This is a genomic window from Streptococcus sp. HSISS2 (genome assembly GCF_000448665.1).
Lineage (GTDB): Bacteria > Bacillota > Bacilli > Lactobacillales > Streptococcaceae > Streptococcus > Streptococcus raffinosi.
Window position 1 is genome coordinate 2,120,332 of the sequence record NZ_CM002133.1, and the last position, 57,671, is coordinate 2,178,002.

Sequence of the window (57,671 nt, forward strand, 5' to 3'; positions counted from 1 at the left end):
AAATAATGTTTAATAGTGAATCAATATCATTTTTCAGAAAAGGGGCTCTTTTCTACCATTTGTTAAGTCTATCAAGACTTTAAGTAAAAAAAGAGATAAGACAGTAGCTATTCTGAGGTTACTGTCTTATTTTTAACACTTTTTGATCCATAAATGGGCATGATAAAAACACCTCATCTGGTATTTTTTGAAACAAGGTGTTACAATAATACGGTACAGACAGGCTTATCGATTTTGGGTCAAAGAATAATCGTAAAGTTTGTTATGCATAATGAGGTAATCCATTGTTCGAATGAGACGATGTATAGAGGCAATCGTATGTGGCTTAGTTGAAGCTATTGTCGATTGTCTTTTTCGTTTCTCATAAAAGTCAGCGATATGGCAGGGATTGGTATGATTAGCTGAAGCGATGTTGTGAATGCACTTGAACAAGATTTTCTGTCATATTTTGATAGAAACGGCTTAAATCACGCAGGTGTTGATAAACTTCTTCCTGCACGTAAGTTGGTTTACGATTGTGCACAAGCTGAGATTTAGCCGTGTGTAAGCGTAACCATATTCCTCAAGAAAGGCTTGAAGACGTCGAGAATAGACGTCTGTAGCCTCAAATATAATCTCAGGGTTATGAACAGTTTTCAAGTCCCCCAACAGGCGATTGAACCCAATGGCATCATTGAGTATGGTGTAGCCATGAACCTTCTCGCCGTTGACTAAAATGGCCACCTCAGAGCTTGTTTTACTGACATCAATTCCAAATACTGCACGCATGACATTACCTCTTTTGTCTTAAATAATTCCATGTTTTAGTGATTTTATTTTCAATACGCGACGTCTAGCGCCATAGAGCCCTACGACTTTACAAGACACCACTACTTTAACATAAAGAAAAAGTAGTGAATACTATCTCCCGTCGGAGATTTCTTCACTACTAATCTTAGTATGTTTTCTACAACAAAATAGGTTCCATAGTATCCATAGGGGGATTTCCCCACTACAAATATTATAGAGCCCTTTTACTTTAAAATGGACTTCTAGAGCTGTGCTATTTCTTCTGTTAATTGAGGAGCTCGAATCAAAATTTCAGGCTCATCTATGGATGGGTCCAATGCGATACTAACTTTCATAATACTCCTTTCCTGTCCTTTTGATGGTTTCATTATAACAGCTGCTTTAAACAAAACAAGGCTTTTCAGGTAAGTGGCACGGTTTTCCCCCTAAGAGGCATTCGCATTACTTACCATTATCCCTGAAGGGATTTTCATATTCTTTAACGCTTAATTTGTCCAAAGCGATATCATACTTCTCTTGTTCCTGAATATATTTCTTAATTGTGGCTTCATTAAGTCCTACCTTACTTACATAATAACCTTCTGACCAAAAATGCCTGTTACCAAATTTATATTTTAAATTGGCGTGTTTATCAAACATCATTAATGCACTTTTACCTTTTAAATATCCCATAAAACTAGCCACACTCATTCGTGGGGGAATACTTACTAACATGTGGACATGATCTGGCATTAAGTGGCCTTCAATTATTTCAATACCTTTATATTGGCGTAGTCTATAAAAAATCTCTCCCAGACTACTCCTATATTGATTATAGATTATTTTTCGTCTATACTTAGGTGTAAATACAATGTGGTACTTACACATCCATTTTGTATGTGATAAACTGTGAGCTTTTTGCGCCATAGTCTTAACTCCTTTCGTTTTACAATTGGCTTGAACACCTATATTGTAACTCGTTTGGAGTTTTTTGTTATTCGATGCGCACCCGCATAGTGGGTGGTTTATTTGTTTCGCACCTTTGGAGCGAAACGGACTTAAAGTCACATAAGCAAAAAGAACTTGGCAATAGCCAAGTTCTCCACCTTTTAGATTAAGGACTGAACCTCTTAATCATTCTTACGGTTCACTGTTGACTAGTCAACCGCAAAAGTATCTACTATTTCACAGTATTTTCACGGCTCACATGTTGTGATTCGCCAGCCTTACCATTGATACGGTAGTCACTGTAGTTAGAACCGCTACCACTTGAGTCACTATCGTCACCAATGTATTCCACATTACAAGTCCAAGAGATTTTATCTTTAATATCTCCTGATGACTTAAACTTCGAATCATAGCCATAATAGAAATCATAGACTGCCGTGAAAGTTACTTTAAAGGTTTTTCACCAGTCTGAACGACTTCAGTTACATCAACGTCTGAGAAGGTAATACTATCAGCGGAACGGTTTTTGGCTCCCGTAGTATTTTTATCAATATCAGCGATAACATCCTTATACATGGTATCATCAGTACCATTAAGGAAAATGTCAGAAACACCATCTGGAGTCGTGTTATGATTTGAGGCATAACTGCCAAATTTACCATAAGCTGCTGTCAAAAGACGGTCTGCCGTATCACGGTCAAGAACTCCATCAGCATCAAGAGTAACCGTTTGACCTTCAGAGATTTTCTTAATAGACAGTGTCTCAGTCTTGATAGAGCTACCATCGTCGAAATTCTTCTTAACATAAACAGCCGAAGAACCAGCTACTGCTACCTTGTTAACATCCAATTTTCCTGAGCTTAGGGTTCCAACCTTGGTCCCACCAACATAAAGGTCCCCATCTTTAAGATTGGATTTAACAGTAAAGCTGAGATACTTCACTGAAAGGTTAACTTCGGTCCTAGATGTGACATTTTCTTCAGATGACACCGTGATATCCTGATCATTGACCTTACCAGAAGCCACAAAATTGTAGGTTCCTGGATAGAGGTGCTTCAGTTCAGCGGTGTAGTTATTTCCATCTGTAGTACCATAAGAGACGCCATTAATCGTCAGATTCAAATCGTCTGTATTAACCGTCAAATCAACTGTTCCAGGATCAACCACGACTCTCCACTTTGGAAAGATAAGGAACTGGCGTCCAACCTTTTGCATACGTTCACCAGACATGAGTTGGCTCTTGCTATAGGCTTGTGTATTTTTGATGTCTGTGTACTTGACTTCGGATGTTTTAATCTCTTTTTTAGTATCAGACCATACTTGGTATTCAAGGCTATCCTTAAAGCTCTTCTTAGCTGCTGCTTCATAACGCTCTGCTACTTGACCACGTGAGTAGTAATAAGAACCAAAGCCATAACCAGCAAGTGCTAAGACTGCTGCAACAACACCAGCAATAATCAGGATTTTCTTTCCTTTAGCCATGGCTGGCTTTGCCGGTTTAGCGGCCTTACCATCTGAGATAAACTGATGGATGGTTGACACATCATATCCCGAAGACTTACCTAGAAGGAATTCCTCTGGAAGAGGCTGACGACCAACATAGGTCTTAAATGCCTTCATCCAAATGACCTGAGCTTCTTTAGAAGCATACTCTGACTTTTCTTCAGATTGATTCTGACCTACTTGAGATACTGGTGTAAACTCTTCTGTTTCCGAAGGAGACGTTTTCTCTTGGTCGTCAAGTGAGATATCATCAAACACTTCCTCAGCAACGTCGAACTCATCAACTTCTTCTTTTGGCTCAGGAGCAGCAATCTCTTGATTTAGACCCATAGCCACAATGCCTTTAATAGCCTTTAAGTCAAAGCCTGCTTTTTGGCCCTCTTCAATTTCCAAAACATGGGGCGGACGACCAACTGCCTTTTCAAATAAATCAATCCACTTTTCTTTTGTTGCCATAAGGACTCCTATAAACTTGCTTTTTCAAAAATCGTTAGGTTTACTTAGAATAGAAGACCTACTGTAAATGATGACATGATAGCAAATACGATTGCAAACAAGATTGACAAAATGACACCATTCAAAAGTGCTGCCAAAATCATTTGATAGAATTTATCAGCCTTCCATGCTGTTGTTACAGGAACAATTGTAAAGAGGTTAGCAAGTGCAAATAAGAAGTAAACAACATAGAACAAGAATCCTGGGAAGGCAACAAGTCCAATAGCTCCCAACAAGATTGTTACAAGCAAGATTGGCAAGGCCAATGATGTCAAACGACCAAAACGATCAAAGCTATTCAAGAAAGTAGTCTCAGGGTCACGGAAGATGGCCTTACGTGTCACAAATCCTGCCAAGATAAAAGCAAAGATAAAGAGGAAGGCAGCTAGTATACTTGCGAAGAAGGCTCCAAAACCAATGCTAGATGTATGACTTGAAACTGGAGATGAGTAAGCATCTGTTCCATAAGAACCAAACATACTAGACAATGCATTTGTGGTTGACACAATTGAGCTAACCACTTTACGTGCCATAGCACTCAAAATTGCAAAGAATGCAAGTCCAGTCAAGAGTGACAAGAAGATATAGTTAAGCCAACCATTGTGCTTACCATAATCTGTCATGTCAGCTGGACGACGCCATGCATTAAGCAACCATGTCCAATAGTTTTTGAAAGTTGTAGCAAATGCTGATGGTTGCGCTGGAACAACTACGGCTTGGCCATTGATAAATTGAACGTTTTGACCTGGTTGAAGAAGTTGACCGTTAGCAAAAGCTGCTTGCTGACCAGCTTGCCCATTCGCAAAACCAGCTTGTGGTTGCACTGCTTGATTTGGCACTCCTTGGACTGGAGCTGATTGAGCCCCTGCAAATGTTGCTTGTGCTTGAGTAGCCTGAGCATTTGCAAAAGGATCTTGCGGTTGTGGTTCTTGTGCTGGTACTCCTTGTGCACTAGCAAAAGCTGGTTGTACGGGTGCTTCTTGTGTTGGTACTTCTTGAGCACTAGCGAAAGTTGGTTGTGCGGGTGCTTCTTGAACAGGAGCCGCCTCAACTGCTGGTGCATCATCTTGAAACTCGCCAGCTGCAAGTGCTGCTGCAATTTCTTCTTCAGTCGCTGAACGACCATTGATGGCTTCAAAAAAATCTAACCAATCTGCTTTAGTCATAATAATCTCCTTAAAATTACATAGAATGACATAATTTTACCACAAATAGAGCTATTAATAAATGGTATTTTCATTAGAAAAAGGTTCGAAGCAGACTGCCCAAACCTTCTTATCTTCTTATTTATTTCTTTGGATTGATTTCTGAATCTGACGATCCAACTCTCGTTTTATATGTGGTTCTGGCGCAAAGCGTTCCTCCCAGTCATCTGGTTTCAGAATCTTGTGGGTCACTGGATCAAAATGAGCCTTACCATCTGGGAAAATTTTACCCATATTAGCCTCATGAACCGTATCAAAGAAAGGTTTAGGATCCACACCCATAAGGACAAAGGAGCCATAAGTCAAGTAAAGCAAGTCTGTCAAAGCATCGACCTGACCAACCATTGTTGACTCTGAATGTTCTTTAGAGCTAACCTTGAGAGCTGCCTTATCAAGGGCAGCATGTAGGTCCAAAACAGCTTGTCCAAAGACACGCTTGTCCCCACCTGATGAAGCATAAAGGAATTCGACGATTTCTTCCAACTTGAAGTCCGAGCGATGACTAGCTTCCTCAATACTATAGACACGAGGCATATCATTGGTAGAGCCATCCATCAAGTGATGGAAATCCTTAACCTTGTTAAAGTTGTCATCATCACTGGTAAATGAATTTTCTGTTTCAAAGTGAATCAGGCCATAGTGTGATAGGGCTTTGGCAATTCCATTCTGATTGTTGGTGTCCGTAACATGGGTCGCCTGATCCTTCAGCTCATCTTCACCATTTCCCATGGCAACACCGATACCGACACCAGACAACATCTCCAGGTCATTTTCCGAATCTCCAAAGGCCATAACCTCGCTGAGTTCGAAACCAAATACCTCACCTAAATGAGCAATCCCCTTGAGCTTAGATTGGCCAGCAGAAATAATATCCGCAGAATAAGGACTTGAGCGAGTAATCTTAACGTGTGGAAATTTCTCCTCAATAGCTTGAGTCTCACCCACTGTCGCTACCATAACTACTTGGTAGACCGGTTCACGCATAATGGTTTTGAGAGCTTCCATGCTCTGTGGTTTGAAACGACGAATGAGAGACTTAAAACTACGTTCCACCATCTTAGCCCAAGACTTTGGCACAATACGGCTCACTATTTGACCAAACTTGCTAGTCCCCATACTAATGATGTTAGAACCGACAAGCCCCGTACTCGTACCTAGAGAAATCTCTCTACGTTGCTTGGTAGCATAGCGGATTAAGTTGTAGATAGTTGATTTAGGGAGCTGGTTTTGATAGAGAACCTTGTCGTGGGTCAAGATATACTGACCATTATAAGTCACCGCAAAATCCAGACCTAGATTATCCATGAAAGGCTGAACAAATCCTGGTCCACGACCTGTCGCCAAACCAACCAAGATACCATCGTCCTTCATTTGACTGATCGCTTTTTTGGTTGAACTCGACACGCGCTTTCGGTCATTTAAAAAAGTCCCATCAATATCAAAAAAGACTGCTTTAATCGCCACAGAGCTCCCCTCCTTCTAACATTTTATGCTAAAATAAATTATAACATAAATATGATAGTGAGTAGTATAAATGATAAAAAAATCCTAGTCCTTCACACTGGAGGGACCATTTCCATGTCAGCGGATAATGATGGCAGGGTCAGCCAAAACGCTGATAACCCCATGAACCATGTGGGGCTTGATCTAGATAATCTGGACTTAACTGTCCTAGACTTCCTTAACATCCCTAGTCCACACATTACGCCCTACCACATGCTTGATATTTATAAAAAAATCAAGAAAACATCTGGACAATATAACGGAGTGGTTATCACCCACGGAACAGATACCTTGGAAGAAACAGCCTACTTCCTAGATACCATGGACGTCCCTGAAATTCCAATCGTCATAACTGGTGCCATGCGTTCTTCGAACGAGCTAGGAAGCGACGGGGTCTACAACTATCTCTCAGCCTTACGCGTTGCCAGTGATGATAAGGCCGCTGAAAAAGGAATCCTCGTCGTGATGAATGATGAAATCCATGCAGCCAAGTATGTGACTAAGACCCATACCACAAACGTAGCAACCTTCCACACACCCACTCATGGTCCTCTAGGAATCATCATGAAACATGACATTCTTTGGTTCAAGACCGCTGAACCTCGTGTTCGCTTTGACTTGGAACAAATTACAGGAACTGTGCCAATCATTAAGGCTTATGCTGGGATGGGAATTGGCGATGGCATCATCAGCCTCTTAGATCCTGAAAAAATTGATGGGGTAGTCATCGAGGCACTAGGCGCTGGAAACCTCCCACCACTAGCTGCAAAAGAAATCACGTCACTTATGGACAAGGGAGTTCCCGTTGTACTCGTTTCCCGTTGCTTTAACGGTATAGCTGAACCTGTCTACGCCTATGAAGGGGGTGGGGTTAAACTCCAAGAAGCTGGCGTTATGTTTGTTAAAGAACTCAATGCACCAAAAGCTCGCCTCAAACTCCTCATCGCACTTAGTGCAGGACTAAAAGGCCAAGAATTGAAAGATTATATCGAGGGATAAGGGATGAAACTTAGCATTGAAGCAACCGATAAATTGGAAAATAAAGATTTCCACTATGAGCTAACCGTCTCACAAACACACATCGCCATGGTCTGTGGTACTGTGCTAGCTAGTCTAGCCCTGATTGCATGGATGAAGAAAAAATAAAAAGCTTGAAGCATCGTCACTAGAAAGATGACAGAACTGCTTCAAGCTTTTAGTTTTCTTCGTCTGGTCTATATTCAAGAATATCTCCTGGTTGACAATCTAACTCCTTACAAATGGCATCCAGAGTTGTAAAACGGATTGCCTTGGCCTTGCCTGTCTTAAGAACTGATAGATTGGCTGGGGTAATACCAATGCGTTCTGCCAGCTCACCCGAGCGCATCTTCTTCTTGGCAAGTTCAACGTCCAAATTGACAATAATCATAAACCCCTCCTAAATCGTGTACTCATTTTCCTCAGCAATAGCATTAGCCTTGGTCAAAATCATAGCAACAGCATAGAGGACAAAGCTAACTAGCAAATAACTGATGTTAAAGAAACTATAACTCTGGTTGCCTGTTCCAAATGTAAAAATACCATTATTGATAAAAGCCCCAAGAACTAGCAAATGCGCTGACCAACGAACCAACTTAGCATTTTTAGCGATGAAAATATCAGAACGATAAAGGTTAATCAGAAAGGCACGTAGGCACAACAAGAAACCTATGTTGACTACCATACGAAGGAAATCAATGGTTGCTGCAAAAAGCGTCAGACTAGGGCCCTTGCTTTTCACGGTAACTCCCGAACCGAGAAGCATACGCAAACCTTGTTGTAAGAGTCCTTCATGACCAGTCAGGATAAAGGCATCATTAAGAATGGTAATAACAAGACTTAAAAAGCCCGCAAAAAGGAGGACATTAACGAACAGGAGAACACTACGCAGACGTTTCTGTTCTTGCGTTTCTTGACGATTTTTAGCACTTTTGGCAGATCTCCAACCATAATAACTAGAGCCAGCCAAGGCTAGGATGATTAAAAATAAAATAAGATAGTTGTCATGTGTTACCTCGATTGTAAATACATTTTGATTTTTTGGGAGTATAGACTAGAAAAAGCCAAGGTGCCTCTAGGAGCCCTTGACCTTATACTAAATCAGCAGCTAACTATTAACAGTATCAATTATATCGAATATCAATATAAAACACTAGTTTATAGATAAGATTTTACTACTTTTCAACTAAGATACATTCAATTATTTGACAGCTGTTTGTCCCTTACGAAGACGGATAGCATCACAAGCTAGAGAGACCAAGAAGAGCCAAACTGATGTGCTGAAGTCCATTACTAGGTGATCTGTCGTTCCCAACTGCAAGAAGATATTCAAGGCTGATGGCACAAAGGTTAGAAGGGCAACCTTTTTCAAGAAAAGAGAGAAATCTTCTGTCCAAAGTGCCTTCCAAGTAAAGTCTTTAAGCTCTTTACGAAGGAGCCAAATCAAGGCAAGATAGAAGGCAAATTGTAGCTCTGCGACCAGCCAGTAACCCCAGCCAGAAAGGGTTTGAACCTCTGCACCTGGGAAAAGATTGGCCACGTTCACAAAAGGAAGGATAAGTAAAGCAAGCATTGCAAGACCGTAGATTGCCATAAGAAGAATAAGAAGTGCGTTGATGATTGGTTTAAGTGTTTTCATGATAAGTATTTCCTTTGTTAAATAGCTTTAGTAAATAATTTCTCTTTTTCGCGAATAAGATTATCTTTATCGAAAACTTATTATCGTTTTTCGATAATTATATATTACACTCTTTATTTCTCCTTGTCAACACATTTTTATCGTTTTTCGATATTTTTTAACCAAAATCCATAAAAACACTAAAACCAGTCAAGAAACTCTTAACTGGTTGCACTTCTTATTTTAGTCACCTAGACTGGTCGTTCATACGTCTAAGCTTTTTCGTTTTTTAGGAAAAGGGATTCTACGTTTATGAAAAAAGGAAAAAGGGATTTTGGGAAACTGAGGAATGAAAGTCGTAGAATAGTGGAAAATATTGCCTCTTCCTAGCTCAATACTAGTCTTGATAAACCTTAAAGTCTTGAGGATGCTTTTGGAAATTTGGATTGTAGGTTACTTTAATTTTTACTGTCATGATGATGTCCTCCATTTTAAGAATGAGTTGGCTTAGCCAAAACCTTTTATTTTCAAAACCTATCTCGTTTTGATGGTTTTATTATAGGTTCCCTAACTTAAAAAAGCTTTTAATAAGCTTGAAGGAAACTTAAAACTCTCAGTTGTTTACTGAGAGTTGATATTTCTATAACATCGATAAGATAATGCCCAGCACCAAAGCCACCCAGACAGCATAACGAATTGTCGCATGGTAGCGATAACCTTCGATAACCTTAGGTATTTTTGTAAAGAGGTAGGCAATGTAGGCAACTATGGAAAGAAAATAACCTTTAAAATTCAAAGTGGAGCCTAGAAGACTAAATTCTTCAAAGACTGGCACTAGCACCAGGACAGCCGTAAGCATGCACCAAACCGGTAGAAGCGTTTTTTCCCTTTGATGACAAAGATGAATAATGAGTTGAGCTATGAAACCAGCTACATACATAATAAATAGTACTGAACACAGTAGAGAGATCAAAAGTGAATAAAAATATAAGGTATGAAAGTCCATCTTTCCTTGTATCATCTCTACCAATCCATTAATAAACCAAATCAAGATGAAGGCGAACAAATAAAATAAGAGACCTAACATTATAAGAAACAAGGGATGTAAGATAGCAAAAAAATCGAGTTTTAACCGTCTTTTGTTCATTAGTTTCCTCCTCAATCAAACTCGCCTTGGCTTCTCAAATAAGCTCCTAGCACCTGCCATTCAGGATTCTCTCGCCAGTTCGGGTCAGAGACAATTTGACTAGCCACCCGTCTGGCTTCCTCTAAGATATTGTAGTCTTCCACAATATCGGCCACTTGAAATTCAGGAATACCTGACTGACGTGTCCCAAAGATTTCACCTGAACCACGCATTTTAAGATCCTCCTCAGCTAGAACAAAACCATCCGTAGTCTCACACATGGCCTGCATGCGTTTTTTCCAGTCTCATTTTTAGGATTGGCCACCAAAACACAGTAGGACTGCTTATCACCCCGACCTACACGTCCTCGAAGCTGGTGAAGCTGGCTAAGTCCAAAACGATCCGCATCCATAATAACCATGACCGTCGCATTTGGCACATTGACTCCTACTTCGATAACTGTGGTTGATACTAAAATCTGAGATTTTCTGTCCTTGAAATCTTGCATAATTTGGTCTTTTTCATCATTCTTCATACGACCGTGCATCAGAGCCACCGAAGCCGACTCACCAAAGAAATCGGTGAGTTCCTGGTGAAGAGCAACGGCATTTTTCAAGTCAAGTGCCTCAGACTCTTCAATCAAAGGAGAAATAAAATAGACCTGAGCATCTTTTTCCAACTCGCCCTTGATCCAAGTCAATACGGTGTCCAGCTGCTCATGTTTAACCCAACGAGTAATGATGGGTTTACGACCAGCTGGCATCTGATCAATGATTGACACATCCATTTCCCCAAAAGCTGTGATAGCCAAGGTCCTAGGGATAGGGGTCGCTGTCATCATGAGAACGTCGGGATTGTCTCCCTTCTCACGGAAAATACGACGTTGATTAACCCCAAAACGGTGTTGCTCATCGGTTATAACCAACCCAAGTTTATGATAAGTCACAGCATCCTGAATCAAGGAGTGAGTCCCTACAATCATCTGAGCCTCTCCAGATTCAATTTTGGAAAGAGCTACTTTCTTATCCGCTGCCTTCATCCCAGAAGTTAGGAGCACTACCTCTAACTCAGGAAAAAGTCCTTGCAAACTCTGATAATGCTGCTCTGCTAAGATTTCCGTCGGTACCATAAGGGCAGACTGAAATCCTGCCGTGTAAGCCCCATACATGGCCAGGCTAGCGATAACTGTTTTCCCTGAACCCACATCTCCTTGTAAGAGACGGTTCATGTGAGCTCCAGATTGCATATCAGCTAGGATTTCTGCTAGACTGCGCTCCTGAGCCTGCGTCAAGGGGAAAGGCAAGGTAGCAATCTTGACTTTGATTTTGCTTTCATCGTAAGCGATTGCTATACCATTAGTCTCCGATTTATTTTCAGCCTTTAGCACCTGTAAGTTCATTTGAAAATAAAAGAGCTCTTCAAACTTTGTTCGGCGTAGGGCCTGCTTATATTCAGCTAAATCTTTCGGAAAATGCATGGCACGCACAGCCTCTTGACGTCCCATGAGACGGTACTTGTCCATCAGTACCCGGGGAAGACTTTCCTCCAACAACTCAATAGCCCCACTTTCGAAAGCCGCCTTTATGGCCTTTATCAGCTGAGCTTGACTGACACCTTGAGCCACATGGTAAACTGGCTGCATATCGTCCTCAACTTGAGTCAAGACTTTCATACCAGTCACAGCCGACTTCTTCTGGTCCCACTTGCCAAAGATAGCCACTTCTGCCCCCATCTCAATCTTGTCCACAAGATAAGGCTGATTAAAGAAACTAATGGCAATCACAGCCTCACCCTGCTTGATTTTAAAGCTCAGACGATTACGTTTAAAGCCATAATACTGCACATTGGCAGGTGTTACCACTGTTCCCGTAATAACGGCTTTTTCGCCATCCATCAGTTCAAAAATAGATTTACTCTTAAAATCCTCATATCGGAAAGGAAAATAAAGCAAGAGGTCCCCAACCGTGTGCAAATCTAATTTGGTAAATTTTTCAGCGGACTTAGGCCCAAAGCCTTTCAAATCCGCAATTGGTGAATCTAGTTGAATCATATCCTCTATCATTTCTATCGTGTTCTTCTTCCCGTGAAAAAGGAAGTCTTACCAGCTATTATATCACATGAGATGAGTCTTCACGAAAAGCAAAAAATCCAGCCGAAAGCTGGATTCCTCTTTTTTACTCATAACTGCGAGGGACACGATCACTAAGTAAACAAAGAACTTCGTAGTTGATAGTACCACGTTTTTCAGCCACCTCTGTCGCAGTGATGCTTGCTCTCCCATTTTCGCCAATAAGCGTAACAGGAGTACCTAGGGGATAGACTTTAGGCAAGCGAATGGTAATTTGGTCCATAGACACGCGCCCAACAATCGGGCAAAATTGACCATCCACAATAACGTGAAAGCCTTGTAAATCTCTAGTCCAACCATCCGCATATCCGATTGGAATCGTTCCAATAACCTCGGCAGTCGTCGTTGTATAAGTGGCACCATAACCGACATCTTGACCTGCTGGTAGGATTTTAACATGAACAAGAGCTGTTTCCAAACTTAGGGCAGGACGAATCTTATAAGGAAGATTCAAAGCACTACCACTAGGATTGAGACCATATATCACGACACCCAGACGTACAGCATTAAAGACTGTTTCTGCATGCCAGATACTCGTCGCAGAGTTGCTTGCATGTACCAAGCGAGGGCGGTCCACCAAGTTATTAACCAAATCCGTGAAGAAGGCCAATTGACGCTTGAATTTACTATCATCTGCCTCATCAGCTGTTGCAAAATGGGTAAAAATACCTTCGACATCCGCACCAAGTGCCTTCAGACCAGCAATCAAGCTATCTGCATCTCCTTGGCTACGCACCCCAATGCGTCCCATGCCTGAATCAATCTTAATATGACAGGTCAAACCAGTCAAATCAAGCCCCTGATCCTTAGCCATTTCCAACCACTCAAGCGAAGCTACCGTCAGAGTGATGTTTTCTTGAATAGCCAAAGGAGCCTCGTCTGGCAAGACGACTCCTAAAATAAGTATCGGTTGCTCTAAGCCAGCTTGACGGAGTTCAAGTGCCTCGTCTAGGTTGGAAACACAAAAACCATCTACCTGTTTAGACAAATGCTTGGCCACCGTAACAGCACCATGACCATAGGCATTGGCCTTAACAACTGCAAAAGTCTTTACCTTTTTAGGAATGTGGCTAACCACTTGTTCAATATTTTCTGAAATTGCTGATAGATCAACCTTTGCCAAGGTTGGTCGATGTAAACTTGAGATCATAAGCTATCCTCTTCCAACATCTATCTCTTAGTTTTTTCTAAAATGACACTTGCCTGAACAAAATCACCGCTATGGGAAATCGAGATGAAGACATTGCCTTCAAAAGGCGACTGGGTCACCACTGGCGCTCCCTTGTCATTGGTCAAAATTTCAATATCCTTAAAGCCGACTGCTCCAATACCTGTACCCCAGGCCTTTGAAAATGCTTCCTTACCGGCCCAGCGACCTGCTAAATAGGACATCTGACGATTGCCAGAAAGGGATTCAAAACGCTCCCACTCTTTTGGTGTCAATACCTTTTTTGCAAAGCGTGGATTGCGGTCATAAGCCTTTTTAACAGCTGAAATTTCCTGCAAGTCTATACCATGTCCAAAAATCATAATTCTTACGAAAGTCGATTGTGGATTTCACGAATAAGACTATCTGTCTTATCCCAACCAAGACATGGATCTGTGATTGATTTACCGTAAACTTCAGGTGTGTCCTGACGACCATCCTCAAGGTAAGACTCAATCATAAAGCCACGCACGGTATCCGCGATACGCTCATCCCACTCACGGTTAAGAAAGACTTCACGCACAATGCGAACTTGTTCCATGAAGTTTTTACCTGAGTTATCATGGTTTGTATCAACAAGAATAAATGGATTTTCCAAATTAAATGCACTGTACTTGTCCAAAGCCTTAACCAAGTCTTCGTAATGGTAGTTGACAATGTTCTGACCATTTTCATTGTTGGCACCACGCAAGATAGCGTGAGCGAGCGGGTTACCATCTGTTTTAACTTCAGCGCCATTGTAAAGGAAATGCTGTTGGTTCTGCGCAGCATAGATACCATTAAACATGACATTCAAATTTCCTGACGTTGGGTTCTTCAAACCAATTGGCACATCAATACCTGAAGCTACAAAGCGGTGTTCTTGGTCCTCAACCGAACGTGCTCCAACAGCGTGGTAGCTAAGTAGGTCATCAAAGAAGGAAAGATTTGACGGATAAAGCATCTCATCAGCGATTGGGAGGCCTGTTTCAGTAATAATACGTGACTGAAGGTGGCGAACCGCCTTAACTCCAGCAAGAAGGTCTACATCACCCTCTGCATCTGGTTGGTGGATAAGCCCCTTATAACCATCCCCATTAGTACGAGGTTTAGCTGTATAAACACGCATAACAATAAAGATTTTATCTTTCACTTCTTCCTGAAGTTTGGCCAAACGGTGAGCATAGTCAAGAACGGCTTCTTCATTATCAGATGAACATGGGCCAATAACCAAGAGAATACGTTTGTCTTCACCCTTGATAATTTTTGCCAAAGCCTCATCATTAGCCTGTTTAGTTACTAGTGCGTCTCCCGTAAGAGCATGCAATTTCCTTACTTCCGCTACATCAATAAGCGGACTATTTTGATGAATTCCCATCTATTTCCCTCTCTTTGTGAAAAGAGAGCGAACCGCTTGGTCATCCAAACGGTTCACTCCCCATATATGGTTTCTGTTACCTTATTATTTTGACAAAGTATCGTGGATTTCACGAATCAATTCTTCTGTCTTATCCCAACCAAGACATGGGTCAGTGATTGATTTACCATAGACATCTGGCGCATCTTGACGGCCATCTTCAAGGTAAGATTCAATCATGAAACCACGTGCAACTTTGTTGATTTTTTCATTCCAGTCACGGTTAATCAAGGTTTGACGAACGATACGGATTTGTTCCAAGTAACGTTTGCCTGAGTTATCATGGTTTGTATCAATAACGATGAATGGATTTTCAAGGCCCATTTGTTCATAGTGTTCGATTGTTTCAAGAACATCATCATAGTAGAAGTTAGGCACGTTTTTACCATATTCATTCGTTGAACCACGAAGAATAACGTGTGCCAATGGGTTACCTGAAGTTTCAACTTCTTCACCGTTAAAGAGGAAGTTTTGTTTGTTTTGTGCAGCGTAGATACCATTAAACATAACGTTAAGATTCCCTGATGTTGGGTTCTTCATACCAGTTGGAACATCAATACCTGATGCAACAAAACGGTGTTGTTGGTCTTCTACAGAACGTGCACCGATGGCAATATATGACACAAGGTCATCTACCAAAGGAAGGTTTTCTGGGTAAAGCATTTCATCAGCAGTTGTGATACCAGTTTCAGTGATAACACGGTAGTGAAGATTACGAACAGCCTTGATACCATTGATTAGGTTTGGTTTACCTTCAGCATCAGGTTGGTGGACAAGTCCTTTATAACCATCACCATTTGTACGAGGTTTAGCTGTATAAACACGCATAACCATAAAGACTTTATCTTTAACTTCTTCTTGAAGTTTAGCCAGACGGTGAGCATAACCAAGAACTGCATCCTCATTGTCAGATGAACATGGACCAATAACCAAAAGCGTACGGTCATCTTCACCCTTGATGATTGCTTCAAGCTCTTTATCACGAGCTTGTTTCTTGGCAAGGGCTTCACCTGTCAATGTAGTTGATTCTTTAACTGCATCAAAATCAATTTTTTACTTACTGCTTTAAAAACCATAATAATTACCTACTTCTTTTTTCCTAAAATTGCTTACGACCGTGACAATTTTTAAATTTCTTACCTGAGCCACATGGACAGAAATCATTACGACCAACTTTACTAAAGTCAATATCCTGACCATTCGCATCTGTCTGTTGTGCTTGGATATTACCTGTTGCTGTTGTTGAAACACGTTCATTCACATTTTCACGAGATTGTTCGTGGATTTGTGCTTTCATCATGGTACGTGTCACATCATATTCAATCGCTCCAACCATGTCTTGGAACATCTTGAACCCTTCAGATTGATACTCAACAATTGGATTGTTTTGCGCATAACCACGCAAACCAACAGCGTTACGTAATTGGTCAAGGGCATCAATGTGATCTGTCCACTTGTTATCAACAACCATCAAAATCAAAACTTTTTGGAACTCACGGATAGCTTCCTCTGAACGTAATTTCTTGATTTGGCGATCATAAACATCATCTGCTAATTCATTCAAGTAAACTTTAATAGCTTCATAATTAACACTACGTTTAGTGACTTCACCCACTTCTTTCAAGTCTTTAAGTGAGATGGCATTTTCAGGAACCAAGGCCTGACGGGCAAACGTCAAGATTGCCCTAAGAGCTTCATCTTGATCATTGCGACTGTGACCTTCAACCGTACGATTAATTGTACGCTTAATCATAGCCTTAATTTCAGGTTCAAGATCACGCTCTGCTGTGATAACATCATAACGCTCAGCGTAAATGATTTCACGTTGTTCACGCATAACGTCATCGTATTGAAGGACTTGTTTACGTGTATCGTAGTTATTCCCTTCAACACGTTTTTGAGCTGATTCCACTTGACGAGTCAACATACGTGATTTGATGACAATATCTTCATCATCAGCATTAAAGCGTTCCAAGACATGTTTGACACGATCAGAACCAAAACGACGCATCAATTCATCTTCAAGTGAGAGGTAGAATTGAGATTCACCTGGGTCCCCTTGACGTCCCGCACGACCACGCAACTGGTTATCAATACGGCGGCTTTCGTGACGCTCTGTACCAATGACACAAAGTCCACCAAGATCCAGAACACCTTCACCAAGTTTGATATCGGTACCACGACCGGCCATGTTGGTCGCAATCGTAACGGCACCACGTTGACCCGCATTCATGATGATATGGGCTTCTTTTTCGTGGTTCTTGGCATTAAGCACTTCGTGAGGAATACCTGCTTCAACCAACATTTTAGAAATCAAGTCAGATGTTTCAACGGCAACGGTACCAACAAGAACTGGTTGACCCTTTTCATAACGACGTTTGACATCTTGCACTACCGCACGGAATTTGGCATCCAAGGTTGGGTAAAGAAGATCATCATGGTCAATACGTTGAATTGGACGGTTGGTTGGAATCGGAATGATTCGCATGTTATAGATTTCACGGAACTCATCTTCCTCAGTCTTACCTGTACCAGTCATACCTGACAACTTCTTGTACATACGGAACATATTTTGGTAAGTGATTGAGGCAGATGTCTTGGTTTCCTCTTGAACTGGTACGCCTTCTTTAGCTTCAATAGCCTGGTGTAGTCCATCAGAGAAACGACGACCTTCCATGGTACGACCAGTAAATTGGTCAACGATAAGGATTTCTTGCTCAGGACTTACCACATAGTCAATATCATGCAACATGATATAGTTGGCACGAAGGGCATTATCAATATAGTGAGTCAAGGCTACATGGTCAATATCGTACAAGTTGTCTAAGTTGAAGAATTCTTCGGCCTTATCAATACCAGAGTCATTCAAACCAATGGTTTTGGTTGGAACATCAATAGCATAATCATCTTCAGTCAATGTCTTAACAAAAGCATCTGAACGATGATACAACTGGTTAGTCTCTGAACTTACAGGACCTGATACAATCAATGGTGTACGAGCTTCATCAATAAGAACCGAGTCAACCTCATCGACCAAGGCATAGTTCAAAGGACGTTGTACCATGTTTTCCTTACGAACAACCATGTTATCACGGAGGTAGTCGAAACCGACCTCTGAGTTGGTTGAGTAAGTGATATCACAGTTATAGGCTTCACGCTTTTCAGCTGGTGATTTGGCAGAAAGGTTAATCCCTACTGACAAGCCAAGCCAACTATAAAGCTCACCCATTTCAGTTGCGTCACGCTCTGAAAGGTATTCGTTAACGGTAATAACGTGTACACCTTCACCTGAAATAGCGTTAAGGTAAACAGGCATTGTCGCCGTCAAGGTTTTCCCTTCCCCTGTACGCATTTCTGGTACGTCACCATGGTGAAGAACAATACCACCCATGATTTGCACACGGTATGGGAAAAGTCCAAGGACACGTTTTGCCCCTTCACGAACAACCGCAAATGCCTCTGGCAAGAGTTGGTCTAGGCTTTCTCCGTTTTGATATCGTTTTTTAAATTCATCTGTTTTTGCCTTAAGTTCTTCATCTGAAAGGGCTGCCATTGCATCTGCATAGCCCTCAACTTTCTTGGCAGTTTTTTCTAGTTTCTTAATTTCGCCTTTATCATTTTCAATGATTTTGCGTAATATATTTGCCATCTTATTTCCTTTCGACAGTCTTTATCTCCATATTTTACCACAAAAACACCCTTTAAACAAGAAATCACACAAGGATTGACAAAAGAAAAAAGCCCTAGTTTAAAGCCTTTCACAACGGATTGACAAATAAACTAAAACTTTTTATTAGATTCACTGAAAATAACGACAATATCACTTTAGAATTTTTCCTCAGATAGTTCTTGCTTCTCTTGGATTTTCTGAAAATCCTGCAAGAGCTTATCAAAGGCTCGATCAAAGAAAGCTCGGTCAGAACTGCTATAAGCCGTCATAAGCATTGGACTAGCTTCAAAATCCACATAAAATTGATAGTCCAAAGCCCCATTTTCCCAGTGAAATTTAAGGCTGGGAGAGGCCGTCTTTTCACCACACATGCCTGGAACCGCTCGTTGCAAGCCATAAATGTGGTCGCCATAATCTTTCAAACGGTAATAAGCTCCTTCAAAATAATAGGTCTCTCCAACTTCGATGCCTTTAAAAAGGTCTGCTAAAACTTGTTCTCTACTCATATTTAAGCCTCTTTAGATGGATTGACAGCACCCTCCATTTGACCATCAATTCTCCAAACTGCAACATCATTATTAACCGATATAATCACTTAAAATATCATATACCACGGCCGTCTTCAGACGACCCTACCTAGATTTTCTAAACCCGGGCAAGTGTCAAACCACCGACCTTATAACTCTTCCTGAATAGCACAAAACGCCTTAAGATTATCTCTTAAAGCGATTCGACAATTCTTACTTGTTTGCTTGTTTATCAACCACATCTTTGGCAAGGGCAAAGTTACCAAGTGTCGCAGAGCCATTACCTGAAACAGCAGGGGTAACAATATACTCAGTCACATCTGGTACTGGGAGGTATCCATTCAAAAGAACTGTGAATTTTTCACGAACACGACGAAGCATATGCTCTTGACCCATTACCCCACCACCAAAGACGATAACTTCAGGACGGTAGAGAACAGTTGCCTGAACAGCAGCTTGAGCAATATAGTAAGCTTGAATATCCCACACTTCAGAATTTTGCTCAATCAATTCTCCACGAATACCTGTACGAGCTTCAAGCGATGGACCAGCAGCCAATCCTTCCAAACAACCACGGTGGAAAGGACAAGTTCCGTTAAATTCATTAGTAACATCATTAGGGTGAAGAGGCACATAAACGTGACCTGCTTCCGTGTGACCTACACCACCAATGAATTCACCATTTTGAATGGCACCAGCACCGATACCAGTTCCGATAGTGTAATAAACAAGACTCTTAACACCTTTACGAACAAGTGTCTCACCATAGGCAGATGAGTTAACATCCGTCGTAAAATAGAAAGGAATATTAAACTCTTTTGCAATCAAACCAAGAAGGTCAACGTTTGACCAGTGTGGTTTTGGCGTTGAGGTAACATAACCGTATGTTTCTGAGTTAGGATCAACATCAATGGGACCGAATGAACCAATGGCGATTCCAGCTAATTGGTCTTCATAACGTTTGAAGAAGGCAACGGTACGATCGATTGTTTCGTATGGTGTAGTGGTTGGGAATTGGGTCTTTTCAACGACTTGGAAATTTTCATCACCAACAGCACAAACGAATTTTGTACCACCAGCTTCCAAGCTTCCGTAAAGTTTAGCCATATGCAAGCTATCTCCTTTTGTGATCTATAAATTACTATCCTAATTATAAAGAAAAGTGGCGCAAAAGACAATCTATATTCCGTTCGATTCACCAGTCTTAGACACCCGAACTTATCTCTTTTCTTTATCTGATATTTAACTAAAAAAGCCGAAATAGCTTCGACTTTTCTAGATTATTATTTAACTGCGATGAAGTCTGCACCTTCAGCAACTGATCCAGTTGCTACTGATGAAACATCTTCGAAGTCTGCAGTATTTGTAACGATTACCATAGTTGTATCGTCAAGTCCTGCACCTGTGATAACTGAGCTATCGAAGGTAGCCAAGACATCACCTTTTTTAACACGTTGATTTGCTTGAACTTTAGCATCAAATCCTTTACCGTCAAGTGAGACAGTGTCGATACCGATGTGGATAAGCACTTCAGCACCTTTATCAGATTTAAGACCGTAAGCGTGACCTGTTGGGAAGGCGATTTGCACTTCACCATCAAATGGTGCGACTACTTGGTTTCCTGAAGGTTTAATAGCGGCACCTTTACCCATAGCTCCTGATGAGAAGACTGGGTCATTAACATTTTCCAAAGCTACAACTTCACCTTTAAGTGGTGCAGCGATTGTTTCGGCTTGCAATGCAACTGGAGCTGATTCTGCAGATGCAATATCTTCAGCAACAACTTCTTTTTGAGCTTCAACTTCTTCCTCTTTGTAACCGAAGATCCAAGTAAGAGCAAAACCAAGAGCAAGTGTTACAAGTACCATGATCACATACTTAAGCACTTGACCGTTAAGGTAAAGAAGAGTACCAGGAACGATTGTTACACCAAATCCTGTACCAGCGAGGTTAAGGATTGAGGCCAACCAACCACCAGCAGCACCAGCGATAAGACCCATGATAAATGGTTTACCGAAACGAAGGTTAACCCCGAAGATAGCTGGTTCAGTGATACCAAGTACCGCTGAAAGAGTTGCAGGGAAAGCAAGTGCTTTCAATTTAGCATCTTTAGTTTTAACACCCACTGCAAGTGTCGCACCAGCTTGGGCAGTCATAGCAGCTGTGATGATAGCGTTAAGTGGGTCTTTACCAGTATTAGCAATGAGGTTAGCTTCAAGCAAGTTAAAGACGTGGTGAACCCCTGTAACGACGATAACTTGGTGAACTCCACCAAGAACAAGACCAGCAAGACCAAATGGCAAGTTAAGAATCCATTCTGTAGCAGCAAGAACATAGCTTTCAACAGTATGGAAGACAGGACCAATGATAAAGAGGGCCAAAGCTGACATTACTGCGAAGACGATAAGTGGACGCAAGAGAAGGTCAAGAACGTCTGGAACCCATTTACGAACCCATTGCTCGAACTTAGCACCAAGCAAACCTACGAAGAAGGCTGGAAGCACTGAGTTTTGGTAACCTACTACTGGAATAAAATCAAAGAAGTAAATTGGTTTAGCAGCACCTGATGCAACATCCCAAGCGTTAGGAAGGGCGTTGTTAACCATCATCAAACCAAGAACCAAACCAAGAAGTGGTGAACCACCAAATACGTTAAAGGCTGACCAACAAATCAAGGCTGGGAAGAAGGCGAAGGCTGTATCTGTCAATACAACTGTGTAAGTATAGAAATCAGTAGCAGCAAAAGCTTTTGATGTTGTACCGAACAAACCAAGAACTGTATCGTTATTGATTGCTCCACGGATACCCATGAAAAGACCAGTCGCTACGATTGCTGGAAGCAATGGAACGAAAACGTCACCGAATGAACGGATAGCACGTTGGAACCAGTTACCTTGTTTAGCAGCTTCTGCTTTTTGTTCGTCTTTAGATGCTGTTGGAAGACCTTGAGCAACGACTTCGTCGTAAATCTTGTTAACAGTACCTGTACCAAAAATCATTTGGTATTGACCTGAGTTAAAGAAAGCACCTTGAACTTTTTCAATGTTCTCAGCCTTTTCTTTATTGATTTTGTTTTCATCTTTGACCATCACACGTAGACGAGTCGCACAGTGAGCAACACTGTTGACGTTTTCACGTCCACCGAGGGCATCGATGACTTCTTTTGCAATTTGTTTGTTATCCATTTGCAAAATTCTCCTTAATAAAATTTGGTATGAAAGCGTTTAGCTTTTCTTTACGATAACTATTTTAGCATCTTTCTGCCATATGTCAACCGTTTAGCATATTTTTTTATTTTTTGTTATAAATCGTTGATTTTTATAGGTAAAACGTTTACTATATTATTAACAAATAGATTAGGAGATTACTAAATATGAATCTACCAACAGAAGTTCGTTACCGTCCATACGCAGATTGGACAGACGAAGAAAAACAAAGATTAGAGAAAATGTCGCTAAATCACCTTGGCGTGCAAGTTACCATATCGAACCAGAAACAGGGCTTCTTAATGATCCAAACGGTTTTTCTTACTTTAATGGTAAGTTCCAACTTTTCTACCAAAGTTGGCCATTTGGAGCTGCTCATGGTTTGAAACAATGGGTGCATACTGAAACTGAAGATTTGGTTCACTTTACAGAAACTGGTGTCAAACTCTTGCCAGACCATGAAAATGATAGCCACGGTGCCTACTCAGGTTCTGCTTATCAAATCGGTGATAAACTCTTTATCTTCTATACTGGGAACGTTCGTGATGAAAACTGGATTCGTGACCCACGTCAAATCGGCGCTTGGATGGATAAAGACGGCAAAATCGAAAAATTCGACAAGGTTCTTATCAAACAACCTGCTGACGCTACTGGGCACTTCCGTGACCCTCAAATCTTCGATTACAAGGGACAATTCTACGCTATCGTAGGTGCTCAAAACCACGATAAACAAGGTTATATCAAACTTTACAAGGCAGTAGACAATGATGTCGAAAACTGGGTTGAGGTTGGTAATCTTGACTTTGGTGGCACTGGGTCAGAGTACATGATTGAGTGTCCTAACCTTGTCTTTGTAGATGGCAAACCTGTTCTTCTTTATAGCCCACAAGGTCTTGATAAAGAAGAACTTGACTATGGCAATATTTACCCTAATACTTATAAGATTTTCCAAGATTTCGACCCTGAGAAACCTGCCCTTGTTGATGGTACGTCAATTATTAACTTGGACTACGGGTTCGAAGCTTATGCTACTCAAGGATTTAACACTCCTGATGGTCGTGCCCTTATTGTTAGCTGGATTGGTCTCCCAGACGTGGACTATCCAACTGACAAATACGACTACCAAGGTGCTATGAGCTTGGTTAAAGAGTTGTCTATTAAAGATGGCAAACTTTACCAATACCCAGTAGAAGCTATTACAAGCTTACGTGCTAACCAAGAAGATTTCGCTGAAAAAACAGCTACAACTAATACTTACGAGCTTGAACTTAACTTCCAAGCTAATAGTCAAACCGAGCTTGTTCTTTTCGCAGACCAAGAAGGAAATGGCTTGTCACTTATCGTTGATACTGAAAACGGAAAAGTTATTCTTGACCGTTCTAAAGCTGGTGAACAGTATGCTACAGACTTTGGCACAAGCCGTGAATGTACTCTTGAGGCCGGTCAAGCTGCTACAGCTAACATCTTTGTAGATAATTCAATCATTGAAATCTTCTTTAACAAAGGTGAAAAGGTCTTCACCAGCCGTGTCTTCCCAAGTGCAGAACAAACTGGTATCAAAGTGGTATCAGGAAAGGTTTCTGGTCACTACTTCGATTTAAAATACTAAGGTGATTTATGGTCGCAAAGCTTACTGACGTTGCCGAACTTGCTGGTGTAAGCCCAACCACAGTTTCCCGCGTCATAAACAAAAAGGGCTACCTCTCACAAAAGACCATTGACAAGGTTCACGCTGCTATGCAAGAACTCAACTATAAACCTAACAACCTGGCTCGAGGTCTTCAAGGAAAATCGGCCAAACTCGTTGGCTTGATTTTTCCAAATATTTCCAACATTTTTTACGCTGAGCTTATCGAACGCCTTGAGGACGAACTCTTTAAACAAGGTTACAAAACAATCATCTGTAACAGTGAGCATGATCCTAACAAGGAAAAGGACTATTTGGAGATGCTTGCCGCCAACCAATGTGATGGCATCATCTCGTCCAGTCACAATCTTGGTATCGAAGATTATGAGAAGGTTGAAGCTCCTATTGTCGCCTTCGACCGTAATCTGGCTCCAAAGATCCCCATTATCTCATCCGATAACTTTGAAGGGGGAAAATTAGCCGCAAGAGCTCTGCTAAAGGCTGGCTGTCAGCGTATTGTCATGATTACAGGCTATGATAATTCTGACTCTCCAACGGGACTTCGACAGCTTGGTTTTAATTATAAATTGGACAAACAAGGTATTATCTGTCCTGTTCCAAATGATTTGTCGCTCATGCGTCGTGAGATGGAAATCAAATCGATTATTTCTCGTGAAAAACCAGATGGCATCTTTGTTTCTGATGATTTAACAGCTATCCTAGTTATGAAGGTGGCGAAGCATCTAGGACTTTCTATTCCAGATGATTTAAAAATCATTGGTTATGACGGTACTGCCTTTATCCGTCACTTCCACTCCGAACTGGCCACTATCCAGCAACCCTTGGAAGAAATCGCCAAGTTGTGTGTGGAAATTCTCCTAAAGAAAATTAAAGGCGAACCCGTTAATCGTGATTATGTACTACCAGTAAACCTCATTTCTGGTGGTAGTATATAAAGAAAAAATCGCAAGAAATCTCCACTTGCGATTTTTTCTTGTCTAATTTGTAGAAAAAAGAAGTTGAAACAGTGCTTCAACTTCCTTGTCTTAGGCTTCATCTGTCACAAACTGGCTAAGCACACCGTTAATGAACTTAGCAGATGTTTCATCAGAATATTTTTTGGCAATTTCAATAATTTCATTAATAGCCACACGTCCTGGTGTTTCTTCAAAAGACGTGATTTCATAGAGTCCCAAACGAAGAAGGGTACGGTCAGTCACAATCAGACGTGAGAGACTCCAACCTTCTTTCAATTTTGCTTCAATCTGACTGTCAAGTTGAGCCAAATCTCCTCGAACACCAGTAACCAAGTTAAGAAGAAAAGCTGGTACATCAACTTCAGTTTCTTCCCCAATTGGTTTGTCAAAGGTATAAGCAAAATGCGCTTGTTCTAGGACTTCACCACCAAATTCCAGAGCAAAGAGCGTTTGAAAAGCACGCTCACGAAGGTCACGACGTGAATCTTTAAAGATATTAGTCATTCAAAAAATCCTCGTTAAACAATTCAGCCAAGTCTGGTTTTTGTGATTTCTCAGTGACAATAGACTCAACGTGGACGTTAACATCTGAAATTGCCACTTCGGCCATATCATAGACAGCGGCTTTGACTGCTTTTTGAATCTCAATCGAAACCGCAGGAACATTAACGCCATACTGAAGAGAAACGTAGATATCAGCGTTTACTGTACCATCTTCCTCCGTTTGGAGGTAAACACCACGGCCCAAGCTTGTTTTGCTAAGACTGTCAGTGACATTTTTGTTTTGAAGGGCGTAAACACCTTCCACTTTAGTTGCAGCGATACCTGTAATCACTTCAAGCACACGAGGGGCAATAACGATTTCACCGATATTTTCTGTAGTCATCCCATGTTTCCTTTCCGTTAGTTTGGAAAATAAGGCCTTCAAACCAGTGATTTGAAAGACTTAGTTAGGCTTAGGCACGTGATACGTAAGTACCTTCAGCTGTGTTGATAACCAATTTTTGACCAGCTTCGATAAAGTCTGGAACGTTAACCACAAGACCAGTTTCAAGTGTTGCAGGTTTACCTGAACCTGTAACTGTCGCACCTTTGATTGAAGGTTGTGTTTCAGTAACAGTCAATTCAACAGTTGTTGGTACTTGAACACCGATAACTTCTGTTCCGTAGAATTGAATTTTGACGTCTGAGTTTTCAAGGACGTATTTCAATTCTTCTTGAACGTTAGCTACTGGAATTTCATATTGGTCATATGTTTCAGTATTCATGAAGTATGCAGTATCATCCATTTGGTACAAGTATTGTGCTGGTACTGTTTCGATGATTGCTTGTTCAAATTTTTCTTCTGGACGGTAGCTAGTGTCAAATGTTGACCCAGAACGCACATCACGCAATTTCATACGCATGATAGTATTACCTTTACCAGGTTTGTGGTGGCTAGCTTCAAGAACTTTGATCAATTTGCCATCATTAGTTACGAAAGTCATACCCGCACGGAGTTTACTTGCTTCAATCATTATTAAATACCTCTTTGTAAAAATTATTATCAGTTTATTCTACCATAAATGACAGTAGGGCTCAAATGTTTTATAGAATCAGGCCCTAGCCCTAAGCTCTTTACAAAGAAAAGAACTAGTCATCCATTCCCAAACGAACCTCTGGAACATCATGTTGGACATAAGAAACACCCTTTTGCTGCATCAGTTCCATAGCAAAGCCATGAGGACGATAGTTGGCCTTATAAGTAATCTTAACGATACCAGCCTGCAAGAGAGCTTTAGTACAGTTTATACAAGGAAAATGCGTCACATAAATCTCTGTATTTTTAGTTGAAATACCTTCTTTAGCGCACTGAATGAGGGCATTCATCTCTGCGTGAACCGTTCTGATACAGTGGCCATCTTCCATATAGTGACCTACTTCGTTACAGTTATCAGTCTCAGAAACCCCACCGTTATAACCAGTAGCAATAATACGATTATCCTTGACCAAAACAGCCCCAACATAAGCACGATCACAGGTAGAACGTTTAGAAATTAGCTCAGCATTAGCCATAAAATAGTCTTGCCAAGAAAGACGGTTTGGCATAAATCTTTCCTCCAAATCTTAGAGCACAATCAATTCCTTAGGTGCAAGTGTAATCAACTCACAACCATTCTCAGTGATAATAATGTCATCTTCAATACGAACACCATATTTATCAGCCAAATAGACACCTGGTTCATCCGTCAAGACCATACCAGCCTTAATGGTCTCATCAGAATTTCCAAAGTAAGGAATTTCGTGAATGTCAAGGCCAATACCGTGTCCGATACCATGTGTAAAGTGGGCACCATAGCCCGCTTCAACAATAACGTCACGCGCAACCTTATCATAGTCACGACGTGTCATACCAGCCTTAGCAGCATCAATCAAAGCCTGATTAGAACGTAAAACAATATCGTAAATCTCACGCTCCTCATCAGTCGTGTCCCCAATATGGATGGTACGAGTCATGTCACTAACATAGTGATTGTAGTAACAACCAAAGTCCATCGTCAAGGTCTCACCTGACTGAATAACCTTTTCTGAAGCTACACCGTGAGGCATGGCTGAACGATAGCCTGAAGCAATGATAGACTCAAAGGAAGTTCCAGAAGCCCCATACTCACGCATACGAAAATCAAGGAAGTTAGCCACTTGGAGTTCAGTCGTTTGACCCGGCTTAATAAAATCAAGAACATCTGTGAAAGCACGGTCTGAAATAGAACAAGCCTTACGTATAGTCGCCAATTCTTTATCATCCTTAATCATACGTAACTCTTCCATAAAGTTATTTTGTGGTGACAAAGTGTAACCTTCAAAAATAGCTTGGAGCCCTTGATAATAAGCGAATGACACCTGATTATCAAAACCGATTGTTTCAAGTTTGTCAGCTTCAATCAGTTTAACAATATCTTTAAGGGGGTCTTTACTTTCAATAATATCAAAACCATGCACAGATTGTTTAGCAATAAGCGTATAACGTGAATCTGTTAAAAAGAGACGACGATTTTTCGTAATGAAAACAGTCGCATTTGTTCCCCAGAAATTCGTCAAATAGTAAATATTATTTTGTCCTGTCACAAGCAAGGCATCAAGCCCTGATTGAGCAAGTTTTGCATCAAATCGTTCAAGTCTATGTTGCATCTGAATGACTCCTTAGGTATTTTAGATTAATTATACCAAATTTTCAGATTCTAAAGGATGAAATCGACAGTTTAGCCTGTTTTTTTGATTGTATAAAGAAAAAGCCAGATAAAACTCTGACTTTATAAGCATTACACATAGGCTCGCTTTTTGTAAATGATCGATAATCTTATTTAAGAAATCGATTGATTTCTTAATAAAAACACATTAGATTAGAATATTTTCCCTAGAAAATTTTTAAGAAGAGTTGTCAGGCTCCAAAATACCTGTTTAAGTTGAGACATCACGCTAGTAACTGATGGCTCAGAAATACTGTTTAAAGACTTATCAGCTTCTTTAATCGGACTTTCGGGTGATGGCTCGGGTAATGGATTTTCAGATTTTGCTGCCTCTTCCCTTACCTCTGACAACTCAGTTTTATCATTTTCGCCAGCAAAAACGGCCTGATAAATAGCTTGAGCATCTGGTGCACTACCCAAGTAACCAGAAACCAATTGACCATTTTTTAGGTGAATCACACTCGGAGTACCCGGAATTCCCAACTTATCAAACAAAACCTTACGAGAATCACGATCCAAATGATCCGAATCCGTGTTGTAATAAAGGAGTTGACCATTGATTAAAGCATTAAAATCCTTTAAAACGGGAGAATTTTGGCGACAATAATAACAGCTTGGCCGACCAATATACAGAATATGATCACCACCATCTTCAGTTAGCATATTGGTGACGTCGCTGTAAGAGATTTGTGTCACATTTTCAAGATTCTTTTCATAAGTTTCGACCGAAATCTCTTCGGAGCTAACTTTCTCCTCAATCACTTCTGTCTGTTCTGAGTGAGAGAGTGAATTTTCCTTGCTTTCACTACTAGAATCAACCTTCTCAGACACTTGCTCGGAAGCTTTCTCAGAAGAAACCTCTACATTGCCCGCTTCACCATTCTCAACAGAACCACTGGCTAGTTCGGTAGTCGCCTCCTTAGCATTTAGCTCATCTGCTGATCCACTAATTACCGCTAGTTGACAAGCTCCCAAAACGAAGCTTGACATCAAAACAAATTGTATTTTTTTCATCTATTCTCCTTTTTTAAGACTGTATTAAACCTTTCTATCTACCCAAAAACAATAACAAGGGAACCATTACACTGATAACCATATCCGTCTCCTTTCGTTATTAAAGAATCAAGGCCTTTACAACCTTGTTTAAGCTATGAATTCATTATATAAGCGAATCCAAAGAAAAAATAGTGACATAAATGTCACCATCCCACTAGAATAATGCAAGACACAAAAAAACTGAGCCAATGAGCTCAGTCTAAGCTTATAGAGGTAACTAGCGAAAATCATCTTTCTTTGTCCTTACTAGCTAGTCTCAGTGCAAACAAAGAGACAGCCAATGAAAGAGTTGCCCAGACAAGGCTATGGTCGATAAAAGCGATGCCTTCTGTAAAACTTAAAGTAGCGTTCATCATTACAATAAATAGCCATACAATCACAATAACAAGGGTCAACCCATTAATAAGATTTGCTTTTTGTTTATCCATATTTTTCTTCTCCATATCTGGTCCTTTCAAAGCTGGTCATTCTAACCCCTGATAACTCTAAAAACAGCTGTTCTTGAGCAATCTTTTAGATAAGATTTGAAGCCGAAAGATACGGCTACTCTCTTAATTTTCTAACCTTTAGCAGTTAGCTTTACAGGGCTTGCCTCTATTATAGAACCTCCTGTTTCAAAAAAATAGTGACATAAATGTCACCATAATCAGACATGAAAAGGACCAGTCGCTATAAGACTTGTCCTAAAATGTGTTTACTTTTACGGTGTTTCATAATAAGAAACAAAATCATCTCAAAAAGGAGGAAACTAACATAAATACCTATAACATAAAGTAAGGTTTCCCATTTATCCGTAGTTGATTGAAAATGACCATGATGATCCACTGTGCGAATACTGATTAAAAGACAAATATCCAAAAATAGAGCTAGAAGAATACCGTTAAACCCTATGAAAAAACGCTTTTTTACCATAGTCTGACTCCTGTATGTTTTTTTCTTAACAAGAGAATAGCAAACTCAACTTAAACCAGCCTAAAGCAAAAAAGACTCAGAGAGCCTTCTTCTTTTATTTCAATTTTTCTTTCAAATACTGTCCTGTGTAGCTTTCTGGAACAGCTGCTACTTCTTCGGGGGTACCTGTAGCTACGATGGTACCGCCACCAACACCACCTTCAGGACCTAAATCAATGATATGGTCTGCGGTCTTGATAACATCCAGATTATGCTCAATCACGAGAACTGTGTTACCATCGTCCGCAAAACGCTCAAGCACCTTCAAAAGACGTGCGATGTCATCGGTATGAAGACCCGTCGTAGGTTCATCTAAAATGTAGAAAGACTTCCCAGTAGAGCGTTTGTGAAGCTCACTAGCCAGTTTCATACGCTGGGCCTCACCCCCTGATAGGGTTGTTGCTGGTTGTCCCAAGGTCACATACCCAAGTCCTACATCTTTGATAGTCTGCACCTTACGAGCAATCTTAGGAATAGCCGCAAAGAAGTCAACTGCGTCATCAACTGTCATATCCAAAATTTCAGCAATATTTTTCCCCTTATAGCGAACCTCTAAAGTCTCAGAATTATAGCGTGTGCCATGACAAACCTCACAAGGGACATAAACATCAGGCAAGAAATGCATCTCAATCTTGATAATACCATCGCCAGAGCAGGCCTCACAACGGCCACCCTTGACATTGAAAGAGAAACGTCCCTTCTTGTAACCTCGAATCTTGGCCTCATTGGTTTGAGCAAAAAGGTCACGGATATCGTCAAAAACACCTGTATAAGTGGCTGGATTAGAACGAGGTGTACGGCCAATTGGACTTTGGTCAATGTCAATCAAGCGCTCGATATGCTCGATGCCAGTCACGGATTTGTGTTTCCCAGGTTTCTCACTATTTCGATTCAGCTCTTGGGCAATCTTTTTCTTGAGAATACCATTAACCAAAGTCGATTTTCCTGAACCAGAGACACCTGTCACTGCGATTAATTTCCCAAGTGGGAATTTGACCGACACATTTTTAAGGTTATTTTCACTAGCACCTTTAACCTCGATAAAACGACCATTCCCTACACGGCGTTCCATCGGTACAGGAATTGATTTAGCACCTGACAAATATTGCCCAGTAATTGATTTTTTGTTTTTAGCCACTTCCTCTGGAGTTCCCGAGGCCATGATTTGCCCACCAAAGGCACCAGCACCAGGTCCCACGTCAATGAGCCAGTCAGCTTCACGCATGGTATCTTCATCGTGCTCTACCACAATCAAGGTATTGCCCAAGTCACGCATTTTTTAAGACTTGAAATCAAGCGGTCATTATCACGCTGATGAAGCCCGATAGAAGGCTCATCCAAAACATATAGGACTCCAGAAAGGTTAGAACCAATCTGTGTCGCCAAACGGATACGTTGGCTCTCACCGCCTGAGAGGGTACCAGCCATACGAGAAAGGGTCAAGTAATTAAGGCCGACATTATTTAGGAAGGTCAATCGATCCTTGATTTCCTTGATAATTGGACGGGCAATCATTCCTTCATTTTCACCCAATTCCAAGCTATCGATTTCCTCAAGATGATCTGAAATAGACAAATCAGAGATTTGACCAATATTTAAGCCATTCTCACCGCCAACACGAACCGAGAGAGCCGCTTCGTTGAGACGATAGCCATGACAAGTTGGACATGACAACTCATTCATATAACCACGCATAACATTACGAGTGAAATCACTATTGGTCTCGTGGTAACGGCGATTGATATTGGTCACAACCCCTTCAAAAGGAATGTCAATATCACGCACCCCACCAAAATCATTAACATAATGGAAATGGAATTCACGATCTCCAGACCCATAGAGAATCAAATCCTGCTCTTCTGTTTCCAGGTTTTCAAATGGCGTATCCATATCCACGCCAAACTGCTCCATGGCTTGCTCAAGCATGGCTGGATAGTAGTTGGATGAAATCGGATTCCAAGGCGCCAGTGCACCTTCACGCAAGGTCTTATTAGCATCAGGAACGACCAAATCCATATCAACTTCTAGTTTATTGCCCAAACCATCACAGGTCGGACAAGAGCCAAATGGCGCATTAAATGAAAAGAGACGAGGCTCCAACTCAGGAACTGTGAAGCCACAAACCGGACAAGAATAATGTTCTGAGTAGAGCAATTCGTTATCATCCATAGTGTCCACAATCAAGTAGCCATCCGCTAATCGCAACGCTGCTTCTACTGAATCAAAGAGACGACTACGGATACCATCCTTATTCACTAAGCGGTCTACAACCACCTCGATGTTGTGCATCTTAGACTTAGATAATTCAGGGACTTCCGTCACGTCATATATCTCACCATCCACACGAACACGAACATACCCATCCTTTTGCACGCGCTCAAAAATAGACTTGTGTTGCCCCTTTCGACGACGAACAATCGGCGCCAAAATCTGCATACGTGTCCGTTCAGGAAGGGCTAAAACCTCATCTACAATCTGTTCCACAGAGGATGACTGAATAGCTCCGTGTCCATTAGGACAATAGGGAACACCCACACGAGCATAAAGAAGACGAAGATAATCATTAATCTCCGTTGCTGTCCCTACAGTTGATCGAGGGTTCTTACTCGTTGTTTTCTGGTCAATGGAGATGGCAGGACTAAGACCGTCAATCGAATCCACATCAGGTTTCTCCATATTTCCCAAAAACTGACGGGCATAAGCTGAAAGACTCTCCACATAACGGCGTTGACCCTCTGCATAAATGGTATCAAAAGCCAAAGAAGACTTACCAGACCCCGACAACCCCGTTACGACGACGAGCTTGTCACGAGGAATCTCCACATCAATATTTTTAAATTGTGAGCTCTTGCTCCATGAATCACTAACTTATCTTGCATATTTTTCAAGAGGCCCCAGCCCTAAAGCCACTGCCACTCCTTTCTACAGACGGATGGAAACGCCATCCCGACTTTCTCTCATATTATAACAAAATTTCAATTTATCCAGCCCAAAAATGTTTCAAATGTAGTATAATGGTTGAGTATGTAAAATAGGCAAAGAACATCGTCTCTAGGCCTCAATTGACATCACTAAAAAGCTAAGTGCTGCTGATTTATCTGACTTTTTCTGGTCCAAGAACGGACAAGACATTTTGAGATAAACATGCCAACACTTAACGAATGACAAAGGAGGGGTCCCCATTGAAACAAATGTTCTTATCCACTGGAAAAGAATTCAAAGAAATTGAGACATTCGAGCCGGGTGCTTGGATTCATTTGGTAAACCCTTCTCAGGAAGAGGCCATGAAGGTCGCTGAACGTTTTGACATTGATATCCAAGACCTCCGCGCCCCTCTAGACGTGGAAGAAACATCACGTATTGATGTCGAAGACGACTATACCTTGATTCTGGTCGACGTTCCAACCCAAGAAGAGCGTAATAACAAAAGCTACTACGTCACCATTCCCTTGGGTATCATCGTTACGGATGAAGTTGTTGTTACCACCTGTCTCGAGGACATCAGTCTCATGGATAATTTCCTCAATCACCGTGTGCGCAACTTCTACACCTTCATGAAGACACGCTTCGTCTTTCAGATTCTTTACCGCAATGCCCAACTTTACCTAACTGCCCTACGTTCTATCGACCGTCAGAGCGATAAATTGGAAGCTCAATTGGAAAATGCGACAAAGAACGAGCATCTGATTGACATGATGGAATTGGAAAAATCCATTGTCTATCTAAAAGCCTCACTTAAGATGAATGAACGAATTGTCAAAAAGCTAACAGGTAACGCCTCTAGCTTGAAAAAATACATCGAAGACGAAGACCTCTTGGAAGACACCTTGGTCGAAACCCAACAGGCCATTGAGATGGCAGGCATCTATGAAAATGTCTTGAACGCCATGGCTGAAACGTCTGCCTCTATCATCGGTAATAACCAGAACACTATCATGAAAACACTGGCTCTTATGACGATGGCTCTGGACATCCCAACCGTTATCTTCTCCGCTTACGGTATGAACTTTAAAAACAATTCTATGCCCCTAAACGATTTAGATAACGCCTTTTGGGTCATCTTCTTCATGGCAGCCTTCGGGTCATCCTGCGTTGTTATCTACTTTATCAGGAAAAAATGGTTCTAACATAGAGCCTCTTCTTTTCCCTAAACTGCTAAACTAAAAAATTAATACTATTTATCGAAAGGTCATCTCATGGACATCCAAAATCTCACCAAGAAAAACCAAGAATTCATCCACATCGCAACCAATCAGCTTATCAAAGACGGTAAGTCAGACCAAGAAATCAAAGACATCCTTGGTAATGTCATTCCTGAACTCCTTGAAAATCAGAAAAAAGGAATCACAGGACGCAGTCTCCTTGGTGCTCCAACGGTCTGGGCAGCTAGTTTCTCTCCTGAAAAACATCCACAACCTAACTCAGACAAGACCAGCAAAGAAGTCCCAGAAACAGACAAAACACCTTGGAAGATGTGGCTTGATACCTCACTTTTCCTTCTCGCCATTGTTGCCATCATGAATGCAGTCTTTGGTTTTTCTGGTACGCAAACAAGCTACGGCCTCACAACTCTTCTATCCGTATCATTCATCGGTGGTCTTGCTATGTACACCCCTTACCACTATATTTACCGCCACAGTAACAAACCAAAAGAAGAACGTCCAAAATGGTGGTTCAGCATGACCATCATCACACTTTCTTTCATCGCATGGTTTGCTCTCTTCAGCCTTACGGCACTTCTTCCTAGCTATCTCAATCCAGGACTGTCACCAATTGTCGTTCTCATCATTGGTATTGTCGCGGGTATTGCTAAATATTTCTTCAAACGTCGCTACAACGTACAAAGCACTTACGCACCTGCATCTTAAGCAGTATTTAAGCACCCTGAGGGGTGTCTTTTTGTACCAGAAATCTTGACACAGTTGGCTCTTCTATACTAAAATATTAAAGCTAACAGACAAAAGAAAGAACCCCAATAAATGCGTATCAAATTCCCCCTACTTATCATCGCTTGTTGCCTATTACTGATGGCTTGCAGCCACAAGCACAAGACTACTCTAAAAAACTATCAAGCTTACTATAGCTTCAATAACGTAACTACTTCATCTCAGGAGAAGCAACTAGCCAAAGACTTAAGAAGCAAAGGTATTCCCACAAAAAACTGGGATACTCTAGAACCTTATATCAGCCACTACAACCAGGAAAACACAGGCATTCAACCAGTTGTCAAAAAATGGACGCAAAGTAAAATCGGCAAGGATAAGAATCAGTTTGTCACCTCCCTAGATGAGAAAATAGTTGAAGATAATAAGTCTCACTTCACCGATGACTTAAACTACCGACAAACATCCTTTCTTCTCCTCCATAGCATCCTGACTAGCTCAAGCGATCTTACCAAACAAGAACTCCCCCTGCAAAATGAGTACCTGAATTTAAAATCTCACCACAAGGAGTTAACTGCCAAGGACCAAGCCCTCTATAGTCTCCTATTTGGGGATAACCCCAACTACCAATCTACAGATGAACTCCTCAAAGCCTGGAAAAAAGCTGGACTCAAGTTTCCAGAAAAATTAAACTCCTATCAGTCTTTCAAAATAGCTCCGATGATGTTAGCAATATCTATACTGCTATAGCTTATGAGAAAGACGGTAGCGTTTATGTCTTTGAAAAACAAGATCCCACACTTCCTTACCGCTGGAGTCGCTTCAACACCTGGGCAGACATCAAAACACACTGGTTGTCTAACCGTTTCAAGGTCTTCAAAGGTAACCTTGATATCCTCGTTAACGACCAGAAATTCGATGATTTCTTAAAAGACTCTGTCCTCATACCCAAAAACAACCAACTAGCTTTTCAAGAGTAATTGAAAAGACCAGTTGGTTTTTCTTTATTTCCATACAGCTAAGAAGGCTTAAAAATTGAATAAAATGAAACTTTTCGAGCCATAACATCTCGAAATCATGAGGTGATTACCTAAATTCAGCCATAAAAAAATGCTCTCAAGCGAGAGCATTATGTTTAGTCTTCGTTTACGAAAGGCATAAGTGCCATAACACGAGCGCGTTTAATCGCTGTTGTTACTTTACGTTGGTTTTTAGCTGAAGTTCCTGTTACACGACGTGGAAGAATTTTACCACGTTCTGAAACGAAACGGCTAAGAAGCTCAGTATCTTTGTAATCAACATATTCGATTTTGTTAGCTGCGATGTAATCAACTTTTTTACGGCGTTTGAATCCGCCACGACGTTGTTGAGCCATGTTTATTTCTCCTTTATATATTTAATTCGTTTTGTCCATCCTTAGAATGGAAGATCGTCATCTGAAATATCCATAGGATTTGAGTTTCCAAATGGACTTTCATCACGACCGAAGTTTGGTGTAGATTGTGCAGGTTGTGATCCACCAAATGAACCACCAGCTGAAGCTCCACCACCGAATGAGTTTGAATTATCAAACCCTCCAGCGTTGTATGAACCACCACTGTGACCTTCACGTGTCGCACGGCTTTCCAACATTTGGAAATTGTCAGCGACTACTTCTGTTACGTAAACACGTTGACCTTGTTGATTTTCATAGTTACGAGTCTGAATACGACCTGTAATGCCAATCAATGCGCCTTTCTTAGCCCAGTTAGCCAAATTTTCAGCTTGCTGGCGCCAGATAACACAGTTAATAAAGTCTGTTTCACGTTCACCATTAGCACCTTTGAAGTTACGGTTAACTGCAAGGCTAAAAGTTGCTACTGCAACATTACTTGGTGTATAACGAAGTTCCGCATCACGGGTCATGCGACCAACGAGTACGACATTATTAATCATAATCTACCTTCATCTACCTTCTTAAGCGTCAAGTTTAACGATCATGTGACGAAGAATGTCACCGTTGATTTTTGAAAGACGGTCAAACTCATTAAGAGCAAAATCGTTATCAGATTCAACGTTAACAACGTGGTAAAGTCCTTCACGGAAATCTTGGATTTCGTATGCAAGACGACGTTTTTCCCAATCTTTTGATTCAACAACAGTTGCACCGTTGTCAGTCAAGATAGAATCGAAACGTGCTACCAAAGCGTTTTTAGCTTCTTCTTCAATGTTTGGACGAATGATATAAAGAATTTCGTATTTAGCCATTGATATTTTCCTCCTCTTTTGGTCTAATGACTCATGGTCTTTCGCCACGAGTAAGTGAGGTGCACTCACAGGATATAATTCTACCAAAGATTAAAGGATAATGCAAGGAAAAAAGAGTAAGTAGTATGTGTCCTTTTTTGGGAGAAACTAAAATCACCAAGAGAGTAGGAACACAGCCCCCTTACCTTTCTATCGTATGGCACCTCAAATAACGTTAAAAACTTCCAACAAGCGTCATAAAAAACTGAAATGAGAGCTAACAAAAAGCTCATCCTTACACGCTAGAATGAGCTTTTTAAGAATCTTCTATTGTCATCAGACTATTCCTTTTAGAATTTTTGTAAAAATATTTTTTCATAAGGAGGTGTCACTGTGTGTCACCATTTTTCAATCTAGCAATCATAGATTACCTCCATTAACTTAAAAAGAATTGTAACTAAGTCACGATTTTCTATTACATTGGTATCACTCCTTAAGCTATTTTGTGCAATAACCTGAAGAGTCTCCATTTTTATAACGTCCTAGATTCATCATCATAGCAATCACCTCTGATTCTTATCATCTGGGACCCATCTTCCTATTGACCACTCAATGAGACTTATTTATCGCCGTTCTTATAACGACTCACATCAAACATCAACATAAGCGTCACCTCGGTACTTTGTAACAAGATTTAAGTATTAAATGCTTCCGATAAATTATTCTACTCGCATGGATATCACTTCTTAAGCCATCTTAAACAACAACTTAAGTATCTCCATTTTTATATCTACTAACATTTCTCATGAGCTTTACCTCACTTTTTGACGTTAATCTTTTAAAATTTAGCTTGCGATTTCTGGTGGTATCACTCCCTTGTAGCTATTTTATGCGACTCTCTTAATCTCCGTTCTTGTAACGCCCTACTGTCATACTGCTACACTCCTTAGAGACCAATTGTAAAGTTTTTGTTTTGCCTACTGTTTTATTAGAGAGCTCAGTCTCCATTTTTATACCTTGAAATATTGATCGTCACCATGGCTACTACCTCCTTGATGAATCCTTATCTTCTTTACAGTTTTATTATAATGTAAACGCTTACTTTTGTCAATCTTTTAACTCGAAAACGCAAGATTTTTTGAAAAAAGATTTCTTTGCTACAATAGAGACATGTTAGATTTAAAAGATTACGGCATCATCATGTGGGATGCTGAGAAGATTGCTTCCTTCCGTCGCACGCTCCTCGACTGGTACGATCGTGAAAAACGTGATTTACCTTGGCGTAGGACCAAAAATCCTTATTATATCTGGGTCAGTGAAATCATGCTACAACAAACCCAGGTACAGACTGTCATTCCTTATTACGAGCGCTTCTTAGACTGGTTCCCTTCCGTTAGGGATCTGGCTGAAGCTCCAGAAGAAAAACTCCTCAAGGCCTGGGAAGGATTAGGTTACTATTCACGTGTCCGAAACATGCAAAAGGCTGCCCAGCAAATCATGGATGACTTTGATGGTCAGTTTCCAGATACATATGAAAACATTGCCAAACTCAAGGGCATCGGACCCTATACTGCTGGTGCTATTTCTAGCATCGCTTTTGGACTCCCAGAGCCCGCTGTTGATGGTAATGTTATGCGGGTTATGGCCCGTCTCTTTGAGGTTAACTACGATATCGGAGACCCCAAAAATCGTAAAATTTTCCAAGCAATCATGGAGATTCTAATTGACCCTAACCGACCCGGCGACTTTAATCAGGCCCTTATGGACCTCGGGACCGATATTGAATCTGCCAAAAATCCAAGACCAGACGAAAGCCCTATTCGCTTTTTCTGTGCAGCCTATCTCAACGGAACCTATGACAAATACCCCATCAAATTACCTAAGAAAAAGCCCAAGCCAATGCAAATTCAGGCTTTTGTTATCAGAAATATGAAGGGTGAATTTCTGCTCGAAAAAAATATCGAAGGGCGTCTGCTAGGTGGTTTCTGGTCCTTCCCTATCGTGGAAACAGACTTTATTGGCCAACAACTCAGCCTTTTTGAAAAGGATGATTGTATTCTCGAGACAGTCTCTCAAAAAGCTATTTTTGAGAAAGATTATTCCCTCAAACCAGAGTGGTCTAGCAATAATTTTGCACCCGTAAAGCATACCTTCAGCCATCAAAAATGGACCATCGAAATGGTGGAAGGCAACGTTAAGAACGGTAAACCTACTTCCGATAAGGAGCTACGCTGGGTGGCTAGTCAAGACTTTGACCAGTTCCCAATGGCCACACCACAGAAGAAGATGATTAAAACTTATGAAGACAGTAAAAAAGGATAGCATTGTGTGCTACCCTTTTTCTTATACATCAAGTTTATCGTGCTTACGGCCTCGCAAAGCAAGGTATACTTTTGAAAGAACTACTCCCAAAAAGATATAAAACAATTCCAAATAAGTCACATTTTTTGACATCAAAAATTCAATCATACCCAACACAACGCTCCGTAACTTACTGCTCCTCCAGCTAATCCCAATAAAGCTCCTCCTGGGCCACTAGTGATAAGACCCGTGATACTTGTTCCGAGGGCTGCCTTAGCTGCATTGTTCCAACTACATCCACCACCTACAACCACTGATAATTCCTGATGTGTCAATACTTGTTGTGTCATTTCTGATGTTTTCAATATATTTTCTCCTTATTAATACTAATTTTTCTATTTATGGTAATTGTGAGTTGCAAATCTCTTAGTGTCCTCACTAATCACTAAGAGATATCCTAAAATTAACTGTCTATTCTATCTCCTTTCATTTTAAAGACAACTGTCGCTAGCTCTCAGTTATATCCTTAAGTTATGCTTTTATTATAGGTAAGATGGCCAATAAAAAATAGTGACATAAATGTCACTATGGAGGACAAAAAAGCCGAAACGTTTAAGTTTCGGCTTGAAAATTATTAATCGACTTTATAGAAGAAGTAACTGTCGTCAGTGGTTCCATAAATTGACTGACCACTCCAGATGCGGTCCTTACTTTTATCTGACTGATCATCAGCTTTCTCATTTGGTGATGATGTTACAGAACCGGTCAAGGCTACTCCTTTGGGTAAGAATGCAATCATTCCACCACCAGGACCAACTTCTTTTGGCACAAGTCCTGCTTTAAAAAAGCCATCAGCAATTTTACCATATTCAATTGCTACTTTCTCAGTATCACTCACTAACCCATTTTTATCAAAGGTCATCGTATAGCCTTTGCCATTCTTCCAAGTTCCAGCGATACTTGAGAAATCACCATTCTGAATAGCATTGATGTCCATACCAGTCTCTTTATTTGATTTGCTGTCGCTACTGCTTGCTTCTGTCTCGTCACTACTTGAGTCGTCAAAGTCATACCAATCCTCGACAGACAAATCAAGAGTCTGAGCGTCACCGAGACCAACCTTACTTGCACCGTCTGTTGTCTCAGACATACTGAAATCAACCGATTGAAGTTGGTTAAAGGCGCCATCCTTGATTTCATAGGTCTCAGCCTTGGCCTCAGGTCTCATACGCTGGAATTGTTGGCAGTAAATCGTACCATCTTTATAAAATTTCATGGTACTCAAGTAACCACCCTTGGCAAAGGTTCCAGCACTTTTTGCAAATACAGGCTTATCATCATTATCAAGATAATATAGCGCGTGAACACTGTCAGGGGTACCAATCAAAAGCTCAGCTGAACCATCATCGTTGATGTCTACATAGCTATATTGCACGTTTTCTCCTGCTCTTTTAGCATCAAAAATAGTGCTAGTCGCATAAGCTTCGTCAGACGAAAGATCACCTGGAACAGCTGATGTATCGCCGTTCAAAGCAATGGGACGATAGAGGTCCAAGACCGAAGCGTAGAGTTCATCGTAGCTCACTTCCCCAGTCTCAGATGAATCACTACTCACTTGCTCAGACTTAGAAGTACTGTCGCCTGAACCTGGAACGTCCGTATTTGTTGCGTTACAAGCTGTCAACAAGAACAAACTTGATAAGAGCGCAAATCCTGTTAATTTCTTTTTCATAACTATCCTTTCATAAGAAACGACCTAATATAAATATTAAATCATTTAAATCTCTCTGACATTATGTTAACAATTGTATGGTTGATAAGTCAAGTATTTTTTGAAAAATTAATTTATATTTATTTATCAAGAACACTTATATAATCATAGCTTTCACTATAATCCAACAATTCCATCCTCAATTAAATTAGAGTTTTGATTAAAATGTCTAGATATTGATTAGTGATTATTTTTACAATTACAAATATCTGCATCAAAAAAAGCCGGACCTCAGTCCAACTTTCATCTGTCTAATTCTACTTAGTCATAAAGTAGGTGATAATCACCAATACTGCTACGATAGCTAGGACAACGGCTAGAAATCCCAACATATAACGCAAGAGAAAGTAGGTAAATGGAAAATTTTCTTTCATGTTTTACTTTGCCTCATACCATGTGCGGCCGTCATTCTCATCTGCAATGAGTGGGACAGCGAGTTCTACTGCAGCTTCCATAGTTTCTTTAACCAAGGCTTTCATGGCTACAAGTTCGTCATTTGGCACCTCAAGGACGATTTCATCGTGCACCTGTAGGAGCATCTTAGTTTTATAGCCACCTTCTACCAAAGCCTTATCCAAGTTAATCATAGCAATCTTGAGGATATCAGCGGCACTTCCTTGAATAGGCGAGTTAATGGCTGTTCGCTCTGCGAAGTTGCGGACATTAAAGTTACGAGAATTGATATCTGGCAACTCACGACGGCGGTGGAAGAGGGTTTCTACATAACCCTTATCCTTGGCCTCACGAACCACATTTTCCATATAGGCCTTAATACCTGGATAGCGCTCAAAGTAGGTGTTGATATACTCCTTAGCCTTTTTACGGCTAATGCCAAGGTTATTAGAAAGTCCGAAGTCAGAAATGCCATAAACGATACCAAAGTTAACAGCCTTGGCGTTACGACGGTCGTTAGGTGTGACATCCTCTGGTTTTTCAATGCCAAAAACACGCATGGCTGTAGAGGTATGGATATCTGCCCCCTCTTTAAAGGCAGCAATCAAATGCTCATCTCCCGAAATGTGAGCAAGCACGCGCAACTCAATCTGTGAGTAATCCGAGCTGAGAAGCACTGCATCCTCAGTCGATGGGACAAAGGCCTTACGGATGAGACGCCCTTGCTCCAAGCGAACGGGGATATTCTGCAAGTTGGGGTCCACTGATGAGAGGCGACCTGTCTGTGTTAAATCTTGCACATAACGGGTATGGATCTTGCCATCCTCAAGAATATAGTCCTGAAGCCCCAAGACATAGGTAGACTGAAGCTTGGTGATTTGGCGGTACTCCAAAATCTTAGCTACGATTGGAGCAATTGGCGCTAATCGTTCAAGGACATCCACAGCTGTCGAGTAACCGGTCTTGGTTTTCTTAGTGTATTCCAAAGGTAGCCCCATCTTTTCAAAGAGGATAACACCCAACTGTTTAGGCGAGTTGATATTGAACTCTTCGCCCGCCATTTCGTAGATTTCTTGGGTCAATTTATCGATAACCACTTGGTTTTCCACTGCCATCTCATTAAGGGTTTGTCCCTTAACCTTAATACCGGCAATTTCCATCTTAGCTAGCACATTTGCCAGTGGTAATTCCATGTCAAAAAGAAGCTCTGATTGACTGTGTTCAGCTAGTTTTTCTAGCATGACCGGTTTAGCAACCTGAAGGACCTTGACTTTTTTAGCTAGGTGGCTGAGCAAGACCTCTTTTTCAGGTACGGCACGCTTAGCTCCCTTACCATAGACCACTTCATCTGTTTCTAACGGTAGGTCCGTATAGAGACGGGCAATGGTTGACAATTCATTGTCCTCAACGGTTGAGAGGAGATACTTGGCCAGACGGGCATCAAAATTGGCCGTCGGCAAGTCAATACCTAGATGGCTCAAGAGCACCTTACTACGCTTGAAATCGTAGATATTAACAGCTTTAGAAAGAGCTGCTTGGAAGGCTTCTGATTTGAGTAGGTCAGTATCTGTAGACGCATAAATCTGCTTGTCATTTCCCCAAGCAAAACCGATGATAGGCTCCGTGTGATAATTCTCACCAAGAATTTCAAAATAAAAGAAATCATCAGGGCTAAAGTGATCTTCTGTCACTTGGCTAGGCTCGGTATAGGCCACATCAAAATCTTGTGGCACAGCCTCCCCACCAAGGGCATTTTTGAACTGAACAAAGCCCATTTCATCATAAAAGGCTGACAATTTTTCAAGGTCAGGTCCCGTAAAGGCCGTATCATCTAAGCAAATTTCAATTGGAGACTGGGTATCAATGGTCGCCAAGGTCTTAGAAAGGAAGGCTTGATCTTTATCATTGATGAGATTTTCCTTCATCTTGGACTTCTTCATCTCATCAATGTGGTCATAGATACCTTCAAGGGAACCGTGTTCCAAGAGGAGCTTGAGACCAGTCTTTTCACCAATCTTAGTAACCCCTGGAATATTATCGGACTTATCACCCATGAGGGCCTTGAGGTCGATGAATTGCTTTGGAGTAATCCCCATTTTCTCCATGAGATATTCAGGGGTGAAGGCCTCAAACTCTGCCACACCCTTTTTAGAAACCTCAACCACGGTATTGACATCAGTCAACTGAATCAAGTCCTTATCCCCAGAGACAATCGTAACTTGGTAATTCTCACTCGCATTTTCAGCCATCTTAGCCAAGGTACCGATAATGTCGTCTGCCTCGTACTGAGCCAAGTCATAATAGGCGATGCCACGTGCAGCCAACATCTCACGGATATAAGGGAACTGCTCACGGAATTCCTCTGGAGTCTTGGCACGACCAGCCTTATAGTCCGCAAACATCTCTGTACGGAAAGTTGTTTTACCAGCATCAAAGGCTACCAAGACATGGGTCGGCTGGATTCGCTCAAGTAGGTTGTCCAACATGAGGTGGAAACCGTAGATGGCATTGGTATGAAGGCCGTTATTGTTACGAAAACGGTCAATTTGATTATAAAGTGCGAAAAAGGCACGAAAGGCAACGGACGAACCGTCAATTAATAGTAATTTTTTCTGATTAGTCATAGGTTTATTATAGCATAGATGGGAGCATTGGTTTTGATTGAAAATCTCTTATTTATGAACGACTCTCTTGTAAAATAGTCGTTCATAAATAATAAGCTGCAAGGAAAATTGTTCATTGACAAACTTTAGAAATAATCAGTCAGCAGTATTGTTACAAGTATTTCCAAGCTCCACTCCCCATATCCAAATATGCTATAATAGAAGCTATGAACACAAAGATTTTAGACCAATTAGAATTTAACAAGGTCAAGGACCAGTTCACAGAATACCTGCAGACTGAACAGGCTCAGGCGGAGTTGCATGACTTGGTACCTATGACCAATCCAGAAAGAATTCAAAATCAATTTACAGAAATTCAAGAAATGGCTGAGATTTTCGTAGAGCACCATGGCTTTGCCATTGGTAGCTTGCGAGATATTTCTGAGCCCTTGCGTCGCTTGGAACTAGATGCTGACCTCAACATCCAGGAGCTCATTGCCATTAAGAAGGTGCTGCAAGCTTCTGCTGACCTTGGTCGCTTTTACGCTGACCTTGAAAATGTAGAGCTCATCGCCCTTAAACGTCTTTTTGATAAGATTGGAGCCTTCCCAAGTCTACAAGGCAGTCTTCAGAGCATCAATGACGGTGGTTTTATTGAGCATTTTGCTAGCCCAGAGTTGCAAAATATTCGTCGCCAACTTAAATCTTGTGATGATGCCATTCGCCAGACCTTACAAGACATTCTCAAGAAATCTGGCCACATGTTGGCTGAGAGTTTGATTGCTAGTCGTAACGGTCGTTCGGTTCTTCCTGTCAAAAACACCTACCGTAACCGTATTGCTGGAGTTGTGCATGACATCTCAAGCTCTGGAAACACAGTATATATCGAGCCACGCGCCGTTATCCAGCTTAACGAAGAAATTACACAATTACGTGCAGACGAACGCCACGAGATGGCCCGCATCCTGCATGAACTATCTGATCAACTCCGTCCACAAGCGACTGCTATCGCCAACAACGCTTGGATTTTGGGCCACATGGACTTCATTCGAGGAAAATATCTCTATCTCCATGATAAAAAGGCGGTTATTCCAAAGATTAGTGACAATCAAACACTCCAACTGCTTAACGTCCGTCATCCTCTCTTGGTTAATCCAGTAGCCAACGATTTGCGCTTTGATGAGGACCTCACGGCCATTGTCATCACAGGTCCCAATACCGGTGGTAAAACCGTCATGCTTAAAACTCTAGGACTAGCTCAGCTAATGGCTCAATCTGGTCTGCCAATTTTGGCTGATAAGGGCAGCCGTGTCGCCATTTTCCAAGAGATTTTTGCGGATATCGGAGACGAACAGTCTATCGAACAGAGCTTGTCAACTTTCTCTAGTCACATGACTCACATTGTCGAGATTTTGAACGCTGCCAACAGTAACAGTCTGGTCTTGGTCGATGAGCTTGGGGCTGGTACCGACCCTCAGGAAGGGGCTAGTCTAGCCATGGCAATCCTAGAGCACCTCCGTTTGAGCCAGATTAAGACCATGGCTACTACTCACTATCCTGAGCTTAAGGCCTATGGGATTGAGACGCAACATGTGGAAAATGCCAGCATGGAGTTTGACACAGCGACTTTAAGTCCTACCTATCGTTTTATGCAAGGGGTTCCTGGTCGTTCTAATGCCTTTGAAATTGCTCGACGCCTCGGTTTGAATGAGATTATTGTCAAGGAGGCAGAAAACCTCACGGATACTGATAGTGATGTCAACCGTATCATCGAGCAACTTGAGGCCCAAACTGTGGAAACACAAAAACGTCTGGAACACATCAAGGACGTTGAGCAAGAGAACCTTAAATTCAACCGTGCGGTTAAGAAACTCTATAATGAATTCTCCCATGAGTACGACAAGGAACTCGAAAAAGCTCAAAAAGAAATTCAGGATATGGTTGATACAGCTTTGGCTGAGAGCGATAGTATTCTCAAAAATCTCCATGATAAGAGTCAACTCAAGCCTCATGAAGTTATCGATGCCAAAGGAAAACTCAAGAAACTTGCCCCACAAGTGGACCTCTCTAAGAATAAGGTCCTTCGTAAGGCTAAGAAAGAAAAGGCTGCGCGTGCCCCTCGTGTTGGAGATGATATCATCGTTACCGCCTATGGTCAACGTGGTACTCTTACCAGTCAGACCAAAAATGGTAACTGGGAAGCTCAAGTAGGTCTCATCAAGATGACACTCAAAGCGGATGAATTCACTCTGGTTCGTGCCCAAGCTGAAGCCCAACAACCTAAGAAGAAACAGATTAACGTGGTTAAAAAAGCCAAGAAGGCATCTGGTGGTCCTCGTGCCCGTCTAGACCTTCGTGGGAAACGTTACGAAGAAGCTATGCAAGAGCTTGATGCCTTTATTGACCAAGCCCTACTTAATAACATGAGTCAGGTGGACATCATCCACGGTATTGGTACAGGTGTTATCCGTGATGCTGTTACCAAATATCTCCGCCGTCATCGCCATGTTAAAAGTTTTGAATATGCCCCACAAAGTGCCGGTGGTTCTGGATGTACCATTGCAACTCTAGGGTAAGCAATATAAGAAAGACTGAGACACTATGTCCAGTCTTTTTCATACGCTCCAAATCCAGTAACAAAAAAAGGCTCCCTCAATCAAGGAAGACTTCTTTTTTCTATATCACACTGGTCCACAAGTGCTGGATGATTTGACTCACTGGAAAATAGTAATTAATCAAAAAACGTAATACCCAACTTGATGACAGGAGTGTTTGGATGTTGTTCATAGGCACAGTTGCAAGAATGTTACCTAACATGGTCACGGGAACAAGGCTCACCAATGAAGCCAAGACACCACCTACCACTTGGTAACGTCTCTGGTCAAGTCGCTCAATTCTCACAAAATGAAAGAAAATCCCAAGAAAACGCAAACCATAATAAGCCACACAGTAGATGGCGAAATAAGCGACACCCGCATAGTAGACACGGTCAAGTGAAAAAATATTCTGGTCTGTAAAGAAAGCTATGCTAGCATCCCTAGTCGGATTGGTATAAGGTACCCAAAGATTAATAGCCTCGCCTAGCGGTTGATAAAAATAAGCAGCCACACCCATGGCGATAATGACTGAAACCACATAATAGGCTTGCATAAAGAGACCACGACGGTAGCCAATGTAAAAATTCCAAGCTACAATGGCTAAGACAAGAAGCCCAATCATGCGTCATCCCCATTACGCTTAGCCGTTGCTTTGCCTTTTAGTTGTTCGAGTTGCTTAGCTCTTAGGATTTCCAACTCTTTTTCCATATCTTCCACTTGGATTTCACGTTCTAATTGCGTTGACAATGAATTAATAGCCATTAAAATAGCGATGGTTTCATTGTCAGCCTTTTTCATCTGCTCCTTGATAATATTATATTTTTCATGAGCAACACGCTCTACTTCTTCCATGAATAGATTATCCTTGTCAGTCGTTAGCGTCAGTTTTTTCTCTCCAAAATGAAATTTGTAACGGTTTTTACTTGCCATTTGCTTATTAACTGCCTAATTAATGGTGGTCATAGATTGTCCACCGCAGCTTCTCCTTACTTATTAGTGTAGTAGATTTCCTTCTTACCGAACAAGATTTATACACTTGCCTTGGGGCGTATTTGATACTCAAATGCCAGACACTCTTTTACAATTTAGAAAAAAAGGCAAAAATCGGCATTCTCTTTTTAATCATTATATCCTAAATTTTAACTTTCGTAAATTTTAGACTTTGCACTTCCCCAGAAAAATCATTTTTCAAGACTTAGTCCCTGTAAAATATCTGCCAATTCTCCTTTTTTGTGCTAAAATAGATTCCATGGGCACAATCGTATTAAAAATGACAGCAAAGCAGATTTCAACACTTCAGAAAGACCTGGCAAGCTATGCGACTGCGACTAACAATCCCTATGCTAGTTTTTCAGCCAAGGTCAATGGCACAAGTGTTATTGCCTATACTTCAGGTAAGGTAACCTTCCAGGGTGCTAAACCAGAGGTTCTAGCTAGCCGTTTTGGCTACCAAGCTGAGCCTAAGCAGTCACCTGAAGGGCAAAATCTAGCCCTAATTGGATCAGACGAAGTGGGAAATGGCTCCTATTTTGGTGGACTAGCGGTCGTAGCTAGTCTAGTGACACCAGCCGACCATGCTTTATTGAAGTCCTTGGGGGTCGATGATTCTAAAAATCTCAATGATAGCAAGATTCGTCAGCTTGCCCCGCTCTTGGAGGAGAAGATTCCTCACAAGGCACTACTACTTTCACCCCAGAAGTACAATGAAGTGGTAGGAGACGGCAAGGCACACAATGCTGTATCAGTCAAAGTAGCCCTCCACAATCAAGCTATTTTCCTACTGTTACAAGCAGGAGCGAAACCAGATAAGATTGTCATCGATGCTTTTACCAGTGAGAAAAATTATCAAAAATACCTTAAGAAGGAGCGCAATCGCTTTGACAATCCCATCACCTTAGAAGAGAAAGCTGAAGGCAAATACCTAGCTGTGGCGGTAAGTTCTATCATCGCTCGCAATCTCTTCCTGGAAAATCTGGATAAACTCAGCCAAGAAGTGGGCTATACCCTGCCTTCGGGAGCAGGAACCAAGTCCGATCAGGTCGCTGCCAAGCTCCTACAAGCATATGGAGATCAGGCTCTCCAAGCAACTGCTAAATATCATTTCGCCAATACTAAAAAAGCCTACCAACGCTTAAAATAATCCTGAAAGGCCTTAACTATGCAAAACAAATGGACCCAATTATTCCTCAAATTCCTTCGTGAATGGGGAGTTTTCATCCTCTTTATCACCTTCTTCCTCTTGACACGTCTTTTCCTCTGGCTCCCTGTCCAAGTTGACGGCCACTCAATGGATCCAACCCTAGCAGATAGACAGCGTGTTATCGTTTTGAAGCACACGTCTATTGAACGTTTTGACATTGTCGTTGCCAAGGAAGTTGAAGAAGGTAAGACCAAACAAATTGTAAAACGTGTCATTGGGATGCCAGGTGATACCATTACCTATCAAAATGATAAACTTACCGTCAATGGCAAGGAAGTTAAAGAGAAATATCTCAAGGAATTTCAGGCTGCCTTTGCTAAGGACAAATTACAAAAAGAATATGACTACCGCGATTACTTCCAACAGTTAGCCAAGGATGCCAAGGCCTTCACAGTCAATGCTGAGGGCAATACGACCTTCACGGTTACTGTTCCAGAAGGCAAATATTTCCTACTTGGAGACAACCGTATTGTTTCCAAAGATAGTCGAGCAGTTGGTTACTTTGACAAGAGTGCTCTTGTAGGGGAAGTTAAATTCCGCTTCTGGCCACTTAGTAAAATTGGTACCGTTGAGGACAATTAAAAACACTAAATAAGATAAGGTTGGGGAAACCCAGCCTTATTATGTATCTAGGAAAAACATATGCAAGAATTTTATTTTTCAGGAACTATTCAACGTGTCATTTTCGAAAACGCTAGCAATTTTTTTCGTATCTTACTCTTAGAGATTGACGAAACGGACAGTGATTTTGAAGACTACGAAATCATTGTCACAGGAACTATGGGGGATGTCATGGAGGGTGAAGATTATACCTTCTGGGGTCAGTTAACCAATCATCCCAAATATGGTGAACAACTCCAAATGACACGCTACGAACGGTCAAAACCTTCTGCTAGCGGTCTTATCAAGTATTTCGCTAGCGACAATTTTAAGGGGATTGGTAAGAAAACAGCTGAGCGTATTGTCGAGATTTATGGTGAAGACCCTATTGACAAGATTCTCGAGGATCCTAGCGAGTTAGAGCAGATCCCCAACCTCTCCAAGGTCAATCGAGAAGCCTTTGTTGCTAAGTTAAAAATCAATTATGGAGCCGAGCAAATCCTGTCCAAACTTTCTAGCTATGGACTCACACCAAAGGCCGCCTCACAAATTTTCAACCAATATAAGGAAGAGTCACTAAATCTTATTGAGGAACACCCTTATCTATTAGTAGAGGAGATTCAAGGAATCGGTTTTAAAATGGCCGATCAGTTGGCTGAACGTCTGGGGATTGCTAGCGATGCCCCTGAACGTCTACGAGCCGCCCTAATACATTGCCTGCTAGAGGCCTGTATGGAAGAGGGGGACACCTACATCGAAGCCAAGGCTTTGCTTGAAAGGACGATTACCCTTTTGGAGGGTGCCCGCCAGATTGAGCTTGACCCTGCCTTGGTTGCTCACCAATTAACCAACCTCATCCAAGAAGACAAGGTTCAAAATATAGAGACTAAAATCTTTGATAATACCCTATATTTTGCGGAACAGGGCATTTATACCCACCTGAGTCGTATCATAAAAGACCAGCCTAACATCAGTACTGAAGACAAAATCCTTGCAAGCCTTGAAGAAGTGGAAGAGGACCTTGGTATTACTTATGACAAGGTTCAGAAAGATGCCATTATTAAAGCACTACAAAGCAAGGTCTTCATCCTGACGGGTGGTCCTGGAACAGGAAAAACAACTGTCATCAACGGAATTATTAAAACCTATGCTGACCTTCATGGTTTAGATCTCAAAAAAACTGATTTACCCATTATTTTAGCAGCACCAACGGGACGGGCTGCGCGTCGGATGAAGGAACTAACCAATCTTCCTAGCGCCACTATCCATAGACATTTAGGCCTCAATAGCGAGGATGATTTCAAGACCTTAGAGGACTACCTTGATTGCGATTTGATTATTATTGACGAGTTCTCTATGGTTGATACTTGGTTGGCCAATCAACTCTTTGAGAGCATTGCGGACTCTACTCAGGTTATCATTGTGGGTGACCAAGACCAGCTACCTTCCGTAGGCCCTGGTCAGGTCTTGGCTAATCTCTTACAAATTAATGAGATTCCTAAGGTTTCGCTGACCAAAATTTTCAGGCAATCCGAAGATTCCACCATCGTTACCTTGGCTAGTCAAATGCGTCAAGGCCAACTACCTGCTGATTTCACAGAGAAAAAGGCAGATCGCTCTTACTTTGAAGCCAATGCCAATCATATTCCACAGATGGTTCCTAAAATTGTCTCAGCCGCTATAAAGAGCGGGATTGCTGCTCAGGATGTGCAGATTCTAGCCCCCATGTACCGAGGACAGGCTGGTATCAACAATCTCAATACCATTATGCAGGACCTACTCAACCCCCAAGAAAAGGCCAATCAATTTGCCTTTAATGACATATTCTTCCGTAAGAATGACAAGATTCTCCATCTGGTTAATGATACAGAACTCAATGTCTTCAATGGTGATATCGGTATCATTACCGACCTGATTCCCGGTAAATACACTGAAAGCAAGCAGGACGAAATTTACATGTCCTTTGATGGTAATGAGGTTATCTATCCTCGCAACGAGTGGCATAAAATTACCCTGGCCTATGCCATGTCAATCCATAAATCCCAAGGAAGTGAGTTCCCTGTCGTTATCCTTCCCATCACACGCCAAAGTGGACGTATGCTACAGCGTAACCTCATCTACACCGCTATCACACGCGCCAAGAGTAAGCTAGTCATGTTAGGGGAAATTGCAGCCTTCGATTATGCCGTTCACAACGAAGACGCCAAACGCAATACCTACCTCATCCAACGATTTGAACAAACTTATACACAAGTTGTGGATAAGTCTGTCGAAAAGATTGTTAAAAACGAGGCAAAAGACGCCTCCAATCAAACAAAAACGAAAAAGGCTGACCCCTCAGAAACCCTTGAAAATAAAGGATTCTCAGAAGATGTCAATACAGATACAACTCTTATCAACACTTATTCACAAGCTGTGGATAAGTCTGTTAACAAACCTGTGCAAATAGTAGAAAACTATCGTTTAACTGAAGACAATTGGGCCACTATTGACCCAATGATTGGTCTCAGCGAAGATGATATTGCAGCCTTTTTTAACAGCAACTAAAGAAAAAGACTTGGAAAGCGTCTCACTGAGAGCAACTCCAAGTCTTTTCATTTATTAAAATACTAATCGAATCAGGGCCATGGACACAATACCAACGATCACAGCATAGAGGAGATTCTTACTCTTAAATGCTACAATTACCGTTGGCACCGTAGCCAGTATTTCCATCCACTTAAACTGCGGCAAGTGACCGATTTTCTCAGTCATGAGGCTTGAGAGAATCAGGGCAAAGAGAATAGAAACTGGTAGATAGTGCAAAAATCGAACAATAATATCTGGTAAGCCCTTGTATTTAACCAAGACAAAGGGAAGAACACGAGGAACCCAGCTGACCACAAACCCAAGTAGAATAGCAATGAGAATAAACTTATTGACGGCCATCACACATCACCCCCACACTACATCCAATCAAAGTTGCCACTAGAACTGCCAAAGATTCTGATAAGATGATACTAAAGCTCAGATAAGTCACCGCAATAGATAGTAGAATCGAGAGTAGCTTACGCACACCTTCCCCTAACAAGGCATCAATCTGGCTACTTAACAAGCCGATAAACATAGCAATTAAGGCAAAATCCAAGCCAAAAAGCTCAGGATTAGGAATCATTGAACCAATCAAGCAACCAATTACTGATAATACAATCCAAACCAGATAACTGAAAATATTGTTACCATGCATCCAGTTAGCGGAAATATCTTTATGATGCACATATTCTCCCAACAAGACTCCGTAACTTTCATCCGTAATCAGACTACCAATTCCCAGCTGATTCCAGAGACTTGTTTTTGTAAAAATCGTCGTTGCATGTAAACTCATCAACATGTTACGCAAATTAACCAAGAAAACAGTCAAGGTTAACTCACCCAGGCTGGCCCCTGCAACCACTAAGGCACACATGGCAAATTGAGCCGAACCACCGTAAACCAAGGCACACATAAGACCAACTTCAAGAGCTGATAGTCCCGAAGCCGCTGCTACCACACCAAAGGCAAGGCCAATAGCCACATAACCTAGAGCTGTGGGTACTGCGGCTTTCACACCCAAACGAAAGTCAGACACACACAATCCTTTCTAAAGGAACCTCTTACCAGACTAGTAAGAGGTTCTTCTTATTCTTCAAATCCTTCAAAAGCTAGACTTGGCTTAGCATTCAAGTCCAAATCAGAAAAATGTTTCTTATCACATTCAATAGCTGCTGCTAAGGCAATCATGCCAGCATTATCACCACAGAGACGTAAAGGTGGGATGACTACATCCACATCTGTGATTTCTTCAGCCAAACGTTCACGTAATCCCTGATTAGCTGCTACGCCACCAGCCACAACAAATGTCTTGACAGAATAACGGTCCAAGGCTTTCTTGGTCTTAGCTAGGAGAATATCCAAAACAGCTGCTTGGAAGGAAGCACAAAGGTCTTCTTTGACTAGAACTTCTCCCTTTTGCTCTGCATTGTGATGTAAATTGATAAAGGCTGACTTCAAACCTGAAAATGAAAATTCCAAGTTTTCTTCTTTAATCATAGCACGTGGAAAATCATAAACATCTTTCCCTTTATGAGCCAATTCATCAATTTCACGTCCGGCTGGATAGGTCAAGCCCATCACACGCCCGACCTTGTCATAGGCCTCACCAACTGCATCATCACGTGTCTCACCAACAATCTTGTAATTTCCCGGTTCTGACACATAAACCAACTCTGTATGTCCCCCAGACACCAAAAGTGCTAAGAGGGGATATTCTAACTCTTGAACCTCACGCGCCGCCATCAGATGCCCAGCCATATGATTAACTGGAATCAAAGGCAAACCATGAGCCCAAGCAAAGGCCTTAGCCGCTGCCATGCCAACTAAAAGTGCCCCGACCAAACCTGGACCATAGGTTACCGCTACAGCATCTAGTTGTTCAGCACTAATGCCCGCATCTGAAAGGGCATCCTTAATACAAAGAGTCACCACTTCCACATGGTGACGACTAGCCACCTCAGGAACAACACCACCAAAACGTTTATGGCTTTCCACCTGACTGGCAATAATATTACTTAAAAGTTCCTTTTCATTTTTCAAAACGGCAACTGAAGTCTCGTCACACGAGCTCTCCACTGCCAAAATATATCTATCTGCCATTAGACTTCCTCTCGCCTCATGATAACCGCATCCTCTTGAGGCTCATGATAATAATTTTTTCGAATTCCTAGATTTTCAAAACCAAATTTTCTATAAAGTGCCTGAGCGACTTGATTTGAAGCCCTAACTTCAAGAAAGATTGGCTCACTACGATCTTCCAAATGCTTCATCAACTGACTAGCATAACCACGCCCTTGATAAGCTTTTAAAACGGCGATATTGGTCACCTCAAGCTCACCCACCAAATTTTGAAGAGCTAAAAAACCAACAACTTCTTCCTGATCATACACATAGAAATATTCCGTAGTATCTAAAGCCAAGTCTGCTGCCACTTGTTCTATCGTCCAAGGAGACTTGTCATAAACATCCGACAAAATCTGATAAATCAGTTGAGCTTGCTCTTGGCTACTCAATCTAGACGCGCTTGATGTAGTTGTCACGATTAGTCTCCTCATGCGTCTTGAGCCAATTCTCCTCTGCCTCAACCCGCTTCAAGTAATGTGGAACAAAAGCATCCACATCAACAGAAGGCAAATACAAACCTAAACGACCAATTAACTGAGCTGATGGAAGGCTTGACAAAACAGTTGCATTTGGAAGATTTTCCTTAATCTGATCCACAAAATTAGCCACTTCACCGACAAATGTTACCTTCTCATAAGCTTTAGCCTGCTCTAAAACATCTGCAAAAGCGGCATGATGGTCAGAAACGATGGCTTGACCATTTTCATAAAAGCCAACGTAGACATTGTTACGACGGGCATCCATAATAGGAATCACAATGCCATCAGCCGTAAGGTCCGTCAGGGCCTGTAGACTTGAAACTCCCACCAAATCAATACCAAGAGCATAGGCCAAAGTCTTGGCAGTTGCGACAGCCACACGAAGCCCTGTATAGGATCCAGGACCCTGGGCAACTACTATACGTTCTAAATCAGCTGGCTGCCATCCTGCCTGAGCAACCAAAAAATCAATAGTCGGCATCAAACTAATGCTGTGGTTCTTTTTTACCGTCACAGTTGACTCTGCCACTAGGTTCTCATCTTCCAACAAAGCTACTGACAAAGCCGTACTAGAAGTATCAAATGCTAATATTTTCATCTTTTTTCCTTGCTTCCTTTTATGCTTCTCTATTATAACACAAGTCTCTACTTCCCATAAACGAACATTTTCCAACTTTTTCCGCCATTTTCTTTATCTAGCCCCTATCTTATGGTACAATAATAGTAATTGCAAACGAATCAAGGCTACTAGCTATTACTCATAAAAGTGAATATCATAACGTCAAGTGAATCCCTGAATGATTGACTTGACCGGTTTTTTTATAGAATGGCAGAGCCTTTTGTAAAGAAAGGAAAACCATGATTTATAAAGTTTTTTACCAAGAAACTAAAGAGCGTAACCCACGCCGTGAACAGACAAAATCACTCTACTTAGATATTGATGCAGAAAATGAGCTTGCAGGCCGTATCCAAGCTCGTCAAATTATTGAAAATAACACCGCCTACAACATCGAATACATCGAGCTTCTTTCAGAAAAAGCTCTTGAATACGAAAAGGAAACAGGCGTGTTTGAAGTAACGGAGTTCTAAGACCATGACATCAAAAATCAATCTAAAACCTGAAGAAGTTGGGGTTTATGCGATTGGTGGTTTGGGAGAAATCGGTAAGAACACCTACGGTATTGAATACCAAGATGAGATTATCATCGTCGATGCAGGTATTAAATTCCCTGAGGATGATCTTCTCGGTATTGACTATGTCATCCCAGACTATTCTTACATCGTTGAAAACGTTGACCGTGTCAAGGCTCTTGTCATTACTCACGGTCACGAAGACCATATCGGTGGTATCCCCTTCCTTCTTAAGCAGGCAAATATCCCAATCTACGCAGGGCCGCTTGCCCTCGCCCTCATCAAAGGAAAATTGGAAGAACACGGACTACTTCGTGACGCACAACTCTACGAAATTAATGCTAATACAGAGCTTACTTTCAAAAATCTTAGCGTAACTTTCTTCCGTACGACTCACTCTATTCCAGAGCCGCTCGGAATTGTCATCCATACACCTCAAGGTAAAGTCGTTTGTACCGGTGACTTTAAGTTCGACTTCACTCCAGTTGGTGAACCAGCAGACCTTCATCGCATGGCTGCTCTTGGTGAAGAAGGCGTCCTTTGCCTCCTCTCCGACTCAACCAATGCCGAAGTACCAACTTTCACTAATTCTGAGAAGGTGGTTGGCCAATCCATCATGAAAATCATTGAAGGCATTCATGGACGTATTATCTTCGCTTCATTTGCCTCTAACATTTTCCGTCTTCAACAAGCTGCTGAGGCCGCTGTAAAAACCGGTCGTAAGATTGTTGTCTTTGGACGCTCTATGGAAAAAGCCATTGTTAATGGTGTAGAGCTAGGTTATATCAAGGTTCCAAAAGGAACTATCATCGATCCTAGTGAGATGAAGAATTATCATGCTAGTGAGATTCTTATCATGTGTACCGGTTCTCAAGGAGAACCTATGGCAGCCCTAGCACGTATCGCTAATGGTATGCACCGACAAGTGACACTACAACCTGGTGATACTGTCATCTTCTCATCTAGCCCTATTCCAGGAAACACAACCAGCGTTAACCGTTTGATTAATACTATCCAAGAAGCTGGTGTAGATGTCATCCATGGTAAGATTAACAACATCCATACCTCTGGACACGGTGGTCAACAAGAGCAAAAACTGATGCTTCGTTTGATCAAACCAAAATTCTTTATGCCTGTTCACGGTGAATACCGTATGCAGAAAGTCCACGCAGGACTTGCAATTGACTGTGATATTCCTAAAGATAATATCTTTATCATGGAAAACGGTGATGTTCTTGCCCTAACTAAAGACTCTGCTCGTCGTGCAGGTCACTTCAATGCCCAAGACATCTATGTAGATGGTAATGGTGTCGGTGATATTGGAGCTGCAGTCCTACGTGACCGCCGAGATCTTTCAGAAGATGGGGTTGTCCTTGCCGTAGCAACTGTTGATTTCAAATCTAAGATGATTTTGGCTGGTCCAGACATCCTTAGCCGTGGTTTTATCTACATGCGTGAATCAGGCGATCTCATTCGTGAAAGCCAACGTATTCTATTTAATGCTATTCGTATCGCCCTTAAAAATAAGGATGCTAGCATACAATCCGTTAACGGAGCTATCGTCAATGCGTTACGACCATTCCTATACGAAAAAACAGAGCGTGAGCCTATCATCATCCCAATGATTCTCACTCCTG

Annotated in this window: 48 protein-coding genes and 7 pseudogenes (1 of these 55 running past the window's edge); 14 read left to right on the forward strand and 41 right to left on the reverse strand. The window is 41.4% G+C overall.

The features are described from left to right. Positions 1 to 225 precede the first annotated feature (225 nt). From HSISS2_RS09215 to HSISS2_RS09235, 6 genes and pseudogenes are all read right to left on the reverse strand, one after another. Positions 226 to 768: pseudogene (locus HSISS2_RS09215) on the reverse strand (transposase). Positions 769 to 1,034: 266 nt separating this feature from the next. After that, a pseudogene (locus HSISS2_RS12250) lies at positions 1,035 to 1,157 on the reverse strand (LytTR family transcriptional regulator); the annotation flags it as partial. Positions 1,158 to 1,230: 73 nt separating this feature from the next. Further along, positions 1,231 to 1,695: an IS200/IS605 family transposase gene (gene tnpA, locus HSISS2_RS09220; protein WP_021146464.1), complete on the reverse strand. Its 465-nt coding sequence runs from the start codon at positions 1,693 to 1,695 to the stop codon at positions 1,231 to 1,233. 253 nt (positions 1,696 to 1,948) lie between these two features. Then, positions 1,949 to 3,675 (reverse strand): annotated as a pseudogene (locus tag HSISS2_RS09225) (hypothetical protein). Positions 3,676 to 3,719: 44 nt separating this feature from the next. Next, positions 3,720 to 4,880, reverse strand: a complete 1,161-nt coding sequence (locus HSISS2_RS09230; protein WP_021146467.1) for a DUF6574 domain-containing protein — start codon at positions 4,878 to 4,880, stop codon at positions 3,720 to 3,722. 117 nt (positions 4,881 to 4,997) lie between these two features. Next, positions 4,998 to 6,383, reverse strand: a complete 1,386-nt coding sequence (locus HSISS2_RS09235) for a Cof-type HAD-IIB family hydrolase (protein ID WP_021146468.1) — start codon at positions 6,381 to 6,383, stop codon at positions 4,998 to 5,000. Positions 6,384 to 6,434: 51 nt separating this feature from the next. Here HSISS2_RS09235 and HSISS2_RS09240 point away from each other — a divergent pair, with 51 nt between their 5' ends. Both HSISS2_RS09240 and HSISS2_RS11410 read left to right on the forward strand, forming a co-directional pair. Continuing rightward, on the forward strand, positions 6,435 to 7,421 hold the full coding sequence (locus HSISS2_RS09240) for an asparaginase (RefSeq protein ID WP_042767134.1): 987 nt from the start codon (positions 6,435 to 6,437) through the stop codon (positions 7,419 to 7,421). Positions 7,422 to 7,424: 3 nt separating this feature from the next. Continuing rightward, positions 7,425 to 7,568, forward strand: a complete 144-nt coding sequence (locus HSISS2_RS11410) for a hypothetical protein (RefSeq protein WP_021146470.1) — start codon at positions 7,425 to 7,427, stop codon at positions 7,566 to 7,568. A 49-nt stretch (positions 7,569 to 7,617) separates the two neighbouring features. Here the strand turns inward: HSISS2_RS11410 and HSISS2_RS09245 are convergent, their stop codons facing one another. From HSISS2_RS09245 to HSISS2_RS09305, 13 genes and pseudogenes are all read right to left on the reverse strand, one after another. Further along, the gene (locus tag HSISS2_RS09245; RefSeq protein ID WP_002884695.1) at positions 7,618 to 7,830 is read right to left on the reverse strand and encodes a helix-turn-helix transcriptional regulator; all 213 of its coding nucleotides are present in this window, start codon (positions 7,828 to 7,830) and stop codon (positions 7,618 to 7,620) included. A 9-nt stretch (positions 7,831 to 7,839) separates the two neighbouring features. Further along, complete coding sequence (locus HSISS2_RS09250) at positions 7,840 to 8,409, reverse strand: DUF2975 domain-containing protein (RefSeq protein WP_021146471.1); 570 nt, start codon at positions 8,407 to 8,409, stop codon at positions 7,840 to 7,842. A gap of 231 nt (positions 8,410 to 8,640) precedes the next feature. Then, positions 8,641 to 9,078, reverse strand: coding sequence for a hypothetical protein (locus HSISS2_RS09255; RefSeq protein ID WP_021146472.1), 438 nt, complete (start codon positions 9,076 to 9,078; stop codon positions 8,641 to 8,643). Between the two features lie 619 nt (positions 9,079 to 9,697). Then, positions 9,698 to 9,916, reverse strand: a complete 219-nt coding sequence (locus HSISS2_RS12055; protein ID WP_021146474.1) for a hypothetical protein — start codon at positions 9,914 to 9,916, stop codon at positions 9,698 to 9,700. Between the two features lie 299 nt (positions 9,917 to 10,215). Continuing rightward, a pseudogene (recG, locus tag HSISS2_RS09265) lies at positions 10,216 to 12,233 on the reverse strand (ATP-dependent DNA helicase RecG). 124 nt (positions 12,234 to 12,357) lie between these two features. Beyond that, entirely contained in the window at positions 12,358 to 13,461 is a 1,104-nt protein-coding gene (gene alr, locus HSISS2_RS09270) for an alanine racemase (protein ID WP_021146477.1), read from the reverse strand. 20 nt (positions 13,462 to 13,481) lie between these two features. Further along, positions 13,482 to 13,841 (reverse strand): holo-ACP synthase, encoded by a 360-nt coding sequence (gene acpS, locus HSISS2_RS09275; RefSeq protein WP_021143628.1) that lies wholly within the window; start codon positions 13,839 to 13,841, stop codon positions 13,482 to 13,484. Positions 13,842 to 13,846: 5 nt separating this feature from the next. Continuing rightward, on the reverse strand, positions 13,847 to 14,875 hold the full coding sequence (locus tag HSISS2_RS09280; protein WP_021146478.1) for a 3-deoxy-7-phosphoheptulonate synthase: 1,029 nt from the start codon (positions 14,873 to 14,875) through the stop codon (positions 13,847 to 13,849). Between the two features lie 84 nt (positions 14,876 to 14,959). Then, entirely contained in the window at positions 14,960 to 15,964 is a 1,005-nt protein-coding gene (locus HSISS2_RS09285; RefSeq protein ID WP_042767136.1) for a 3-deoxy-7-phosphoheptulonate synthase, read from the reverse strand. 49 nt (positions 15,965 to 16,013) lie between these two features. After that, complete coding sequence (gene secA / locus HSISS2_RS09290; RefSeq protein WP_008535577.1) at positions 16,014 to 18,563, reverse strand: preprotein translocase subunit SecA; 2,550 nt, start codon at positions 18,561 to 18,563, stop codon at positions 16,014 to 16,016. Between the two features lie 176 nt (positions 18,564 to 18,739). Further along, the gene (locus HSISS2_RS09295; RefSeq protein ID WP_021146480.1) at positions 18,740 to 19,090 is read right to left on the reverse strand and encodes a hypothetical protein; all 351 of its coding nucleotides are present in this window, start codon (positions 19,088 to 19,090) and stop codon (positions 18,740 to 18,742) included. Positions 19,091 to 19,324: 234 nt separating this feature from the next. Beyond that, the gene (scrK, locus tag HSISS2_RS09300) at positions 19,325 to 20,218 is read right to left on the reverse strand and encodes a fructokinase ScrK (RefSeq protein ID WP_021146481.1); all 894 of its coding nucleotides are present in this window, start codon (positions 20,216 to 20,218) and stop codon (positions 19,325 to 19,327) included. 176 nt (positions 20,219 to 20,394) lie between these two features. After that, the gene (locus tag HSISS2_RS09305; protein WP_021146482.1) at positions 20,395 to 22,296 is read right to left on the reverse strand and encodes a sucrose-specific PTS transporter subunit IIBC; all 1,902 of its coding nucleotides are present in this window, start codon (positions 22,294 to 22,296) and stop codon (positions 20,395 to 20,397) included. Positions 22,297 to 22,484: 188 nt separating this feature from the next. Here HSISS2_RS09305 and HSISS2_RS09310 point away from each other — a divergent pair. Then, positions 22,485 to 23,926, forward strand: a pseudogene (locus HSISS2_RS09310) (sucrose-6-phosphate hydrolase). 8 nt (positions 23,927 to 23,934) lie between these two features. Beyond that, positions 23,935 to 24,900, forward strand: a complete 966-nt coding sequence (locus tag HSISS2_RS09315) for a LacI family DNA-binding transcriptional regulator (protein ID WP_021146484.1) — start codon at positions 23,935 to 23,937, stop codon at positions 24,898 to 24,900. Positions 24,901 to 24,990: 90 nt separating this feature from the next. Here the strand turns inward: HSISS2_RS09315 and nusB are convergent, their stop codons facing one another. The 9 genes and pseudogenes from nusB to uvrA form a co-directional block, all read right to left on the reverse strand. Further along, on the reverse strand, positions 24,991 to 25,425 hold the full coding sequence (nusB, locus tag HSISS2_RS09320; RefSeq protein WP_002889259.1) for a transcription antitermination factor NusB: 435 nt from the start codon (positions 25,423 to 25,425) through the stop codon (positions 24,991 to 24,993). Continuing rightward, the gene (locus HSISS2_RS09325) at positions 25,418 to 25,807 is read right to left on the reverse strand and encodes an Asp23/Gls24 family envelope stress response protein (RefSeq protein ID WP_008535586.1); all 390 of its coding nucleotides are present in this window, start codon (positions 25,805 to 25,807) and stop codon (positions 25,418 to 25,420) included. The genes nusB and HSISS2_RS09325 overlap by 8 nt, the downstream gene beginning before the upstream one ends. Before the next feature lie 70 nt (positions 25,808 to 25,877). Then, positions 25,878 to 26,438 carry an elongation factor P gene (gene efp / locus HSISS2_RS09330; RefSeq protein ID WP_002889261.1) on the reverse strand — a complete coding sequence of 187 codons (561 nt, stop codon included), beginning with the start codon at positions 26,436 to 26,438 and terminating at the stop codon, positions 25,878 to 25,880. A gap of 115 nt (positions 26,439 to 26,553) precedes the next feature. Further along, complete coding sequence (locus HSISS2_RS09335; protein ID WP_008535587.1) at positions 26,554 to 27,009, reverse strand: deaminase; 456 nt, start codon at positions 27,007 to 27,009, stop codon at positions 26,554 to 26,556. Between the two features lie 18 nt (positions 27,010 to 27,027). Then, positions 27,028 to 28,089, reverse strand: coding sequence for a Xaa-Pro peptidase family protein (locus HSISS2_RS09340; protein WP_021146485.1), 1,062 nt, complete (start codon positions 28,087 to 28,089; stop codon positions 27,028 to 27,030). Positions 28,090 to 28,301: 212 nt separating this feature from the next. Next, a complete protein-coding gene (locus HSISS2_RS09345) occupies positions 28,302 to 29,162 on the reverse strand; it encodes a thioredoxin family protein (protein WP_021146486.1) in 861 nt (286 codons plus the stop codon). A gap of 269 nt (positions 29,163 to 29,431) precedes the next feature. Further along, entirely contained in the window at positions 29,432 to 29,632 is a 201-nt protein-coding gene (locus tag HSISS2_RS09350) for a hypothetical protein (protein WP_021146487.1), read from the reverse strand. Between the two features lie 241 nt (positions 29,633 to 29,873). Further along, positions 29,874 to 30,116: a DUF3923 family protein gene (locus tag HSISS2_RS09355; protein WP_021146488.1), complete on the reverse strand. Its 243-nt coding sequence runs from the start codon at positions 30,114 to 30,116 to the stop codon at positions 29,874 to 29,876. 94 nt (positions 30,117 to 30,210) lie between these two features. Beyond that, positions 30,211 to 33,034, reverse strand: a pseudogene (gene uvrA, locus HSISS2_RS09360) (excinuclease ABC subunit UvrA). 303 nt (positions 33,035 to 33,337) lie between these two features. Between uvrA and HSISS2_RS09365 the strand changes: the two are divergent. The 3 genes and pseudogenes from HSISS2_RS09365 (at position 33,338) to HSISS2_RS09375 (ending at position 36,018) form a co-directional block, all read left to right on the forward strand. Next, positions 33,338 to 34,282 (forward strand): magnesium transporter CorA family protein, encoded by a 945-nt coding sequence (locus HSISS2_RS09365; RefSeq protein WP_021146491.1) that lies wholly within the window; start codon positions 33,338 to 33,340, stop codon positions 34,280 to 34,282. Positions 34,283 to 34,351: 69 nt separating this feature from the next. Beyond that, complete coding sequence (locus HSISS2_RS09370) at positions 34,352 to 35,023, forward strand: DUF1129 domain-containing protein (protein WP_021146492.1); 672 nt, start codon at positions 34,352 to 34,354, stop codon at positions 35,021 to 35,023. A 111-nt stretch (positions 35,024 to 35,134) separates the two neighbouring features. Continuing rightward, a pseudogene (locus HSISS2_RS09375) lies at positions 35,135 to 36,018 on the forward strand (DUF4300 family protein). A 155-nt stretch (positions 36,019 to 36,173) separates the two neighbouring features. Here the strand turns inward: HSISS2_RS09375 and rpsR are convergent. The 3 genes from rpsR to rpsF are packed head-to-tail and all read right to left on the reverse strand — an operon-like array spanning position 36,174 to position 37,285. Next, a complete protein-coding gene (gene rpsR / locus HSISS2_RS09380) occupies positions 36,174 to 36,413 on the reverse strand; it encodes a 30S ribosomal protein S18 (protein WP_000068664.1) in 240 nt (79 codons plus the stop codon). Between the two features lie 41 nt (positions 36,414 to 36,454). Beyond that, the gene (locus HSISS2_RS09385; protein ID WP_002889274.1) at positions 36,455 to 36,973 is read right to left on the reverse strand and encodes a single-stranded DNA-binding protein; all 519 of its coding nucleotides are present in this window, start codon (positions 36,971 to 36,973) and stop codon (positions 36,455 to 36,457) included. A gap of 21 nt (positions 36,974 to 36,994) precedes the next feature. Beyond that, positions 36,995 to 37,285: a 30S ribosomal protein S6 gene (gene rpsF, locus HSISS2_RS09390; protein ID WP_002884188.1), complete on the reverse strand. Its 291-nt coding sequence runs from the start codon at positions 37,283 to 37,285 to the stop codon at positions 36,995 to 36,997. 1,149 nt (positions 37,286 to 38,434) lie between these two features. Here rpsF and mutY point away from each other — a divergent pair. Then, positions 38,435 to 39,586 carry an A/G-specific adenine glycosylase gene (gene mutY / locus HSISS2_RS09395; RefSeq protein ID WP_021146495.1) on the forward strand — a complete coding sequence of 384 codons (1,152 nt, stop codon included), beginning with the start codon at positions 38,435 to 38,437 and terminating at the stop codon, positions 39,584 to 39,586. 143 nt (positions 39,587 to 39,729) lie between these two features. Here the strand turns inward: mutY and HSISS2_RS09400 are convergent, their stop codons facing one another. The 3 genes from HSISS2_RS09400 to polA form a co-directional block, all read right to left on the reverse strand. Next, positions 39,730 to 39,930, reverse strand: a complete 201-nt coding sequence (locus tag HSISS2_RS09400; protein ID WP_021143608.1) for a Blp family class II bacteriocin — start codon at positions 39,928 to 39,930, stop codon at positions 39,730 to 39,732. A gap of 269 nt (positions 39,931 to 40,199) precedes the next feature. Beyond that, positions 40,200 to 41,297 (reverse strand): DUF6287 domain-containing protein, encoded by a 1,098-nt coding sequence (locus HSISS2_RS09405; protein WP_021146497.1) that lies wholly within the window; start codon positions 41,295 to 41,297, stop codon positions 40,200 to 40,202. A 416-nt stretch (positions 41,298 to 41,713) separates the two neighbouring features. After that, the gene (gene polA / locus HSISS2_RS09410) at positions 41,714 to 44,353 is read right to left on the reverse strand and encodes a DNA polymerase I (RefSeq protein WP_021146498.1); all 2,640 of its coding nucleotides are present in this window, start codon (positions 44,351 to 44,353) and stop codon (positions 41,714 to 41,716) included. Between the two features lie 206 nt (positions 44,354 to 44,559). Between polA and HSISS2_RS09415 the strand changes: the two genes are divergently transcribed. Next, on the forward strand, positions 44,560 to 46,908 hold the full coding sequence (locus tag HSISS2_RS09415) for an endonuclease MutS2 (protein ID WP_021146499.1): 2,349 nt from the start codon (positions 44,560 to 44,562) through the stop codon (positions 46,906 to 46,908). A gap of 100 nt (positions 46,909 to 47,008) precedes the next feature. Here the strand turns inward: HSISS2_RS09415 and HSISS2_RS09420 are convergent, their stop codons facing one another. Together HSISS2_RS09420 and HSISS2_RS09425 are read right to left on the reverse strand one after the other, a co-directional pair. Next, positions 47,009 to 47,551 (reverse strand): CvpA family protein, encoded by a 543-nt coding sequence (locus HSISS2_RS09420; protein ID WP_008535618.1) that lies wholly within the window; start codon positions 47,549 to 47,551, stop codon positions 47,009 to 47,011. Beyond that, a complete protein-coding gene (locus tag HSISS2_RS09425) occupies positions 47,548 to 47,859 on the reverse strand; it encodes a hypothetical protein (RefSeq protein ID WP_002889294.1) in 312 nt (103 codons plus the stop codon). The genes HSISS2_RS09420 and HSISS2_RS09425 overlap by 4 nt, the downstream gene beginning before the upstream one ends. Positions 47,860 to 48,178: 319 nt before the next feature. Here HSISS2_RS09425 and rnhC point away from each other — a divergent pair, with 319 nt between their 5' ends. The 3 genes from rnhC to HSISS2_RS09440 are packed head-to-tail and all read left to right on the forward strand — an operon-like array spanning position 48,179 to position 52,276. Continuing rightward, positions 48,179 to 49,069 (forward strand): ribonuclease HIII, encoded by an 891-nt coding sequence (gene rnhC / locus HSISS2_RS09430; RefSeq protein ID WP_042767137.1) that lies wholly within the window; start codon positions 48,179 to 48,181, stop codon positions 49,067 to 49,069. An 18-nt stretch (positions 49,070 to 49,087) separates the two neighbouring features. Then, entirely contained in the window at positions 49,088 to 49,711 is a 624-nt protein-coding gene (gene lepB / locus HSISS2_RS09435; protein WP_021146501.1) for a signal peptidase I, read from the forward strand. A 60-nt stretch (positions 49,712 to 49,771) separates the two neighbouring features. Then, positions 49,772 to 52,276: an ATP-dependent RecD-like DNA helicase gene (locus HSISS2_RS09440; RefSeq protein WP_021146502.1), complete on the forward strand. Its 2,505-nt coding sequence runs from the start codon at positions 49,772 to 49,774 to the stop codon at positions 52,274 to 52,276. Between the two features lie 54 nt (positions 52,277 to 52,330). Here HSISS2_RS09440 and HSISS2_RS09445 read toward each other — a convergent pair whose 3' ends face one another. The 5 genes from HSISS2_RS09445 to tsaB are packed head-to-tail and all read right to left on the reverse strand — an operon-like array spanning position 52,331 to position 55,501. Beyond that, positions 52,331 to 52,657, reverse strand: a complete 327-nt coding sequence (locus HSISS2_RS09445) for an AzlD domain-containing protein (RefSeq protein WP_002889303.1) — start codon at positions 52,655 to 52,657, stop codon at positions 52,331 to 52,333. Then, complete coding sequence (locus HSISS2_RS09450; RefSeq protein ID WP_021146503.1) at positions 52,644 to 53,336, reverse strand: AzlC family ABC transporter permease; 693 nt, start codon at positions 53,334 to 53,336, stop codon at positions 52,644 to 52,646. Before HSISS2_RS09450 ends, HSISS2_RS09445 begins: the two co-directional genes overlap by 14 nt. 50 nt (positions 53,337 to 53,386) lie before the next feature. Continuing rightward, positions 53,387 to 54,400, reverse strand: coding sequence for a tRNA (adenosine(37)-N6)-threonylcarbamoyltransferase complex transferase subunit TsaD (gene tsaD, locus HSISS2_RS09455; protein ID WP_021146504.1), 1,014 nt, complete (start codon positions 54,398 to 54,400; stop codon positions 53,387 to 53,389). Continuing rightward, complete coding sequence (gene rimI, locus HSISS2_RS09460) at positions 54,400 to 54,855, reverse strand: ribosomal protein S18-alanine N-acetyltransferase (protein ID WP_042767138.1); 456 nt, start codon at positions 54,853 to 54,855, stop codon at positions 54,400 to 54,402. The genes tsaD and rimI overlap by 1 nt, the downstream gene beginning before the upstream one ends. Next, positions 54,815 to 55,501: a tRNA (adenosine(37)-N6)-threonylcarbamoyltransferase complex dimerization subunit type 1 TsaB gene (gene tsaB, locus HSISS2_RS09465; RefSeq protein WP_021146506.1), complete on the reverse strand. Its 687-nt coding sequence runs from the start codon at positions 55,499 to 55,501 to the stop codon at positions 54,815 to 54,817. Before tsaB ends, rimI begins: the two co-directional genes overlap by 41 nt. Before the next feature lie 260 nt (positions 55,502 to 55,761). Between tsaB and HSISS2_RS09470 the strand changes: the two genes are divergently transcribed. Beyond that, on the forward strand, positions 55,762 to 55,992 hold the full coding sequence (locus tag HSISS2_RS09470) for a DNA-dependent RNA polymerase subunit epsilon (protein ID WP_002889311.1): 231 nt from the start codon (positions 55,762 to 55,764) through the stop codon (positions 55,990 to 55,992). 4 nt (positions 55,993 to 55,996) lie between these two features. Next, positions 55,997 to 57,671: the 5' portion of a ribonuclease J gene (locus HSISS2_RS09475; protein ID WP_002889315.1), read on the forward strand. Its footprint extends 8 nt past the window's final position; only the first 1,675 of its 1,683 coding nucleotides appear in the window; it begins with the start codon at positions 55,997 to 55,999; its stop codon lies off the right edge, out of view.

Bases quoted from the DNA above. Each gene is read 5' to 3' on its own strand.
- tnpA (WP_021146464.1), bottom strand. From the start codon at position 1,695: ATGGCGCAAAAAGCTCACAGTTTATCACATACAAAATGGATGTGTAAG.
- HSISS2_RS09230 (WP_021146467.1), bottom strand. From the start codon at position 4,880: ATGACTAAAGCAGATTGGTTAGATTTTTTTGAAGCCATCAATGGTCGT.
- HSISS2_RS09240 (WP_042767134.1), top strand. From the start codon at position 6,435: ATGATAGTGAGTAGTATAAATGATAAAAAAATCCTAGTCCTTCACACT.
- HSISS2_RS11410 (WP_021146470.1), top strand. From the start codon at position 7,425: ATGAAACTTAGCATTGAAGCAACCGATAAATTGGAAAATAAAGATTTC.
- HSISS2_RS09245 (WP_002884695.1), bottom strand. From the start codon at position 7,830: ATGATTATTGTCAATTTGGACGTTGAACTTGCCAAGAAGAAGATGCGC.
- HSISS2_RS09255 (WP_021146472.1), bottom strand. From the start codon at position 9,078: ATGAAAACACTTAAACCAATCATCAACGCACTTCTTATTCTTCTTATG.
- HSISS2_RS12055 (WP_021146474.1), bottom strand. From the start codon at position 9,916: ATGCTTACGGCTGTCCTGGTGCTAGTGCCAGTCTTTGAAGAATTTAGT.
- alr (WP_021146477.1), bottom strand. From the start codon at position 13,461: ATGATCTCAAGTTTACATCGACCAACCTTGGCAAAGGTTGATCTATCA.
- acpS (WP_021143628.1), bottom strand. From the start codon at position 13,841: ATGATTTTTGGACATGGTATAGACTTGCAGGAAATTTCAGCTGTTAAA.
- HSISS2_RS09280 (WP_021146478.1), bottom strand. From the start codon at position 14,875: ATGGGAATTCATCAAAATAGTCCGCTTATTGATGTAGCGGAAGTAAGG.
- secA (WP_008535577.1), bottom strand. From the start codon at position 18,563: ATGGCAAATATATTACGCAAAATCATTGAAAATGATAAAGGCGAAATT.
- HSISS2_RS09295 (WP_021146480.1), bottom strand. From the start codon at position 19,090: ATGAGTAGAGAACAAGTTTTAGCAGACCTTTTTAAAGGCATCGAAGTT.
- scrK (WP_021146481.1), bottom strand. From the start codon at position 20,218: ATGGCTAAACTTTACGGAAGCTTGGAAGCTGGTGGTACAAAATTCGTT.
- HSISS2_RS09305 (WP_021146482.1), bottom strand. From the start codon at position 22,296: ATGGATAACAAACAAATTGCAAAAGAAGTCATCGATGCCCTCGGTGGA.
- HSISS2_RS09315 (WP_021146484.1), top strand. From the start codon at position 23,935: ATGGTCGCAAAGCTTACTGACGTTGCCGAACTTGCTGGTGTAAGCCCA.
- nusB (WP_002889259.1), bottom strand. From the start codon at position 25,425: ATGACTAATATCTTTAAAGATTCACGTCGTGACCTTCGTGAGCGTGCT.
- HSISS2_RS09325 (WP_008535586.1), bottom strand. From the start codon at position 25,807: ATGACTACAGAAAATATCGGTGAAATCGTTATTGCCCCTCGTGTGCTT.
- efp (WP_002889261.1), bottom strand. From the start codon at position 26,438: ATGATTGAAGCAAGTAAACTCCGTGCGGGTATGACTTTCGTAACTAAT.
- HSISS2_RS09335 (WP_008535587.1), bottom strand. From the start codon at position 27,009: ATGCCAAACCGTCTTTCTTGGCAAGACTATTTTATGGCTAATGCTGAG.
- HSISS2_RS09340 (WP_021146485.1), bottom strand. From the start codon at position 28,089: ATGCAACATAGACTTGAACGATTTGATGCAAAACTTGCTCAATCAGGG.
- HSISS2_RS09345 (WP_021146486.1), bottom strand. From the start codon at position 29,162: ATGAAAAAAATACAATTTGTTTTGATGTCAAGCTTCGTTTTGGGAGCT.
- HSISS2_RS09350 (WP_021146487.1), bottom strand. From the start codon at position 29,632: ATGGATAAACAAAAAGCAAATCTTATTAATGGGTTGACCCTTGTTATT.
- HSISS2_RS09355 (WP_021146488.1), bottom strand. From the start codon at position 30,116: ATGGTAAAAAAGCGTTTTTTCATAGGGTTTAACGGTATTCTTCTAGCT.
- HSISS2_RS09370 (WP_021146492.1), top strand. From the start codon at position 34,352: ATGGACATCCAAAATCTCACCAAGAAAAACCAAGAATTCATCCACATC.
- rpsR (WP_000068664.1), bottom strand. From the start codon at position 36,413: ATGGCTCAACAACGTCGTGGCGGATTCAAACGCCGTAAAAAAGTTGAT.
- HSISS2_RS09385 (WP_002889274.1), bottom strand. From the start codon at position 36,973: ATGATTAATAATGTCGTACTCGTTGGTCGCATGACCCGTGATGCGGAA.
- rpsF (WP_002884188.1), bottom strand. From the start codon at position 37,285: ATGGCTAAATACGAAATTCTTTATATCATTCGTCCAAACATTGAAGAA.
- mutY (WP_021146495.1), top strand. From the start codon at position 38,435: ATGTTAGATTTAAAAGATTACGGCATCATCATGTGGGATGCTGAGAAG.
- HSISS2_RS09405 (WP_021146497.1), bottom strand. From the start codon at position 41,297: ATGAAAAAGAAATTAACAGGATTTGCGCTCTTATCAAGTTTGTTCTTG.
- polA (WP_021146498.1), bottom strand. From the start codon at position 44,353: ATGACTAATCAGAAAAAATTACTATTAATTGACGGTTCGTCCGTTGCC.
- HSISS2_RS09415 (WP_021146499.1), top strand. From the start codon at position 44,560: ATGAACACAAAGATTTTAGACCAATTAGAATTTAACAAGGTCAAGGAC.
- HSISS2_RS09420 (WP_008535618.1), bottom strand. From the start codon at position 47,551: ATGATTGGGCTTCTTGTCTTAGCCATTGTAGCTTGGAATTTTTACATT.
- HSISS2_RS09425 (WP_002889294.1), bottom strand. From the start codon at position 47,859: ATGGCAAGTAAAAACCGTTACAAATTTCATTTTGGAGAGAAAAAACTG.
- rnhC (WP_042767137.1), top strand. From the start codon at position 48,179: ATGGGCACAATCGTATTAAAAATGACAGCAAAGCAGATTTCAACACTT.
- lepB (WP_021146501.1), top strand. From the start codon at position 49,088: ATGCAAAACAAATGGACCCAATTATTCCTCAAATTCCTTCGTGAATGG.
- HSISS2_RS09440 (WP_021146502.1), top strand. From the start codon at position 49,772: ATGCAAGAATTTTATTTTTCAGGAACTATTCAACGTGTCATTTTCGAA.
- HSISS2_RS09445 (WP_002889303.1), bottom strand. From the start codon at position 52,657: ATGGCCGTCAATAAGTTTATTCTCATTGCTATTCTACTTGGGTTTGTG.
- tsaD (WP_021146504.1), bottom strand. From the start codon at position 54,400: ATGGCAGATAGATATATTTTGGCAGTGGAGAGCTCGTGTGACGAGACT.
- rimI (WP_042767138.1), bottom strand. From the start codon at position 54,855: ATGAGGAGACTAATCGTGACAACTACATCAAGCGCGTCTAGATTGAGT.
- tsaB (WP_021146506.1), bottom strand. From the start codon at position 55,501: ATGAAAATATTAGCATTTGATACTTCTAGTACGGCTTTGTCAGTAGCT.
- HSISS2_RS09470 (WP_002889311.1), top strand. From the start codon at position 55,762: ATGATTTATAAAGTTTTTTACCAAGAAACTAAAGAGCGTAACCCACGC.